Raw genomic sequence first — 47507 nt, forward strand, 5'->3', positions numbered from 1 at the left:
ACCCCGGCCGTCCGACCGGCCCTGCGGCCCCTCGCGCGACCACGCGGGTGGCCGCAGGGCCCGGGGCCGGCCCCGGGCACCACGTGAAGGGCCCCCTCCGCGACCGGCGGAGGGGGCCCTTCACGACGGATCGGGCGTCTCAGCCGCCGAACTCCTCCAGGCCCTTCAGAGCCTGGTCCAGGAGCGCCTGCCGCCCCTCGAGCTCGCGGGCGAGCTTGTCCGCACGGGCGTTGTTGCCCGAGGTGCGAGCCGTGTCGATCTGGGTACGCAGCTTGTCCACGGCAGACTGGAGCTGTCCGGTCAGACCCGCGGCACGGGCACGTGCCTCCGGGTTGGTCCGGCGCCACTCCGACTCCTCGGCCTCCTGGAGCGCCCGCTCCACCGTGTGCATCCGCGCCTCGATCTTCGGGCGGGCGTCACGCGGCACATGGCCGATGGCCTCCCAGCGCTCGTTGATGGCCCGGAACGCCGCCCTGGAGGCCTTCAGGTCCTTCACGGGCACCAGCTTCTCGGCCTCGGCCGCGAGCTCCTCCTTGAGCTTGAGGTTCTCGCCCTGCTCCGCGTCCCGCTCGGCGAACACCTCGCCGCGCGCGGCGAAGAAGACGTCCTGGGCGCCGCGGAAACGGTTCCACAGATCGTCCTCGGCCTCGCGCTGGGCGCGGCCCGCGGCCTTCCACTCGGTCATCAGGTCGCGGTAGCGGGCAGCCGTCGTGCCCCAGTCCGAGGAGCGGGACAGCGACTCGGCCTCGACGACCAGCTTCTCCTTGGCCTTGCGGGCCTCCTCGCGCTGGGCGTCCAGCGAGGCGAAGTGGGCCTTGCGGCGCTTGGAGAACGCCGAACGCGCGTGGGAGAAGCGGTGCCACAGCTCGTCGTCCGACTTGCGGTCGAGCCGCGGCAGTCCCTTCCACGTGTCGACGAGCGCACGGAGCCGCTCGCCCGCGGAACGCCACTGCTCGCTCTGCGCCAGTTCCTCGGCCTCGACGACCAGCGCCTCCTTGGCGAGCTTCGCCTCGTCGGTCTGCTTCGCCTTCTGGGCCTTGCGCTCCTCGCGCCGCGAGTCGACCGTCGCCACCAGGGCGTCCAGCCGCTTGCGCAGCGCGTCGAGGTCGCCGACGGCATGGTGCTCGTCGACCTGCGCACGCAGATGCTCGATGGCGGTCGTCGCGTCCTTCGCGGACAGGTCGGTGGTCTTCACCCGCCGCTCAAGGAGGCCGATCTCGACCACAATGCCCTCGTACTTGCGCTCGAAGTAGGCCAGGGCCTCCGCCGGAGAACCGGCCTGCCACGATCCGACGACCTGCTCGCCGTCGGCTGTACGCACGTACACGGTGCCCGTCTCATCGACACGGCCCCACGGGTCGCTGCTCACAGCGCCTCCTCCACCTGATGCCCGCGAGAGGGTTCACCCCCCTGGCATCGTCCACAGTTTCCTTGGGCGGGCAGCGCCCGCCCTGCACAACGCCAATCTAGGCGACGGGCCACCCGGCTGTCCGCACTCCGCGCGGCCGAAATTATCCGGCCCCGCGCAGGGTGCCTGTCGTGCGGATCACGCCGGGCCCGCCGGGCTCACGCCTTGTCGACGGCCGCCTTCGAGATGTTCACGGCCTTCTTCGGCGCACCGTCGGCGGCGCCGCCGGTGACACCCGCCTTGCCGATGGCCTCGACGGCCTTCAGCGAAGCCTGGTCCATCGTGCCGAACGGCGTGTAGGTGGGCGGCAGTTTGCTGTCCTTGTAGACGAGGAAGAACTGGCTGCCGCCGGTGTGCGCCTGGCCCGTGTTGGCCATCGCCACCGTGCCGGCCGGGTAGGTCACCGTGCCGTCCTTGCCCGCTTTGCCCAGCGCGGTCAGGTTCTCGTCCGGGATCGTGTACCCCGGACCGCCGGTGCCGTCGCCCTTGGGGTCGCCGCACTGGAGGACGAAAATACCCTGCGTGGTCAGCCGGTGACACTTCGTGCCGTCGAAGAAGCCCTTGTCGGCGAGTGACTTGAAGGAGTTCGCCGTGTGCGGGGTCTTCGCCGCGTCCATCGTGAACGCGATGTCACCCTGGCTCGTCTTGAGCGAAAGGGTGTACTTCGCCTTCTTGTCGATCTTCATCGCCGGCTCGGGCGCACTCTTCTCGCTCGCCGTCGGAGACGCCGACGCCGACGCCGACGGGCTCGCGCTCGCGGCCGCGTCGGTCTTGTCCTTCTTGCCGTCGTCGCCGGTGGCGAGGTACGTGACGCCGCCTATGACGGCGACCACGGCCACCGCGGAGGCGATGATGACCGTCAGCCGCCGGGTCCGGTGGCGAGCCTCCTCCCGGCGCTGCTGCTGCCGCTCGAACTTCTCCCTGGCGAGCTGCCGCCGCCGCTGATCGCTGCTGACCACCGGGTGATCTCCTTGTACGTCGTGTGATCGGGCCTGAGTTGCCCCGTACCGTATATGGGTTAGCTGTGGAATGAGGAGCGCCGGTAGGCTCTGAACTGCTGCGACCTCGTAGCCGCAACCCCTCGTCGGACGACCATTAAGGACGATCGTGCTCATTGCCGGGTTCCCCGCCGGGGCCTGGGGGACCAACTGTTACCTGGTCGCCCCCGCCGCGGGTGAGGAGTGCGTGATCATCGACCCGGGCCACCAGGCCGCCTCCGGGGTCGAGGAAACGCTGAGGAAGCATCGGCTGAAGCCCGTCGCCGTCGTGCTCACCCACGGCCACATCGACCACGTCGCCTCGGTCGTCCCGGTGTGCGGCGCGCATGACGTCCCTGCCTGGATCCACCCCGAGGACCGTTACATGATGAGCGATCCGGAGAAGGCCCTCGGCCGCTCCATCGGGATGCCGCTCATGGGCGAGCTGACGGTGGGGGAGCCGGACGACGTCAAGGAGCTGACCGACGGCAAGCGGCTGACACTGGCCGGTCTGGAGTTCGGTGTCTCGCACGCGCCTGGCCATACCAAGGGGTCGGTGACGTTCAGGATGCCCGAGGCAGCGGAGGTTCCGCAGGTCCTCTTCTCGGGCGACCTGCTCTTCGCCGGCTCCGTCGGACGCACCGACCTGCCCGGCGGCGACCACGCCGAGCTGCTCGAGTCGCTGGCCCGTGTGTGCCTGCCGCTCGACGACTCGACCGTGGTGCTGTCCGGCCACGGCCCCCAGACGACCATCGGCCGCGAGCGCGCCACCAATCCGTATCTGCACGGTATGGACGCGCCCCGACGAGGAATGTGACGAGAGCGAAATCGTGAGCACCTTCAAGGCCCCCAAGGGCACGTACGACCTGACCCCGCCCGACTCCGCGAAGTACCTCGCGGTGCGTGAGGCGATCTCCGCACCGCTGAAGAACTCCGGCTACGGCTACATCGAGACCCCCGGCTTCGAGGACGTGGCCCTCTTCTCCCGGGGCGTCGGTGAGTCCACCGACATCGTGAGCAAGGAGATGTACACCCTCACGACCAAGGGCGGCGACCAGCTGGCGCTGCGCCCCGAGGGCACCGCGTCCGTGCTGCGCGCCGCCCTGGAGGCCAACCTCCACAAGCTCGGCAACCTGCCGGTGAAGCTCTGGTACTCCGGCTCGTACTACCGCTACGAGCGTCCGCAGAAGGGCCGTTACCGCCACTTCTCGCAGGTCGGGGCCGAGGCCATCGGCGCCGAGGACCCGGCGCTGGACGCCGAATTGATCATCCTGGCCGACCAGGCGTACCGCACCCTGGGCCTGCGTGAGTTCCGCATCCTGCTGAACTCGCTGGGCGACAAGGAGTGCCGGCCCGTCTACCGCGACGCGCTCCAGGGTTTCCTGCGCGAGCTCGACCTGGACGAGGAGACCCGCCGCCGCATCGAGATCAACCCGCTCCGGGTCCTCGACGACAAGCGCCCCGAGGTCCAGAAGCAGCTGACCGGCGCCCCGGTACTGCGCGACTACCTCTGCGACGCCTGCAAGGCGTACCACGAGGAGGTCCGCGACCTGCTCAACGCGGCGGGCGTGGTGTACGAGGACGACGAGAAGCTCGTCCGCGGGCTCGACTACTACACGCGCACCACCTTCGAGTTCGTCCACGACGGACTGGGCTCGCAGTCGGCGGTGGGCGGCGGCGGCCGGTACGACGGCCTCTCCGAGATGATCGGCGGCCCGGCGCTCCCGTCGGTGGGCTGGGCGCTCGGCGTGGACCGCACCGTGCTCGCCCTGGAGGCGGAGGGCATCGAGCTCGAACTGCCCTCCACCACCAGTGTCTTCGCCGTACCGCTCGGCGAGGAGGCGCGGCGGAAGCTGTTCGCCGTCGTCACGCAGCTGCGCCGCGAGGGCGTGGCCGCGGACTTCGCGTTCGGGGGGCGCGGGCTCAAGGGCGCGATGAAGAGCGCCAACCGGTCGGGCGCGCGGTTCACCGTCGTGGCCGGCGAGCGCGACCTGGCCGAGGGCGTCGTGCAGCTCAAGGACATGGAGTCCGGCGAGCAGACGGCTGTCGCCCTGGCCGAGGTGACCGAGACGATCCGGACGCGCCTCGCGTAGTTTCCCCTCCCCGGTCGCGGGCGGGCGGTGCTCCCGCCGCCCGCGACCGGACGGAGTCCGCGGCCCCGGCCCGCTCCGCCGCGGGCGCCCGAACCGTCAACCCGGCGGGCGCGGATTCATCCTGCCGGACGATTCCGGCCGAACAGCGCCGAGGACGGCCGGCCCCCGGCCACGGGCGGGACAGCCCGGTGGAAGCCCCGCGGCCGTGTTCTTTCCGGCGCAGTCCGGCCCGCGCGCCGCGCATCTTTACGCGCCTCTTTATGTCCATCGAACGGAAGACCGGCGCAACGGTGCGGCACAATGACCGTGCCCAGCAGGCTACTCAGCGATGGAACGGCGATATGACGACTGCAGCGGTTGACCATCCCTCATCCGACCAGGACGAGGACGGCGGGAAGAGGACCATCGGCGGCAGTCGTGCGTTCGCACTGCTGCTGGTGATCACGGGCGCTGCCGGACTCCTCGCCGCGTGGGTCATCACGATCGACAAGCTCAAGCTGGCGGAGAACCCCAACTTCGTTCCGGGCTGCAGTCTCAACCCGGTGGTGGCCTGCGGCAACATCATGAAGAGCGACCAGGCGGCAGCCTTCGGCTTCCCCAACCCGATGCTCGGCCTGGCCACCTACCCCGTGATCATCGGCATCGGCCTGGCACTGCTCGCCGGAGCGCGCTTGCGCAACTGGTACTGGCTGGGGATGAACGCGGGCACGCTGTTCGGCGTCGGCTTCTGCACCTGGCTCCAGTACCAGTCGCTGTACAACATCAACTCCCTCTGCCTCTGGTGCTGCCTGGCCTGGGTCGCCACGATCCTCATGTTCTGCTACGTCACCACGCACAACATCAGGCACCGGATCATTCCCGCGCCCAACTGGCTGCGCAACGGGCTCACCGAGTTCCACTGGGTGCCCCCGGTCCTGTGGGTCGGCATCATCGGCATGCTGATCCTGACCCGCTGGTGGGACTTCTGGACCAGCTGACCGGCCCTCTCCCCGGCGCCGGGTCGCACCGGGCCCCGGCAGGGATGTCAGTGCGGTGACATAGGCTTCAAAACGTGGAGCCCGACCTCTTTACCGCAGCAGCCGAAGACCGCCAGGAGAAGGACCCGTCCAGCAGCCCCCTCGCTGTCCGGATGCGTCCGCGTACCCTCGACGAGGTCGTCGGCCAGCAGCATCTGCTCAAGCCGGGCTCGCCGCTGCGCCGCCTCGTCGGCGAGGGGAGCGGGGGGCCGGCGGGCCCCTCGTCCGTGATCCTCTGGGGACCGCCCGGCATCGGGAAGACGACCCTGGCGTACGTGGTCAGCAAGGCCACCAACAAGCGCTTCGTCGAGCTCTCCGCGATCACCGCGGGGGTCAAGGAAGTGCGGGCGGTCATCGAGAGCGCCCGCCGCGCCACCGGTGGCTACGGCAAGGAAACCGTCCTCTTCCTGGACGAGATCCACCGCTTTTCCAAGGCGCAGCAGGACTCGCTGCTCCCGGCCGTGGAGAACCGCTGGGTGACACTGATCGCGGCCACCACCGAGAATCCGTATTTCTCGATCATCTCCCCGCTGCTCTCGCGCTCACTGCTGCTGACCCTGGAGTCGCTGACCGACGACGACCTGCGTGATCTGCTGCACAGGGCCCTGACCGACGAGCGCGGACTCGGCGGCGCGGTGACGCTGCCCGAGGACGCCGAGGAGCATCTGCTGCGCATCGCGGGCGGCGACGCACGCCGTGCGCTCACGGCGCTGGAGGCGGCGGCCGGCGCGGCGATGTCCAAGGGGGACGGGGAGATCACCCTCCTGACCCTGGAGGAGACAGTCGACCGCGCTGCCGTGAAGTACGACCGGGACGGCGACCAGCACTACGACGTGGCGAGCGCGTTGATCAAGTCGATCCGCGGCTCGGACGTCGATGCCGCACTGCATTATCTGGCCCGGATGATCGAGGCGGGGGAGGACCCCCGGTTCATCGCCCGGCGGCTGATGATCTCGGCCAGCGAGGACATCGGTCTCGCCGACCCCACGACGCTGCCCATCGCGGTCGCGGCGGCCCAGGCCGTCGCGATGATCGGCTTCCCGGAGGCGGCGCTCACCCTCAGCCACGCCACGATCGCGCTGGCCCTCGCCCCCAAGTCCAACGCGGCGACGACGGCGATCTCCGCCGCCCAGGAGGATGTGCGCAAGGGACTGGCCGGCCCCGTTCCGGCCCATCTGCGCGACGGGCACTACAAGGGGGCCGCCAAGCTGGGGCACGCGCAGGGCTACGTCTATCCGCATGACGTCCCCGGCGGTATCGCCGCCCAGCAGTACGCCCCGGACGCCGTGCGCGGCAAGCGCTACTACCAGCCCACCCGGTACGGAGCCGAGGCGCGGTACGCCGACGTGGCGGACCGGGTCCGCGAGCGGCTCGGCCGCACGGACACCGACGGCGACGCGAGCCCGTCCGGCACATAGCCGGAGGCCCCGGGGCTCCGGCTCCTCAGCCCGCGGCCGCTTCGAAGAGCGTGCGCAGGGCGTGACGCAGCTCGGTCACATCACGCACCGGCTCGGGGAACTCGAAGCGCGCGTCGAAGCACCTGCCGTCCCGCTCGCACAGATGCACCCGCAGTCCGAGCCGGTCCAGCGCGAGCGGCACCACGGCCGGCCGGTGCGCCGGGCACCCGGCCGGGGCCCGCTCGCCGAGCAGCCCGCACAGCGTCCCCAGCTGCTCCCCGTGCGCCGCGTGCAGGTGCTGGAGCAGCTCCGCCTCGTGGATGACGAGTGGATCGGCGGACGCGTCCCGGAACTCCTGCGGCCCGACGCTCTGCGCACCCCACAGGTCATCGACGTACGCCTCGCCCGTCTCCAGCCGCAGCAGCATCCGGCCGGGGCCCGCCATGCCGGGTACGGTGGTGAGCCGGCCGAAGACCCGGGCCCGGCCGCGGATGCGGTGCGGTACGGAGACCGGCGCCACGTCGGTGATCTCCAGCACAGCGGTCAGCTCGTCGTCCCGAGCATGCGTCGCGGCCCGCACCGCCGGGGAATCCGCGGGGAATTCGAGGAAGAGATCCCCGTCCGGACCCACGCTGCGCGACAGGGGCATCAGCTGGTCCGGGCCCGCTGAGTCGAGGCCGGGGATGAGCAGTGCCGAGGAGCAGGTACTCTGTACGAGAGTTCGTGTGCGCTCGGCTGCTGACGGCATCCGAGTGTTTTCAAGCCCGCTGGGACGCGGCTGACCACGATCAGATCGGCCTACCGTCGTAGCAGCACTTTCCTGTGTGCTGCCGCTGTCTGTGCTGTCCGTGACGTGTGTGGTGTTCCCAGGGCGAGACATGCGATCTCCTTGAGTAAGGTGAGCCTAACCTAACCTACAACGGAGGTCTGGAGAACGTGCCTAATCAGTCGCGTCCCAAGGTCAAGAAGAGCCGCGCGCTCGGCATTGCGCTGACGCCGAAGGCCGTCAAGTACTTCGAGGCCCGCCCCTACCCGCCGGGCGAGCACGGCCGCGGCCGCAAGCAGAACTCGGACTACAAGGTCCGTCTGCTGGAGAAGCAGCGTCTGCGCGCCCAGTACGACATCAGCGAGCGCCAGATGGCGCGTGCCTACGACCGTGCCAAGAAGGCCGAGGGCAAGACCGGCGAGGCGCTCGTCGTCGAGCTGGAGCGCCGTCTCGACGCGCTGGTGCTGCGTTCGGGCATCGCCAAGACGATCTACCAGGCCCGCCAGATGGTCGTGCACGGTCACATCGAGGTCGACGGCCACAAGGTGGACAAGCCGTCCTTCCGTGTCCGTCCCGACAACATCGTGATGGTCCGCGAGCGCAGCCGCGAGAAGTACCCCTTCCAGGTTGCCCGCGAGGGTGGTTACGACACCGACGGTGAGACCCCGCGCTACCTGCAGGTGAACCTGAAGGCCCTGGCCTTCCGCCTTGACCGGGACCCGAACCGCAAGGAAATCCCCGTGATCTGCGACGAGCAGCTCGTCGTCGAGTACTACGCCCGCTGATTCAGGCGTAGTCGCTCTTCACCAGCGCTCAGGCCCGCCCCTTCCCGAAGCCGGGGAGGCGGCGGGCTTTCGCGTCTTCCCGGCCGCGGCCTGCGGGCCCGGCGTCTCCGGTGCGCCGGTGTCCGCGTCGTTCCGCCGTTGTCCGGGCCGGCCGGCCAGCGCCCTGGCCACCACCGCGTCCGCGCCCAGCACTCCGCCGGCCCGCCGCTGCGACATGTACCGCTCCTCGCCCAGCTCATGACGGGCCAATTCCGCGCACCGGGCCTGCGGCGCCCCGTAGTGCGCCGAACCGAACAGGGGCAGTCCCACCGATGGCCAGAGCTGTTCGGCGGCCCCCTGGAGCAGCGCCGCCTCGTCCGCGTCGCCCTCGACCACCGTGACGAGCGCCAGCAGCTCCAGCGAGAGCACCGTGCCGAGCAGGTCGTGGAAGGCGTGGCTGATGGACAGCGACTCCCCGAGGAGCTCCCGCGCGGGGGCCGGACGGCCCAGCTCCAGCGTGGTGAAGGCCAGGACGAACAACGCGTAACTGAGGGCCCACCGCTCCCCGTGGTCCTCGCAGATGTCCCGGACCTCCTCGCAGATCGTGGCCGCACGGTCCAGCTCCCCCCGGAACCCGACCGACATCGCCAGCTCGACCTGAGCCATCAGCACGTTGCTGTTCAGCTCCCCGAGCTCCCGGTAGCGGCCGAGCGCCTCGTGCAGCAGTTCCTGGGCGCGCGCCGTGTCGTCCGTGACGAGTGCCAGGCAGCCGGTGCGGTGCAACGCGTACGCCGAGGCCGTGGCGTCACCTGCCAGCTCCGCCTCATCCCGGCACTCGGTCAGTGCCGCGATCGCCCCCACCGGGTCTCCCTGCAGCACCGCGACATAGCCGAGCACCCACAGCGCCTTCAGCCGTGAGGAGTCGTACGGGGTCTCCTCCTCCAGCACATGATCCAGCCAGTGCCGCCCCTCCGAGAGCCGCCCGCAGCCGACCCACAGGAACCAGAGCGTGCCCGCCAGGTACTGGGCGAGATGCGCCTCGTCCGGGCACTCCAGCGAACATTCCATGGCCCGCCGCAGATTCGGCAGTTCACTCTCCACCCGGGCCGCGACCTCGCTCTGCCGCGGGCTGAACCAGTCCAGCTCGCACCAGGTCGCGAGCCCCAGGAACCAGTCGCGGTGGCGCCGGCGCAGGCGCTCCGTCTCCCCCGTGGCGGCCAGCCACTCGGCGCCGTACTCGCGCACCGTGTCCAGCAGCCGGTAGCGGGTACCGGCCGGTGAGTCCTCCCGCAGCACGATCGACTGCGACAGCAGCCCGGAGAGCACTTCGAGCACCGAGTCGGCCGGCAGATCGGAACCGCTGCAGATGTACTCGACCGCCTCCAGATCGAACTGTCCGGCGAAGACCGAGAGCCGCGACCACAGCAGCCGCTGTTCCGGAGCGCACAGTTCGTGGCTCCAGCCGATGGCCGTGCGGAGCGTCTGATGCCGGGCCAGTGCGCTGCGGCTGCCGCCGGTCAGCAGCCGGAAGCGGTCGTCGAGCCGCTCCAGCACCTGCTCGGTCGACAGTGCCCGCAGCCGCCCGGCCGCCAGCTCAAGCGCGAGCGGAATCCCGTCCAGCCGCCGGCAGAGCTCCCGGGCCGCGCCCCGGTTGTGCTCGGTCAGCCGGAACTCGGGCCGCACCGCGGCGGCCCGCTCCGCGAAGAGCCGGAGCGCGTCCTCGCCGGTCATGGTCGCGAGCGGGTAGGTGGCCTCGCCGTCGAGTTCCATCGGCAGCCGGCCGGCCGCCAGCACCCGGAGCCGAGGGGCCCGGCGCAGCAGATCCCGCACCAACTCCGCACAGGCGTCCACGAGATGTTCGAATCCGTCGACCACCAGCAGGAGCCTGCGCCCGGCGCAGTGTTCGATGAGTGTCGTGCGGGGCGGCCTGTTGGTGTGATCGGTGAGGCCCAGCGCGTCGACGAGCGCGTGCTCCAGCAGCCCCGGATCGTGGACGGCGGACAGCTCCACCAGCCAGACCCCGTCGCAGTACCGTTTCTCCAACAGAGCGGCGGCCCTGGTGGCCAGCCGGGTCTTGCCGACCCCGCCCACCCCCACGACGGTGACGAGCCGGGACTCCTCCAGGAGTCCGGCGAGGTCGGCCAACTCGTCGTCACGTCCCACGAACCTGTTCAGTTCCGCCGGGAGATTGCCCGGAAGGCCGCGCGCGAGTCCGCCGCGGGTGGTGGCCGGCGGACCCGGACCGTCGGAGGAGGGGAAGGGGCGCTGAGAGCGTCGCATGAAACACGCAGAGTACTGGGCCGAAAGCACTCCGTACAATCTTGTAGCAGGAACTCCCGCCGTGCCCAACGGTAATGCGGTACGGGGTGTGAGCCCGGCGCGATAGGCTCGGAGGCGGTGACGGGCTGCTACGAAGGCCGTCACCGAGCAAGCAGAGAACAACCCAGAGAACTGCGCAGCGAACAACGCAGCGAACAACACAGAGACAGACGACAAGCCAGAGAGAGCGGTGCACTGTGTCCGGTGGTGAGGTGGCCGGGATCCTGGTGGCCGTCTTCTGGGCGATCCTGGTTTCGTTCCTCGCCGTCGTACTGGTGAGGCTCGCCCAGACGCTCAGGGCGACCACCAGACTCGTGGCGGACGTGACCGAACAGGCCGTCCCGCTGCTCGCCGACGCCTCCGCGACCGTGCGTTCCGCGCAGACCCAGCTCGACAAGGTCGACGCGATCGCGACGGACGTCCAGGAGGTCACCTCCAACGCCTCCGCGCTCTCCACCACCGTCGCCTCGGCCTTCGGCGGCCCGCTGGTCAAGGTCGCGGCGTTCGGCTACGGCGTCCGGCAGGCCATCGGCCGCAAGGCCGCTCCCGAACCGGAGGCGCGTTCCCGGCGCTCGGTGATCGTCGGCCGGACCGTGCCGTCCGCGCGTGGCAGGAAGCGCGACGGCAGAAACTCCCGCGGATCGAAGGACTGACGCAGCGATGTTCCGCCGTACGTTCTGGTTCACCGCCGGCGCAGCCGCCGGGGTCTGGGCCACCGCCAAGGTCAACCGGAAGATCAAGCAGCTGACCCCCGAGAGCCTCGCGGCGCAGGCCGCCGACAAGGCGGTCGTGGCCGGTCACAAGCTCAAGGACTTCGCCCTCGACGTCCGCGACGGCATGGCCAGACGCGAAGCCGAACTCGGCGAGGCACTGGGCCTCGAAGCCCCGGTCGACCCCGATCTCCCCGTGCGGCGCCACTTCGCCGTCGAGGCGGCGGAGCCCGACGGGCGCAAGACGCCCGCCAGATACCGCAAGCTTCCCTACAACTCGTACAACCGGAATGAGGACCACTGATGGAGTCGGCTGAAATTCGTCGCCGCTGGCTGAGCTTCTACGAAGAGCGCGGTCACACCGTCGTCCCTTCGGCGTCGCTCATCGCGGACGACCCGACTCTGCTGCTGGTCCCGGCCGGCATGGTGCCCTTCAAGCCGTACTTCCTCGGCGAGGTCAAGCCGCCCGCCCCGCGCGTCACCAGCGTGCAGAAGTGCGTCCGTACGCCGGACATCGAAGAGGTCGGCAAGACCACCCGGCACGGCACCTTCTTCCAGATGTGCGGGAACTTCTCCTTCGGTGACTACTTCAAGGAAGGCGCCATCGAGTACGCCTGGGAGCTGCTCACCGGCTCCGTGGCGGACGGCGGCTTCGGCCTCGACCCCGAGCGTCTTTGGATCACGGTCTATCTGGACGACGACGAGGCCGAGCAGATCTGGCGCGACAAGATCGGTGTGCCGGCCGAGCGCATCCAGCGCCTGGGCAAGAAGGACAACTTCTGGTCCATGGGCGTCCCCGGACCCTGCGGCCCCTGTTCCGAGATCAACTACGACCGCGGTCCCGAGTTCGGGGCCGAGGGCGGCCCGGCCGTCAACGACGAGCGGTACGTGGAGATCTGGAACCTGGTCTTCATGCAGTACGAGCGCGGCGCCGGCGACGGCAAGGACGACTTCCCGATCCTCGGCGACCTGCCCTCCAAGAACATCGACACCGGCCTCGGCCTCGAACGCCTCGCGATGATCCTGCAGGGCGTGCAGAACATGTACGAGACCGACACCCTGCGCGTCGTCATGGACAAGGCCACCGAGCTCACCGGCGTGCCTTACGGCGGCTCCGCCGCCAACACGGCCACGGACGTCTCGCTCCGCGTGGTCGCCGACCACATCCGTACGTCCGTCATGCTCATCGGTGACGGCGTCACCCCCGGCAACGAGGGCCGCGGCTACGTGCTGCGCCGCATCATGCGCCGCGCCATCCGCAACATGCGGCTGATGGGCGCCACCGGTTCGGTCGTCACCGAGCTGGTCGACGTCGTGATCGACACGATGGGGCTGCAGTACCCCGAGCTGATCACCGACCGCAAGCGCATCGAGACCGTCGCCCTCGCCGAGGAGGCCGCCTTCCTCAAGGCCCTCAAGGGCGGCACCAACATCCTTGAGACCGCCGTCACCGAGACCAAGGCCGCCGGCGGCCGGGTCATCGCCGGCGACAAGGCGTTCCTGCTCCACGACACCTGGGGCTTCCCGATCGACCTCACCCTGGAGATGGCCGCCGAACAGGGCCTGTCCGTGGACGAGGACGGGTTCCGCCGCCTCATGCAGGAGCAGCGGGACAAGGCCAAGGCCGACGCGCGGGCCAAGAAGACCGGTCACGCCGACCTGTCCGCCTACCGCGAGGTCGCCGACAACTCCGGTGCCACCGAGTTCACCGGCTACACCACGACCGAGGGCGAGTCGACGATCGTCGGCCTCCTCGTCGACGGTGTCCCCTCGCCCGCCGCCTCCGAGGGCGACGAGGTCGAGGTCGTCCTGGACCGCACCCCGTTCTACGCCGAGGGCGGCGGCCAGCTCGCCGACACCGGGCGGATCCGCCTCGACACCGGCGCGGTGATCGAGGTCCGCGACGTCCAGAAGCCGGTTCCCGGCGTGCACGTCCACAAGGGTGTCGTCCAGGTCGGTGAGGTGACGGTCGGTGCCGCCGCCCTCGCCTCCATCGACAACTCCCGCCGCCGGGCCATCGCCCGCGCCCACAGCGCCACCCACCTCACGCACCAGGCGCTGCGAGATGCCCTGGGCCCGACGGCCGCCCAGGCCGGCTCCGAGAACTCCCCGGGCCGCTTCCGCTTCGACTTCGGTTCGCCCGCCGCCGTGCCCGGCACGGTCCTCACCGACGTCGAGCAGAAGATCAACGCCGTGCTCTCCCGCGAGCTCGACGTCCAGGCCGAGGTCATGTCCATCGACGAGGCCAAGAAGCAGGGCGCCATCGCCGAGTTCGGCGAGAAGTACGGCGAGCGGGTCCGGGTCGTCACCATCGGCGACTTCTCCAAGGAGCTGTGCGGCGGTACGCACGTCCACAACACCGCCCAGCTCGGCCTGGTCAAGCTGCTCGGTGAGTCGTCCATCGGCTCCGGTGTGCGCCGCATCGAGGCCCTCGTCGGCGTCGACGCGTACAACTTCCTCGCCAGGGAGCACACGGTCGTCGCCCAGCTCCAGGAGCTCGTCAAGGGCCGTCCCGAGGAGCTCCCGGAGAAGATCGCCGGGATGCTCGGCAAGCTGAAGGACGCCGAGAAGGAGATCGAGAAGTTCCGCGCGGAGAAGGTCCTCCAGGCCGCCGCCGGACTCGTCGACTCCGCTCAGGACGTCCGGGGCGTCGCTCTGGTCACCGGCCAGGTCCCGGACGGCACCTCGGCCGACGACCTGCGCAGGCTCGTCCTCGACGTGCGCGGACGCATCCAGGGCGGCCGGCCTGCCGTCGTGGCCCTGTTCACCACGGCCAACGGCCGCCCGCTGACCGTCATCGCCACCAACGAGGCCGCCCGCGAGCGCGGCCTCAAGGCCGGTGACCTGGTCCGCACCGCCGCCAAGACGCTCGGCGGCGGTGGCGGCGGCAAGCCGGACGTCGCCCAGGGTGGCGGCACCAACCCGGACGCCATCGGGGACGCCGTCGCCGCTGTCGAACGCCTCGTCACCGAGACGGCGTGACGCCCGGTATGACGCAGATGCGCCGCGGTCGCCGGCTGGCGATCGACGTCGGGGACGCCCGCATCGGGGTCGCCTCGTGCGACCCCGACGGGATCCTCGCCACGCCGGTGGAGACCGTGCCGGGACGCGATGTCCCGGCCGCCCACCGGCGGCTCGGCCAGATCGTCTCGGAGTACGAGCCGATCGAGGTCATCGTCGGTCTGCCCCGGTCCCTGGGCGGTGGTGAGGGCCCGGCCGCGGTCAAGGTCCGCGCCTTCGCCGATGTGTTCGCCCGCGCGGTCGCACCCATTCCGGTGCGTTTGGTGGACGAGAGGATGACCACAGTGACGGCGAGTCAGGGCCTGCGCGCATCGGGCGTGAAGTCCAAAAAAGGCCGGTCCGTCATTGACCAGGCTGCCGCTGTGGTGATCCTTCAGAACGCTCTGGAGTCCGAACGAGCTTCGGGCAATCCTCCCGGCGAGGGCGTCGAAGTGGTTGTCTGATCGCGATACGGTAACGTTCCGCGCGATGCGGCGGGTGTTCGAACAAACACCGCACAGCAAAGAGACGGAACGTCGTCTCGCGGCTCAAGGGGATCGATGACTGAGTATGGCCGGGGCCCCGGCTCCGAACCGTGGCATCCCGAGGACCCCTTGTACGGGGACCAGGGATGGGGAGGCCAGCAGCCTGCCCACGGCCAGAGCCAGTACGGCGGCCAGCAGCAGCCCTACCCGCAGGACCCGTACGCCGCCCAGCAGCAGCCGCAGGACCCGTACGCGCAGCAGCAGCACCAGGATTACGCGCAGCACCAGCAGCAGGATCCTTACGCGCAGCAGCAGCAGCAGCAGCAGCCGCAGGACCCGTACGCCCAGCAGCACGACCCGTATGCCCAGCCTCCGCAGCAGCACGACCCGTACGCGCAGCAGCAGCAGCAACAGCAACAGCAACAGGATTCATACCCGCAGCAGCACCAGCAGGATCCTTACGCTCAGCAGCAGTACCAGCAGCAGCCCCAGTACGGCGCCCAGCAGGACCCGTACGCCCAGCAGCCTCCTTATAACGGTGGCTGGGACACCGGCCAGCAGTCGGCCGCGATGCCGTACGAGGGCCAGCCCGCCGCCGGGTACGGCTACGGCGAGACGAACGACTACTACGGCACCCCCGAGGCCTACCCGCCTCCGCAGCCTCCGGGCCGCCGCCAGGCAGCACCCGAACAAACACCCGAAGAAGCACCCGAACAGACGCCTGCGCAGAACCCCGACTGGGACCCCGAGGTCCAGCCGGAGGAGACCCACCCCTTCTTCACGGGCGTGGACGACAGCGACGGCAAGGACGACGACTACGACGACGAAGACGACCCCCGCGACTCCCGCCGGGGAGGCGGGGACGAGCGCCGGGGCAAGGGCAAGAAGAAGAAGGGGCGCAACGGCTGCGCCTGCCTGGTCATCTCTCTTGTCATGGTCGGCGGCGTAGGCGGAGTGGGCTACTTCGGCTACTCGTACTACCAGGACAAATTCGGCCCGGCGGAGGACTACGCGGGCAGTGGCTCGGGAACAGTCGAGATCGAGATCCCCAAGGGCTCGTACGGGTATGACATCGCCAACATCCTGAAGAAGCAGGGTGTGGTCAAGAGTGTCGACGCCTTCGTCTCGGCGCAGAGCAAGGACCCCAAGGGGAAGTCGATCCAGGCCGGCGTCTATCTCCTGCACGAGAAGATGTCCGCGGCCGAGGCCCTGAAGATGATGATCGACCCGAAGAGCCAGAACCTTCTGGTGATCCCCGAGGGAACCCGCAACGTCACCGTCTACGCGATGATCGACAAGAAGCTGGACCTCAAGAAGGGCACGACCGAGGGCGTCGCCAAGTCCAAGAAGTCCGACCTGGGCCTGCCCGGCTGGGCGAGTAAGAACAAGGACATCAAGGACCCTCTGGAAGGCTTCCTCTACCCGGCCGCGTATCCGGTGACGAAGGAATCCAAGCCGGAGACAATTCTTGAGAAGATGGTCTCGCGGTCCAACGACGAGTACAAGAAGCTCGACCTCGAAGGAACCGCCAAGAAGTACAAGCTGGACGGACCGTGGCAGGTGCTGACCGTGGCCAGTCTGGTCCAGGCGGAAGGTCTCACACATGACGACTTCCGCAAGATGGCCGAAGTCATTTACAACCGCCTGAAGCCTGACAACACGGCGACGAACCGGTTGCTCGAATTCGACTCCGCATTCAATTACCTAAGTAAGCAGAGCGAGATCAAGATTAACCTCAAGAAGATCCGGAGCAATCCGGATCCCTATAACACCTACTACCATGCCGGCCTTCCGCCCGGCCCCATCGGTAACCCCGGGGACGAAGCCCTTCGTGCGACGCTCAGTCCGACTACCGGCGGATGGATGTTCTTCATCTCGCTCGATGGCAAGAAGACCGAGTTCACCAAGACGGCTGCGGAGCATGCGATTCTCACAGCGAAATTCAATGAAATCCATGGCATCGGCTGACGGGCGCCACCGCGCAGCCGTCCTCGGCTCGCCCATCGCCCACTCGCTCTCCCCGGTCCTGCACCGGGCCGCGTACGCCGCACTCGGCCTCGACGACTGGTCCTACGACCGCTTCGAGATCGACGAAGCCGGGCTGCCCGGGTTCGTCGAGGGGCTGGACGGGTCCTGGGCCGGGCTCTCGCTGACCATGCCGCTCAAGCGGGCGATCATCCCCCTGCTGGACGAGATCAGCGAGACCGCCTCCTCGGTCGAAGCCGTCAACACGGTCGTCCTCACCGCGAGCGGCCGGCGGGTCGGTGACAACACTGATATCCCCGGCATGATTGCCGCCCTGCGCGAGCGGGGCGTCGAGAAGACGGAGTCCGCGGCCGTCCTCGGCGCCGGAGCCACCGCCTCCTCCGCCCTCGCCGCCCTCTCCGAGATCTGCACGGGACCGGTCACGGCCTACGTCCGCAGCCGGGGACGCGGTGACGAGATGCGCGGCTGGGGCGAACGGCTCGGCGTCGACGTCCGCATCGCCGACTGGGCGGAGGCCGAGCAGGCCCTGCGGGCCCCGCTGGTCATCGCGACCACTCCGGCGGGGGCCACCGACGCGCTGACGGAATCGGTACCGAAGGCTCCCGGCACGCTTTTCGACGTGCTGTACGAGCCCTGGCCCACCGGGCTCGCAGCAGCCTGGGCGGCCCGCGACGGTGCAGTCGTCGGAGGTCTTGATCTCCTGGTGCACCAGGCCGTCCTCCAGGTCGAGGAGATGACGGACCGTACGCCGGCGCCTCTCGCCGCCATGCGGCAGGCCGGCGAGCAGGCACTGGCCGCCCGCTGACCGTGCTCCCGGCGGCCGGACCCGTCCGTCTGCTGGACCGGCGGCCGGGCGGCGTCCCCGTCCGTGGGAGGATCGGGGGCGGCGGGCCAGGGCCGCGCACCCGGTCGCGCCGTTGGATTTTCAGGCGCGAGCATGAGGAGCACCGTTGAGCAGGTTGCGCTGGCTGACCGCGGGGGAGTCGCACGGCCCCGCACTGGTGGCGACGCTGGAGGGTCTACCCGCCGGTGTCCCGGTCACCACGGAGATGGTGGCGGACGCGCTCGCCCGGCGGCGGCTCGGATACGGCCGCGGCGCCCGGATGAAGTTCGAGAAGGACGAGGTCACCTTCCTCGGTGGGGTGCGGCACGGCCTGACCATGGGCTCGCCGGTCGCCGTGATGGTCGGCAACACCGAGTGGCCCAAGTGGGAGCAGGTCATGTCGGCCGACCCGGTCGACCCCGACGTACTCGCCGCCCAGGCCCGTAACGCCCCGCTGACCCGCCCCCGGCCCGGTCACGCCGACCTCGCCGGCATGCAGAAGTACGGCTTCGACGAGGCCCGGCCGATCCTGGAGCGCGCCAGCGCCCGGGAGACCGCGGCACGCGTTGCCCTCGGGGCCGTCGCCCGGTCGTACCTCAAGGAGACGGCCGGCATCGAGATCGTCAGCCACGTGGTCGAGCTGGCCGCCGCCAAGGCGCCCTACGGCGTCTACCCGGTCCCCGCCGATGTCGAGAAGCTCGACGCGGACCCGGTGCGCTGCCTCGACGCCACTGCGAGCAAGCAGATGGTCGCCGAGATCGACCAGGCCCATAAGGACGGCGACACCCTCGGCGGTGTGGTCGAGGTGCTGGCGTACGGAGTGCCGGTCGGCCTCGGTTCGCACGTGCACTGGGACCGCCGCCTCGACGCCCGCCTCGCCGCCGCGCTCATGGGGATTCAGGCCATCAAGGGCGTCGAGGTCGGTGACGGCTTCGATCTGGCCCGGGTGCCGGGATCGCAGGCGCACGACGAGATCCTGGTGACCGAGGACGGCATCAAGCGCGCCTCCGGCCGCGCCGGCGGCACCGAGGGCGGGCTGAGTACCGGTGAGCTGCTGCGCGTGCGGGCCGCGATGAAGCCCATCGCGACCGTGCCGCGGGCCCTGGCCACCGTCGACGTGGTGACCGGTGAACCCGCCAAGGCCCACCACCAGCGCTCCGACGTCTGTGCCGTTCCGGCCGCCGGGATCGTCGCCGAGGCGATGGTTGCGCTGGTGCTCGCGGACGCGGTCGCGGAGAAGTTCGGCGGCGACAGCGTCCCCGAGACCCACCGCAATGTGCAGTCGTACCTCGACCACCTGCAGATCCGATGAGCGCCCCGCTGGTCGTTCTCGTCGGCCCGATGGGCGTCGGCAAGTCCACCGTCGGTGAGCTGCTCGCCGGACGGCTCGGCACCACCTACCGGGACACCGACGCGGATGTCGTCGCCACGGCCGGGAAGCCGATCGCGGAGATCTTCTACGACGAGGGCGAGGAGCGGTTCCGAGAGCTGGAGAGCCGGGCCGTCCGGGACGCGGTCGCCGAGCACACGGGTGTGCTCTCGCTCGGCGGGGGCGCCGTCCTCGACGAGACGACGCGAGCCCTGCTGGCCGGCCATGCCGTCGTCTATCTCTCGATGGACGTCGACGAGGCGGTGAAGCGGGTCGGGCTGAACACCGCGCGTCCGCTGCTCGCCGTGAACCCGCGCCGACAGTGGCGCGAACTCATGGAGGCCCGCCGCCACCTCTACACGGACGTGGCCCGCGCGGTCGTCGCGACCGACGAGCGCACACCGGACGAGGTCGCCCAGGCGGTCCTCGACGCACTGGAACTGCCGGACGCGCCGTCGTCCGGCCGGGAGAACGCAACGATGACCGATCAGGGCCCCACACGCATCCAGGTCGCCGGCAGCGCGGGCACCGACCCGTACGAGGTGGTGATCGGGCGCCAGCTCCTCGGCGAGCTGCCCACGTTCATCGGTGACCGCGTCAAGCGCGTCGCGGTCCTGCACCCCGAGGCACTCGCCGGCACCGGCGAGGCGGTCCGCCAGGACCTCGCCGACCAGGGCTACGAGGCCATCGCCATCCAACTGCCGAACGCCGAGGAGGCCAAGACCGTCGAGGTCGCGGCGTACTGCTGGAAGGCGCTCGGCCAGACCGGCTTCACCCGCACCGACGTCATCGTCGGCGTGGGCGGCGGCGCGACCACGGACGTCGCCGGGTTCGTCGCGGCGACCTGGCTGCGCGGGGTGCGCTGGATCGCCGTACCCACCACCGTGCTCGCCATGGTGGACGCGGCCGTCGGCGGCAAGACCGGCATCAACACCGCCGAGGGCAAGAACCTCGTCGGCGCCTTCCACCCGCCGGCCGGAGTGCTCTGCGACCTCGCGGCCCTCGACTCGCTGCCGGTCAACGACTACGTCAGCGGCATGGCCGAGATCATCAAGGCCGGCTTCATCTCCGACCCGGTGATCCTCGACCTCGTCGAGGCGGACCCGCAGGGCGCCCGTTCGCCCGCCGGACCGCACACCTCCGAGCTGATCGAGCGCGCCATCCGGGTCAAGGCCGAGGTCGTCTCCAGCGACCTCAAGGAGTCCGGGCTGCGCGAGATCCTCAACTACGGCCACACACTGGCCCACGCGATCGAGAAGAACGAGCGCTACAAGTGGCGGCACGGCGCGGCCGTCTCGGTCGGCATGGTCTTCGCCGCCGAACTGGGCCGGCTCGCCGGACGCCTGGACGACGCGACCGCCGACCGGCACCGCGCCGTCCTGGAGTCCGTCGGACTGCCGCTCACCTACCGCGGCGACCAGTGGCCCAAGCTGCTGGAGAACATGAAGGTCGACAAGAAGTCCCGCGGCGACCTGCTGCGCTTCATCGTCCTGGACGCCCTCGGCAAGCCCACCGTCCTTGAGGGGCCCGACCCGGCCGTTCTGCTCGCCGCCTACGGGGAGGTGTCCGCGTGACCCGCCGGGTCCTCGTGCTCAACGGGCCGAACCTGGGCAGGCTGGGTTCCCGCGAGCCCGATGTCTACGGAGCGACCTCGTACGCCGGACTCGTCGACACCTGCCGCACCCTCGGCAAGGAGCTCGGCTTCGACGTCGACGTCCGGGAGACCAACGACGAGGGGGAGCTGATCCGCTGGCTCCACGAGGCCGCGGACGGTTCAATTCCGGTCGTTCTCAACCCGGGTGCCTTCACGCACTATTCGTACGGAATGCGGGACGCGGCCGCCCAGCGCACCGCCCCGCTGATCGAGGTGCACATCTCGAACCCGTACGCGCGGGAGGAATTCCGCCACAACTCCGTGGTCGCACCGGTCGCCACCGGGACCGTGGCCGGATTCGGCATCGGTTCCTACCGGCTCGCCCTGCGCGCTCTCGCGGACGAGCTGACGGACTGACGAACCGTCGCACCGGACGGCCGACTTGGCCGGCGGGGCACTCCGCACCGCCCCCGGCCGTTCCCTCTGTGGCGGCCGGGGACGGTACGGTTGCCGTTCCACCAGCGCCAGTTGCCTGTACGAGACGGAGTGCCACCGGATGCAGCACGCAGTGGGGGCACCGCTGCCGCCGCCCCAGGGACCCGGAAACGGGCTCGTCGGCCGGCCGCACCAAGCCCAGCACCCCGGCCACCCCGGTCCGCCGTTTCCACCCCCGGCCGGCCCCCCGGGCCCGCCCCCGTCGAACCGCCCGGCCCCGCCGCCCCCGGCCGGCCACCCCGCAGCGCCGCCCGCCCGGCAGGGGCAGAACCAGGGCTGGAGCGGGCCCGCACCGCACCAGGCGCCCGCGCCGGTCTCCAGGGAGACCACCGGGCACGTCCAGCTGCCGCCCGGCGGGCCCGTACCGCTGCCCGCACCGCCCGCCGAGCCCGGGACCGGCACCGCGACCCTCGCCGTGCTCCTGATCGGCCCGGCAGGCGCCGGAAAGACCACTGTGGCCAAGCTCTGGGCCGGCCGCCGCCGGGTCCCCACCGCCCACGTCAGCCTCGACGACGTCCGCGAGTGGGTCTGCTCCGGCTTCGCGGACCCGCAGGCGGGGTGGAACGACCAGTCGGAGGCCCAGTACCGGCTGGCCCGCCGCACCTGCGGATTCGCCGCGCGCAACTTCCTGGCCAACGGGATCTCCTGCATCCTCGACGACGCGGTCTTCCCGGACCGCCCCGTGGTCGGCCTCGGCGGCTGGAAGCGCCACGTCGGCCCCGGGCTGCTGCCCGTCGTCCTGCTGCCGGGCCTGGAGGTCGTCCTGGAGCGCAACGCCGCCCGCAGCGGCAACCGGCGCCTCTCGGACGAGGAGGTCGCCCGGATCCACGGCCGGATGGCCGGCTGGTACGGCTCCGGGCTGCCGATCATCGACAACTCGACGTACGACGTGGAGACCACCGCCCGCGTCCTGGACGACATACTCGCCCGTTCCATAGCCAGCCCCCCGGCCTGGTAGCCACCGCCGCCCGCCGCGCCGCCCCCCCCGGTCGGGTGCGCTGACCGCGCGGGCCCGCGTCCGCGCTCGTACGCTCGATGCATGTCAGAGGTGTACGCCGTCCGCCGCGGGCTGCTCCGCGACCGGTGCGCCGCCGTCGGATCCGCGGCCGCCCTGGTCTCCCGCCCCGCCAATGTCCGCTACCTGGCGGGGGGAGCGCCCCCGGGCGCCGTGCTGCTGCTCGGCCCCGACGAGGATGTTCTGCTCTGCCCGCGTCCCCCGACCGCTGACCCGGCCGACGGACGTACCGATGAACAGCTCCGGGTGGACCTGCTGTCGGTCACCGGCGGCGATCCGGTGGTCGCCGCCGCGGACCTGGCCACCTCCCGCGGTGCGGAGTCCCTGGCCGTCGAGGAGCACGATCTGACGGTGGCCCGGCACCGGGCCATGGGCGCGGTCGCTCCGAAGCTCCGGCTGGCCGACCTCGGGGTCACCGTCGAGCAACTGCGCATCGTCAAGGACGAGGAAGAGATCGGCTGCCTGCGGATCGCCGCCGAGATCACCGACCAGGCGCTCGGTGAACTCCTCGAATCGATCCTGGTCGGCCGCACCGAACGGCACCTCGCGCTGGAACTGGAGCGCCGGCTGGTGGACCACGGCGCTGACGGTCCCGCCTTCGCCACCTCCGTCGCCACCGGCCCCAACTCCGGCCGGGGCCGTCACCGGCCCTCGGACCGAAGGGTGGAGGAAGGAGATTTCCTCTCCGTCTGCCTCGGTGCGAACTACCGCGGCTACCGGTGCGAGATCGGCCGCACCTTCGTCATCGGAACGGCTCCGGCCGATTGGCAGATCGACCTCTACGACCTGGTTTTCGCCGCTCAGAGGGCTGGACGGGAGGCACTTGTGCCCGGTGCCGCCTACCGCGACGTGGACCGTGCGGCCCGCCACCTCCTGGACTCCGCGGGCCACGGTGAGGGCCTCCCGGTCCGGACCGGGCACGGAGTGGGGCTCGAAATCGACGAGGACCCGCAACTGGCACCTGCGGCCATGGGTAAACTGGACGCTTGTGTGCCGGTCACTGTCGAACCCGGGGTCCACCTCCCGGGCCGGGGCGGGGTCCGGATCGATGACACGCTCGTCGTGCGCCCCGAGGCGGACGGCGGACCCGAGCTACTCACCATTACGACCAAGGAGCTGCTCGCGCTCTAGCGCGCATCCTCGGTCGTTCCACCAGCTTCAGTCCAGGAGATTCCGCAACCGTGGCTTCCACGAACGACCTCAAGAACGGCCTGGTGCTCAAGCTCGACGGAGGCCAGCTCTGGTCCGTCGTCGAGTTCCAGCACGTCAAGCCCGGCAAGGGCCCTGCCTTCGTGCGCACCAAGCTCAAGAACGTGCTCTCAGGCAAGGTCGTCGACAAGACGTTCAACGCCGGTGTGAAGGTCGAAACGGCCACCATTGACCGACGCGACATGCAGTTCTCGTACATGGACGGCGAGTACTTCGTCTTCATGGACATGGACACGTACGACCAGCTGATGGTCGACCGCAAGTCCGTCGGCGACGCCGCCAACTTCCTGATCGAGGGCTTCACCGCCTCCGTCGCGCAGCACGAGGGCGAGGTGCTCTACGTCGAGCTGCCGGCCGCCGTCGAGCTCGTCATCCAGCACACGGACCCGGGCGTCCAGGGCGACCGGTCCACCGGTGGCACCAAGCCCGCCACGCTGGAGACCGGTTACGAGATCGGTGTCCCGCTCTTCATCACGACCGGTGAGAAGATCAAGGTCGACACCCGCTCGGGCGATTACCTCGGCCGGGTGAACAGCTAACCGTGGCTGCCCGGAATACGGCCCGCAAGCGTGCCTTCCAGATCCTCTTCGAGGCCGACCAGCGCGGTGAGTCCGTGCAGACGGTCCTCGCGGACTGGGTGCGGCACTCGCGGTCCGACACCCGTCAGCCGCCGGTCACCGAGTACACGATGGAGCTTGTCGAGGGGTACGCGCAGTACGCGGACCGGATCGACGACCTCATCATCACCTATGCGGTGGACTGGGAGATCGACCGGATGCCGGTCGTCGACCGGAACATCCTGCGGCTCGGTGCGTACGAGCTGATCTGGGTGGACGCGACCCCGGACGCGGTGGTGATCGACGAGGCGGTCCAGATCGCCAAGGAGTTCTCCACCGACGACTCCCCGTCCTTCGTGAACGGCCTGCTGGCCCGTTTCAAGGACCTCAAGCCGAACCTTCGCCGGGAGCAGTAGCCGCCGGCGGCGCTCAGCCGACGAAGGGCCCGCGGTCGACAGACCGGGGGCCCTTCGTCGTGCTCCGGCCCGACCGCCGGGTGGTCCCCGGAAAACAGGAACGCCGGAGCGGCGGGGCATCCGGGAAAGGGCCCCGCCGATCCGGCGGTACGTTTCTGCTGGGGGGCTCAGCCCTCGTCGTGGGCGACCGCGCGACGCGCGTCCGCGTCCAGCACGCCCCAGCTGATCAGCTGTTCCGTGAGCACGGACGGCGACTGGTCGTAGATCACGGCGAGCGTGCGCAGGTCGTCCTGGCGGATCGAGAGCACCTTGCCGTTGTAGTCGCCGCGCTGGCTCTGGATCGTCGCCGCGTAGCGCTGCAGGGGTCCGGCCTTCTCCGGCGGGACGTGGGCGAGGCGCTCCAGGTCCAGGACGAGCTTCGGCGGCGGCTCGGCGGCGCCGCCGGGTGTCGTGCCGGGCAGGAGCTCCTGCACGGGGACACCGTAGAAGTCGGCCAGCTCGGCGAGGCGCTGTACGGTCACGGCACGGTCGCCGCGCTCGTACGAACCCACCACGACGGCCTTCCAGCGGCCCTGGGACTTCTCCTCGACGCCGTGGAGGGAGAGGCCCTGCTGGGTGCGGATGGCACGGAGCTTGGCCCCGAGCTGCTTTGCGTATTCGCTGGACATAAGGCTCCCGGGACGCTGGAACGTTTCGCGGCTCCGCCGCGTGGCTGGTAACTCACTGTGAGGTTACGCAGCGTTACTTGGGTGCGTCAAGCTGAACGGTTCGGACCGGTACCTCCCGGGGGTGCTGCGAAGGCCCTGTACGAGCCCTGGTAACGTGGATGACGCAATTTCGACGTCCTTTAAGATCCGTCCAGTGAGGCGGAGAAGGAGGTCCGTTTCTTATGGACGCACAGCACGACGCCACCGGCAATGCGGCACGCCCCGTTCTCGAGGCTCCCGACATCGCCCGAGTACTGACCCGCATCGCCCACGAGATCGTCGAACGCGCCAAGGGCGCCGACGACGTGGTACTTCTCGGCATCCCGACCCGGGGCGTCTTCCTCGCCCGCCGGCTCGCCGACAAGCTCGAAGAGATCACCGGCCGGAAGATGCCGGTCGGCTCTCTCGACATCACCATGTACCGCGACGACCTGCGGATGCACCCGGCACGGGCCCTGGCCCGCACCGAGATCCCCGGCGAGGGCATCGAGGGCCGCCTGGTCGTTCTCGTCGACGACGTCCTCTTCTCCGGCCGTACGATCCGTGCCGCGCTCGACGCGCTCGGCGACATCGGCCGGCCCCGCGCGGTGCAGCTCGCGGTCCTCGTCGACCGCGGACACCGCGAACTCCCGATCCGCGCCGACTACGTCGGCAAGAACCTCCCCACGTCGCTGCGGGAGACGGTCAAGGTCCAGCTCGACGAGGAGGACGGCCGCGACGCCGTGCTGCTCGGCGTCGGGCGGGCCGCCCCGGCGGTCGAGCAGTAGCTGCGCATCCGTACGGCTCACCTGCCCTACGGCGGCTTCCGCACGCCCGCACGCCTGAACCCTCCAGCCACCCGGAGAACACCCAGATGAAGCGTCACCTCATCTCGGCCGCCGACCTCACCCGCGACGACGCCGTCCTGATCCTCGACACCGCCGAGGAAATGGCCAGGGTCGCGGACCGGCCGATCAAGAAGCTCCCCACCCTGCGCGGCCGGACCGTCGTCAACCTCTTCTTCGAGGACTCGACGCGGACCCGCATCTCCTTCGAGGCGGCCGCCAAGCGGCTGTCCGCCGACGTCATCAACTTCTCCGCCAAGGGCTCTTCCGTCTCCAAGGGCGAATCGCTCAAGGACACCGCCCTGACGCTGGAGGCGATGGGCGCGGACGCCGTCGTCATCCGGCACGGAGCCTCCGGCGCCCCCTACCGCCTGGCCACCTCGGGCTGGATCGACGGCGCGGTCGTCAACGCCGGTGACGGCACCCACGAGCACCCCACCCAGGCCCTCCTGGACGCGTTCACCATGCGCCGCAGGCTCGTCGGAGCCGACGCCGGACTCGGCAAGGACCTCGACGGACGCCGGATCACGATCGTCGGCGACATCCTGCACAGCCGGGTCGCCCGCTCCAACGTCCACCTGCTGACCACCCTCGGCGCCCACGTCACCCTGGTGGCCCCGCCGACCCTGGTCCCCGTCGGCGTCGAGCAGTGGCCGTGCGACGTCAGCTACAGCCTCGACAAGGTGCTGCCCGCCTCCGACGCGGTGATGATGCTCCGCGTGCAGCGTGAGCGGATGAACGCCGCGTACTTCCCGACCGAGCGGGAGTACTCCCGCCGCTACGGCCTGGGCGGCGAGCGGATGGCCAAGATGCCCGAGCACGCCATCGTCATGCACCCGGGCCCGATGGTCCGCGGCATGGAGATCACCGCCGAGGTGGCCGACTCCGACCGGTGCACGGTCGTCGAGCAGGTCGCCAACGGGGTCTCCATCCGGATGGCCGTGCTCTACCTGCTCCTGGGCGGCTCCGGACCCGCCGCCCCCTCCCAACCGTCGCCCGCCGCCCGTACCGAGGAGAACAAGTAACCATGAGCAAGATCCTTATCCGCGGCGCGAAGATCCTCGGCGGCGAGCCGATGGACGTCCTGATCGACGGCGAGACCGTCGCGGCGGTCGGCACCGGCCTCGACGCCGTCGGCGCCACCGTCGTCGAGGCGGCGGGCCAGGTGCTGCTGCCCGGCCTGGTCGACCTCCACACCCACCTGCGCGAGCCCGGCCGGGAGGACTCCGAGACCGTCCTGACCGGCACCAGGGCCGCGGCGGTCGGCGGCTTCACCGCCGTGCACGCCATGGCCAACACCTTCCCGGTCGCCGACACCGCCGGCGTCGTCGAGCAGGTCTGGCGGCTCGGCAAGGAGTCCGGCTACTGCGACGTGCAGCCCATCGGCGCCGTCACCGTCGGCCTGGAGGGCAAGCAGCTCGCCGAACTCGGCGCCATGCACGACTCGGCCGCCGGAGTGAAGGTCTTCTCCGACGACGGCAAGTGCGTCGACGACGCGGTGATCATGCGCCGCGCCCTGGAGTACGTGAAGGCGTTCGACGGAGTCGTCGCCCAGCACGCCCAGGAGCCCCGCCTCACCGAGGGCGCCCAGATGAACGAAGGCATCGTCTCGGCCGAGCTCGGCCTGGGCGGCTGGCCCGCGGTCGCCGAGGAGTCGATCATCGCCCGCGATGTGCTGCTCGCCGCCCACGTCGGCTCCCGGGTGCACATCTGCCACCTGTCGACCGCCGGATCCGTCGAGATCGTCCGCTGGGCCAAGTCCAAGGGCTGGAACGTCACCGCCGAGGTCACCCCGCACCACCTGCTCCTCACCGACGAGCTCGTACGGTCCTACAACCCGGTCTACAAGGTGAACCCGCCGCTGCGCACCGAGGCCGACGTCCTGGCCCTGCGCGAGGCCCTCGCCGACGGCACGATCGACTGCGTCGCCACCGACCACGCGCCGCACCCGCACGAGGACAAGGACTGCGAGTGGGCCGCGGCCGCCATGGGCATGGTGGGCCTGGAGACCGCACTCTCCGTGGTCCAGCAGACGATGGTCGAGACCGGACTCCTCGACTGGGCCGGCGTCGCCGACCGGATGTCGCTGCGCCCGGCCGCCATCGGCCGGCTGGACGGCCACGGCAGGCCCGTCGCCGCGGGTGAGCCCGCCAACCTCACCCTGGTCGATCCGGCATACCGTGGGGCGGTGGACCCCGCGGGCTTCGCCTCCCGCAGCCGCAACACTCCGTACGAGGGGCGCGAGCTGCCGGGCCGAGTGACCCACACCTTCCTGCGGGGCCGTGCCACGGTCGTCGACGGGAAGCTCGCGTGACAACACTCAGCCCCAACCATCAGCTGTACCAACTGGCCGCCGAGCAGAAGTCGGCGGAGGTGACCGACTGGTCCGCCCGGATCAGCTGGGTGCTCGCACTGGCCGTCCTCGTCGCCTTCGTCTACTGGCTGATGCGCCAGGGATGGAAGTGGCGCGGCAGCCTCCAGTCCGGCCTGTCCGACCTCGCGGCCCGCCCGGACGGCTTCGCGGACGGCGAGAAGCTGCTCACCCTGACCGGGCGCTACCACGCCTCGACGACGGCCGGGCAGTGGCTCGACCGCATCGTCGCCCACGGCCTCGGCACCCGCAGCCGCGTCGAGCTCACCCTCACCGAGCAGGGCCTCGACGTCGCACGGCCCGGCGCGGCGGACTTCTTCGTCCCCGCCGCCGACCTGCGCGCGGCCCGTACCGACAAGGCGCTCGCGGGCAAGGTCCTCCCCGAGGGCGGTCTGCTGATCATCACCTGGGCGCTCGGCGACCAGCTGATCGACTCCGGATTCCGCTCCGACCACTCGGCCGAACACCCTGCCTGGGTCGAGGCCGTCAACCACCTCACCAGCTCTACGGAAGGCACCGCACGATGACGATCTCCAATCCGGGGCACGCCTCGAAGAGGGATAGGGTGTCTCCCGCCGTACTCGTCCTGGAGGACGGCCGCGCCTTCCGCGGCCGCGCCTACGGGGCTGTGGGGGAGACCTTCGGCGAGGCGGTGTTCTCCACCGGCATGACCGGCTACCAGGAGACGCTGACCGACCCCTCGTACCACCGCCAGGTCGTCGTAATGACCGCCCCGCACGTCGGTAACACCGGTGTGAACGACGAGGACCCCGAGTCGAAGCGGATCTGGGTCGCCGGCTACGTCGTCCGCGACCCCGCCCGGGTGCCCTCCAACTGGCGCTCGCGGCGCTCGCTCGACGAGGAGCTCACGACCCAGGGCGTCGTCGGGATCAGCGGCATCGACACCCGCGCCCTCACCCGCCACCTGCGCGAGCGCGGCGCGATGCGCGTCGGCATCTTCTCCGGCAACGCGCTCGCCGACGAGGGCACCCTGCTCGCCAGGGTGCGCCAGGCCCCCGAGATGACCGGCGCCGACCTCTCCGCCGAGGTCGCCACCAAGGAGGCCTACGTCGTCCCCGCGATCGGCGCCAAGAAGTTCACCGTCGCCGCGGTCGACCTCGGCATCAAGGGCATGACCCCGCACCGGATGGCCGAGCGCGGCATCGAGGTGCACGTCCTGCCCGCCACCGCCACCCTGCAGGAGGTGTACGCGGTGAAGCCCGACGGCGTCTTCTTCTCCAACGGCCCCGGCGACCCCTCCACCGCCGACCACCCGGTCTCCGTCATGCGGGGCGTCCTGGAGCGGGGGACCCCGCTCTTCGGCATCTGCTTCGGCAACCAGATCCTGGGCCGCGCACTCGGCTTCGGCACGTACAAGCTGAAGTACGGCCACCGCGGCATCAACCAGCCCGTGCAGGACCGTTCGACCGGCAAGGTCGAGGTCACCGCGCACAACCACGGATTCGCCGTCGACGCCCCCCTCGACAAGGTCTCCGACACCGCCTACGGGCGGGCCGAGGTCTCCCACGTCTGCCTGAACGACCAGGTCGTCGAGGGCCTCCAGCTCCTCGACCGGCCGGCCTTCAGCGTCCAGTACCACCCCGAAGCGGCCGCCGGCCCGCACGACGCCGCGTACCTCTTCGACCGCTTCGTATCCCTGATGGAGGGCCAGCGTGCCTAAGCGCTCCGATATCCAGTCCGTCCTGGTCATCGGCTCCGGTCCGATCGTCATCGGCCAGGCCGCCGAGTTCGACTACTCCGGCACCCAGGCCTGCCGCGTCCTCAAGGCCGAGGGCCTGCGCGTCATCCTGGTGAACTCCAACCCGGCGACGATCATGACCGACCCGGAGATCGCCGACGCCACCTACGTCGAGCCGATCACCCCCGAGTTCGTCGAGAAGATCATCGCCAAGGAGCGCCCCGACACGCTGCTCCCCACCCTGGGCGGCCAGACCGCGCTGAACACCGCGATCTCCATGCACGAGAACGGTGTCCTGGAGAAGTACGGCGTCGAGCTCATCGGCGCCAACGTCGAGGCCATCAACAAGGGCGAGGACCGCGAACTCTTCAAGGGCGTCGTCGAGGCCGTCAAGGCGAAGATCGGCTACGGCGAGTCCGCCCGCTCCGTCATCTGCCACTCCATGGACGACGTCATCAAGGGCGTCGACACGCTCGGGGGCTACCCCGTCGTCGTCCGCCCCTCCTTCACGATGGGCGGCGCCGGCTCCGGCTTCGCCCACGACGAGGAGGAGCTGCGCCGCATCGCCGGACAGGGCCTCACGCTCTCCCCGACCACCGAGGTGCTCCTGGAGGAGTCCATCCTCGGCTGGAAGGAGTACGAGCTGGAGCTGATGCGCGACCGGAACGACAACGTCGTGGTCGTCTGCTCCATCGAGAACTTCGACCCGATGGGCGTCCACACGGGCGACTCCATCACCGTCGCCCCGGCGATGACCCTCACCGACCGCGAGTACCAGCGGCTGCGCGACATCGGCATCGCGATCATCCGCGAGGTCGGCGTCGACACCGGCGGCTGCAACATCCAGTTCGCCATCGACCCGGTCGACGGCCGGGTCATCGTGATCGAGATGAACCCGCGCGTCTCCCGCTCCTCGGCACTGGCGTCGAAGGCCACCGGCTTCCCGATCGCCAAGATCGCCGCCAAGCTGGCCGTCGGCTACACGCTCGACGAGATCCCCAACGACATCACCGAGAAGACCCCGGCCTCCTTCGAGCCGACCCTCGACTACGTCGTGGTCAAGGCCCCGCGCTTCGCCTTCGAGAAGTTCCCCTCCGCCGACTCCACCCTCACCACCACCATGAAGTCGGTGGGCGAGGCCATGGCGATCGGCCGGAACTTCACCGAGGCGCTGCAGAAGGCGCTGCGCTCCCTGGAGAAGAAGGGCTCGCAGTTCACCTTCACCGGCGAGCCCGGCGACAAGGCGGAGCTGCTGGCCGAGGCGGTCCGCCCGACCGACGGCCGGATCAACACCGTCATGCAGGCGATCCGGGCCGGCGCCACCCAGGAGGAGGTCTTCGACGCCACGAGGATCGACCCCTGGTTCGTCGACCAGCTCTTCCTGATCAAGGAGATCGCCGACGAGCTGGCCGCCGCCGACAAGCTCCTGCCCGAACTGCTGGCCGACGCCAAGCGGCACGGCTTCTCGGACGCCCAGGTCGCCGGGATCCGGGGCCTGCGCGAGGACGTCGTCCGCGAGGTACGGCACGCGCTCGGCATCCGCCCGGTCTACAAGACGGTCGACACCTGTGCCGCCGAGTTCGCCGCGAAGACGCCGTACTTCTACTCCTCCTACGACGAGGAGAGCGAGGTCGCGCCCCGCACCAAGCCCGCGGTGATCATCCTGGGCTCCGGCCCCAACCGAATCGGCCAGGGCATCGAGTTCGACTACTCCTGTGTCCACGCCTCCTTCGCGCTGAGCGACGCGGGCTACGAGACCGTGATGGTCAACTGCAACCCGGAGACCGTGTCCACGGACTACGACACCTCCGACCGCCTCTACTTCGAGCCGCTGACGCTTGAGGACGTGCTGGAGATCGTGCACGCGGAGTCCCTCGCGGGCCCGATCGCGGGTGTCATCGTGCAGCTCGGCGGCCAGACCCCGCTCGGCCTGGCCCAGGCGCTCAAGGACAACGGCGTGCCCGTCGTCGGCACCCCGCCGGAGGCGATCCACGCCGCCGAGGACCGCGGCGCCTTCGGCCGGGTCCTGGCCGAGGCCGGTCTGCCCGCCCCGAAGCACGGCACCGCCACCACCTTCGCCGAGGCCAAGGCCATCGCCGACGAGATCGGCTACCCCGTCCTCGTACGCCCCTCGTACGTGCTCGGCGGCCGCGGCATGGAGATCGTGTACGACGAGACCCGCCTCGCTTCGTACATCTCCGAGTCCACCGAGATCAGCCCCACCCGGCCGGTCCTGGTCGACCGCTTCCTCGACGACGCCATCGAGATCGACGTCGACGCGCTCTACGACGGCACCGAGCTCTACCTCGGCGGCGTCATGGAGCACATCGAGGAGGCCGGCATCCACTCCGGGGACTCCGCCTGCGCGCTGCCCCCGATCACCCTCGGCGGCTACGACATCAAGCGGCTGCGCGCCTCCACCGAGGGCATCGCCAAGGGCGTCGGCGTACGCGGACTGATCAACATCCAGTTCGCGCTCTCCGGCGACATCCTCTACGTCCTGGAGGCCAACCCGCGCGCCTCGCGCACCGTCCCCTTCACCTCGAAGGCGACCGCCGTCCCGCTCGCCAAGGCCGCCGCCCGGATCTCGCTGGGCGCGACCGTCGCGGAGCTGCGCGAGGAGGGCCTGCTGCCCAGGCACGGCGACGGCGGCACGCTGCCGCTCGACGCGCCGATCTCCGTCAAGGAGGCCGTCATGCCGTGGTCGCGCTTCCGCGACATCCACGGCCGCGGCGTCGACACGGTCCTCGGCCCGGAGATGCGCTCCACCGGCGAGGTCATGGGCATCGACTCGGTCTTCGGCACGGCGTACGCCAAGTCGCAGGCCGGCGCGTACGGCCCGCTGCCCACCACGGGCCGCGCCTTCATCTCGGTCGCCAACCGCGACAAGCGCTCGATGATCTTCCCGGCGCGCGAGCTGGTCGCCCACGGCTTCGAGCTGATGGCCACCTCCGGCACCGCCGAGGTGCTCAAGCGCAACGGCATCAACGCTCGCGTCGTGCGCAAGCAGTCCGAGGGCGAGGGCCCCAACGGTGAGAAGACCATCGTCCAGCTGATCCACGACGGCGAGGTCGACCTCATCGTCAACACGCCGTACGGAACCGGCGGCCGGCTCGACGGCTACGAGATCCGTACCGCGGCCGTCGCCCGGTCCGTACCGTGCCTGACCACGGTCCAGGCGCTCGCCGCGGCGGTCCAGGGCATCGACGCCCTCAACCACGGCGACGTGGGCGTCCGTTCCCTCCAGGAACACGCGGAACGTCTGACCGCGGCCCGCGACTAGAAGCCGGCAGGGGGACACCGGAAACGGTGTCCCCCTCTTCGTGAGAACACCGAGGACACCCCCGATGTACAGACTCTTCTTCCAGCTGGTCTTCAGGCGCATGGACCCGGAGCGGGCCCACCACGCCGCGTTCCGGTGGATCCGGCTCGCCGCCCGCGTCCCCGTTCTGCGCACCTTCGTCGCCGCCGCGCTCGCCCCCCGCCACCAGGAGCTGCGCACCGAGGCCCTCGGCCTGCGGATGCACGGCCCCTTCGGCCTCGCCGCCGGCTTCGACAAGAACGCCGTCGCGATCGACGGCATGTCGATGCTCGGCTTCGACCACATCGAGATCGGTACGGTCACCGGCGAGCCGCAGCCCGGAAACCCCAGGAAGCGGCTGTTCCGCCTCGTCGCGGACCGCGCGCTGATCAACCGCATGGGCTTCAACAACGAGGGCTCGGCCGCCGTAGCCGAGCGCCTGGCCGCCCGCGTGCCGGTCTTCCGGACCACGGTCGGCGTCAACATCGGCAAGACCAAGGCCGTCCCCGAGGCCGAGGCCGCCGCCGACTACGTGAAGTCCACCGAGCGGCTCGCAGCCCACGCCGACTACCTCGTCGTCAACGTCTCCTCGCCGAACACGCCGGGCCTGCGCAACCTCCAGGCCACCGAGTCGCTGCGCCCGCTGCTGTCCGCCGTGCGCGAGGCCGCCGACCGGACCGTCACCGGCCGCCGGGTCCCGCTGCTCGTCAAGATCGCCCCCGACCTCGCGGACGAGGACATCGACGCGGTCGCCGACCTCGCGGTCGAGCTGGGCCTGGACGGCATCATCGCCACCAACACCACCATCGCCCGCGACAGCCTGGGCCTGAAGTCCGCACCCTCCCTGACCGGGGAGACCGGCGGGCTGTCCGGCGCACCCCTCAAGGAACGCTCCCTGAAGGTCGTGAGCCGCCTCTACGCGCGCGTGGGCGACCGGATCACCCTGGTGGGCGTCGGAGGCATCGAGAACGCCGAGGACGCCTGGCAGCGCATCCTGGCCGGTGCCACGCTCGTGCAGGGCTACAGCGCCTTCATCTACGAGGGCCCGTTCTACGCCCGCGCGATCCACAAGGGCCTGGCCGCGCGCCTGGCCGCCTCCCCGTACTCCACCCTCGCCGACGCCGTCGGCGCCCAGACCAGGAAGGCCGTGAAATGACCCCGGAACCCTTCGGCGCACGCCTGCGCCGGGCCATGGACACCCGTGGTCCGCTCTGCGTCGGCATCGACCCGCACGCCTCCCTGCTCACCTCCTGGGGGCTGAACGACGACGTGGCGGGCCTGGAGCGCTTCACCCGCACGGTCGTGGAGGCGCTGGCGGGCCGGGTCGCCGTGCTCAAGCCGCAGTCGGCGTTCTTCGAGCGCTTCGGCTCGCGCGGCATCGCCGTCCTGGAGAAGGCCGTCGAGGAGGCCAGGGAGGCCGGTGCGCTGGTCCTGATGGACGCCAAGCGCGGTGACATCGGCTCCACCATGGGCGCCTACGCCGCCACGTACCTGGACAAGGGCTCGCCGCTGTTCTCCGACGCGGTCACCGTCTCGCCGTACCTCGGCTTCGGCTCGCTGCGGCCGGCGCTCGACGCGGCCGTGATCTCCGGCTCGGGGGTCTTCGTACTCGCCCTCACCTCCAACCCGGAGGGCGCCGAGGTGCAGCGCGCCACCGCGGCCGACGGCCGCTCGCTGGCCCAGCTGATGCTCGGCCACATGGCGGCCGAGAACGAGGGGGCCACCCCGCTCGGCTCGGTCGGCGCGGTGGTCGGGGCCACGCTCGGGGACGCGGGCGTGGACCTCGCGATCAACGGTCCGCTGCTCGCGCCCGGCATCGGCGCGCAGGGCGCGACCCCCGCGGATCTGCCGGGGGTCTTCGGTGACGCGGTACACAATGTGCTGCCCAGCGTGAGCCGGGGCGTGCTGCGCCACGGTCCGGACGCGGCAGGGCTGCGCGAAGCCGCCGAGCGGTTCACGGACGAGGTCCGCGCGGCCGTCTCGGACGGCTGACCATCCCACGTAACAGCGAGTTGACGTAATCCTGACCAAAAAACTCGGCTGTTATGCCGGAAATGTCCCGGTCGGCAAAGGCTGACCAGGACTTTTAGTCTGTTCTCGCTGACTCCGGCGGCCTTGGCCGCTAGTCTCCGTCGAGAGCCAACGCGCACAGGTTGTTCGTTGCTCACCAGGTGAGGGGCGATCCAGTTGCCTCACCGGTCCGTATCCGACAGATCGACATCCGAGGTGACGTAGGCGTGGCTCTTCCGCCCCTTACCCCTGAACAGCGCGCAGCCGCGCTCGAAAAGGCCGCCGCGGCTCGCCGGGAGCGGGCCGAGGTCAAGAATCGACTCAAGCACTCCGGCGCCTCCCTCCACGAGGTCATCAAGTCGGGCCAGGAGAACGACGTCATCGGGAAGATGAAGGTCTCCGCCCTGCTGGAGTCCCTGCCCGGCGTGGGCAAGGTCCGCGCCAAGCAGATCATGGAGCGGCTCGGCATCTCCGAGAGCCGCCGGGTCCGGGGTCTTGGCTCCAACCAGATCGCATCCCTGGAGCGTGAGTTCGGCGGCAGCGCCGCCTGACGTTCTCAGGCACTCCTGAGAACCTGGATAATCACTCCATGGCTGCAACATCCCGGGGGACGTCCCCCGTGCCCCCGGACGTACGTCCGCGGCTGACCGTGCTCTCCGGCCCCTCGGGTGTCGGCAAGAGCACGGTCGTCGCGCATATGCGCAAGGTCCATCCCGAGGTATGGCTCTCGGTGTCGGCGACGACCCGCAAGCCCCGCCCCGGCGAACGCAACGGTGTCCACTACTTCTTCGTTGACAACGAGGAGTTCGACAAGCTGATCGCCAACGGTGAGCTGCTGGAGTGGGCCGAGTTCGCCGGCAACCGCTACGGCACCCCGCGCCGCGCCGTGCAGGAGCGGCTGGAGGCGGGTGAGCCGGTGCTGCTGGAGATCGATCTCCAGGGCGCCCGGCTGGTCAGGCAGTCGATGGCCGACGCGCAGCTGGTCTTCCTCGCGCCGCCGAGCTGGGACGAGCTGGTCCGCCGGCTCACCGGCCGCGGCACCGAGGCGCCCGAGGTGATCGAACGCCGCCTCGGCGCGGCCAAGATCGAACTGGCTGCCGAATCCGAGTTCGATACGACGCTTGTCAATACCTCCGTCGAGGATGTGGCGCGTGAGCTGCTAGCCTTGATGCTGGAGGCTTCCGGCCACCGTGCCGCCGGCGACTGAACGAACGGGTCGCACCGACACGGGACCGCACCACACAGCCCCTGACTGTCAAAGATTTCTTTGATCTTCACCCCCTTCGGAAGGCAGAGAGTGTCCTCTTCCATCACCACGCCCGAGGGCATCATCAACCCGCCGATTGATGAGCTCCTCGAAGCAACCGACTCGAAGTACAGCCTCGTGATCTACGCCGCCAAGCGCGCGCGCCAGATCAACGCGTACTACTCGCAGCTCGGTGAGGGACTCCTCGAGTACGTCGGCCCGCTCGTCGACACCCACGTGCACGAGAAGCCGCTCTCGATCGCACTCCGCGAGATCAACGCGGGCCTGCTCACCTCCGAGGCCATCGAGGGCCCCGCGCAGTAAGCAGGAAACGCACCTTCACCACAGGCCCGGCGGTCTCCACCGCCGGGCCTGTGGTGTTTCCGGGGCGGCAGACCGGCGTCCGCGACGGTGAGGCAGCATGGGTGCGTACGTATCCGAGTACGTACCCGAGTGCGGGGAGACGCAGTGGAGAAGCCGAAGGTCGTTCTGGGCGTCAGCGGGGGCATCGCCGCGTACAAGGCGTGCGAGCTGCTGCGGCGGCTGACCGAGTCCGGCCACGACGTACGGGTCGTGCCGACCGAGGCCTCGCTCCACTTCGTGGGCGCGGCCACCTGGTCGGCGCTCTCCGGCCACCCGGTGTCGACCGAGGTCTGGAACGACGTCCACGAGGTCCCGCACGTGCGGATCGGGCAGCACGCCGACCTCGTCGTCGTCGCCCCCGCCACCGCCGACCTGCTGGCCCGGGCCGCCCACGGGCTGGCCGACGACCTGCTGACCAACACGCTGCTCACCGCGCGCTGTCCGGTCGTCTTCGCGCCCGCCATGCACACCGAGATGTGGGAGCACCCGGCCACCCGGGAGAACGTCGCCACCCTGCGCCGCCGGGGCGCCGTCGTCATCGAGCCCGCCGTCGGCCGGCTCACCGGCGTCGACACCGGCAAGGGCAGGCTGCCCGACCCGGCGGAGATCTTCGAGGTCTGCCGCCGCGTGCTGTCCCGGGGGCCCGTCGCCCCCGACCTGGTGGGCCGCCATGTGGTGATCAGCGCGGGCGGCACCCGGGAACCGCTCGACCCGGTCCGGTACCTCGGCAACCGCTCCTCCGGGAAGCAGGGGTACGCGCTCGCCCGCACCGCGGTCGCGCGAGGCGCGCGGGTCACACTCATCGAGGCCAACACCGGCCTGCCCGACCCGTCCGGGGCCGACGTCGTCCGGGCCGGGACCGCGATGCAGCTGCGCGAGGCCGTGCTGAAGGCGGCGGCGGACGCGGACGTCGTGGTGATGGCGGCGGCGGTGGCCGACTTCCGCCCGGCCGAGTACGCCACGGGGAAGATCAAGAAGAAGGACGGCCAGGAGCCCGCCCCGATCACGCTCGTCCGCAACCCGGACATCCTCGCCGAGGTCGCCGCGCGGCGCGCCCACCCGGAACAGATCGTGGTCGGGTTCGCCGCGGAGACCGACGACGTCCTGGCCAACGGGCGCGAGAAGCTCCGCCGCAAGGGCTGCGACCTGCTGGTGGTCAACGAGGTGGGGGAGCACAGGACCTTCGGCTCCGAGGAGAACGAAGCGGTGGTGCTCGCGGCCGACGGCGGCGAGACCCCGGTGCCGTTCGGGCCCAAGGAGGCGCTCGCCGACACGGTCTGGGACCTCGTGTCGCCGCGTCTTGGATGAATTTCAGGCGTCCTCGCCCGGCGGGTCCGATCCCTTGGGAAACGGGGCTTCGAGCGGGCCTTGCGGCGCCGCCGGAGGGTGTCCGGGCGGCCGTGCCGCATGTCACAGAACTCCCAAAGGGCGAGACACGTTGTCCGACAGCCGGAGCCGACCGATAAACTGGCCCTGGACCTTACCGGGCGCAGCTCCCGGGCCGTCCGCCAAATGATCAGCCAGCAGCCGCTGCAACCCCAGGGAGCGATGTGTCCCGCCGTCTCTTCACCTCGGAGTCCGTTACCGAGGGTCACCCCGACAAGATCGCTGACCAGATCAGCGACACCATTCTCGATGCACTTCTCCGTGAGGACCCGACGTCGCGTGTCGCCGTCGAGACCTTGATCACCACAGGTCAGGTGCATGTTGCGGGTGAGGTCACGACCAAGGCCTACGCCCCGATCGCACAGCTGGTGCGCGACAAGATCCTGGAAATCGGCTACGACTCCTCCAAGAAGGGCTTCGACGGCGCCTCCTGTGGCGTGTCGGTGTCCATCGGCGCGCAGTCGCCCGACATCGCGCAGGGTGTCGACACCGCTTACGAGAAGCGGGTCGAGGGCGACGAGGACGAACTCGACAAGCAGGGCGCCGGCGACCAGGGCCTGATGTTCGGGTACGCCTGCGACGAGACGCCCGAGCTGATGCCGCTGCCGATCCACCTCGCGCACCGGCTGTCCCGCCGCCTCTCCGAGGTCCGCAAGAACGGGACCATCCCGTACCTGCGTCCCGACGGCAAGACCCAGGTCACCATCGAGTACGACGGCGACAAGGCCGTCCGTCTCGACACGGTCGTCGTCTCCTCGCAGCACGCCAGCGACATCGACCTCGACTCGCTCCTCGCGCCCGACATCCGCGAGTTCGTCGTCGAGCACGTGCTCGGGCAGCTGATCGAGGACGGCATCAAGCTGGACACCGAGGGCTACCGTCTGCTGGTCAACCCGACCGGACGTTTCGAGATCGGCGGCCCGATGGGCGACGCCGGCCTGACCGGCCGCAAGATCATCATCGACACCTACGGAGGCATGGCCCGCCACGGCGGCGGGGCGTTCTCCGGCAAGGACCCGTCGAAGGTGGACCGCTCGGCCGCGTACGCGATGCGCTGGGTGGCCAAGAACGTCGTCGCCGCGGGCCTCGCGGCCCGCTGCGAGGTACAGGTCGCCTACGCGATCGGCAAGGCCGAGCCGGTGGGCCTCTTCGTCGAGACCTTCGGCACCGCGGTGATCGAGACCGAGAAGATCGAGCACGCCATCGGCGTGGTCTTCGACCTCCGCCCGGCCGCGATCATCCGCGACCTCGACCTGCTCCGCCCGATCTACGCCCAGACCGCCGCGTACGGCCACTTCGGCCGTGAGCTTCCCGACTTCACGTGGGAGCGCACGGACCGGGTGGACGCACTGCGCAAGGCCGCAGGCCTGTAGGACCTCGGTCGCCCCTCGCGGGCAACCCCTTCCGCCGGAGCCCGGACGCCTCATCGGTGTCCGGGCTCCGGCGTTTCTCCCCGCCCGAACGGGAGGGGCGGCGCAGGCCGGAGCGGCCGGCGCCGCCCGCTGTCAGTGGCATCTGGTAGGAATTTGGCTGTGAGCAGCGACAACGAGCGGTCCGACGAGCCCGGCACCGGGGCGCCGGAGCAGCTTGCGCTGATTCGGGAGACGGTGCGCCGGGCCAAGGTGCCCCGGGCCAAACCACGGACCTGGCGCGGGGCCGCCCTCGCCGGCGAGCTGCCCGTGGCCCGAGTCCTGGTGAACAAGGGCGCGCTCCATCTCGACCAGTACTTCGACTACGCCGTCCCCGAGGAGCTCGACGCCGACGCGCAGCCCGGGGTTCGGGTGCGGGTGCGTTTCGGTGCCGGCGGGCGCAATGTCCGGGGCGGGCGGCGCGAGGGCGGCGGGCTGATCGACGGATTCCTGGTCGAGCGGCTGGCCGAGTCCGACTACAGCGGAGCACTGGCCGCGCTCGCCTCCGTCGTGTCACCCGAACCCGTCCTCGGACCGGAGCTGCTCGGCCTCGCCCGCGCCGTCGCCGACCGGTACGCGGGCAGCCTCGCGGACGTCCTGCAGCTCGCGGTGCCGCCGAGGAACGCACGGGCCGAGTCCAGACCGTCTCCCGAACCGCTGCCGCCGCCCCCGGCGCCCTCTCCCGGCACCTGGGCGCGGTACGGGCAGGGCGCGGCGTTCCTGGAGGCGCTCGCCTCGGGCGGCGCGCCCAGGGCCGTGTGGACCGCGCTGCCGGGCCCGCGCTGGCCCGAGGAGATCGCCGGGGCCGTCGCCGCGACCCTCGCGTCGGGGCGCGGCGCACTGGTCGTGGTCCCCGACGGACGGACCGCGGGGCGGGTCGACGCCGCGCTCTCCGGGATCCTCGGGGAGGGCCGCCACGCCCTGCTGACCGCCGGCTCGGGACCCGAGAAGCGCTACCGGGAGTGGCTCGCCGTACGGCGCGGGTCCGTCCGGGCGGTGGTCGGGACGCGGGCCGCGATGTTCGCCCCGGTCGCCGACCTCGGCCTGGTCGCCGTCTGGGACGACGGGGACTCCAGCCACAGCGATGACAACGCCCCCTTCCCGCACGTCCGCGAGGTCCTTGAGCTACGGGCCGCGCACGGCAGATGCGCCTTCCTGCTCGGCGGCACGAACTGCACCGTGGAGGCCGCTCAGCTGGTGGAGAGCGGCTGGGCACTGCCGCTGCGCGCCGACCGGGAGCAGACGCGGATCGCGGCGCCCCTGGTGCGTACCGTCGGCGACGGCGAGCTCGCGCGGGACGGCGCCGCCCGGTCCGCGAGGCTGCCGAGCCTCGCGTGGCAGACCGTGCGGGACGGGCTGCGCAGCGGCCCGGTGCTCGTGCAGGTGCCGCGTCGCGGGTACGCTCCGCGACTGGCCTGCGAGCGCTGCCGGGAGCCCGCGCGGTGCCGGCACTGCGCGGGGCCGCTGGAGGCGCCCGACCAGCAGGACCTGAACTGCGCCTGGTGCGGCCGGGCCGAGACGTCCTGGCACTGCGTCGCCTGCGGGGCCCGCCGGCTGCGCGCGCAGATCGTCGGCGCCCGCCGGACCGCGGAGGAGCTCGGCCGGGCGTTCCCCGCAGTGCCGGTGCGGACCTCCGGGCGCGACCATGTGCTGGACTCGGTACCGGACCAGCCCGCGCTCGTGGTCAGCACCCCGGGCGCCGAACCGGTCGCCGACGGCGGATACGCGGCGGCGCTGCTGCTGGACGGCTGGGCGATGGTCGGCCGCCCCGACCTGCGGGCCGGGGAGGAGGCGCTGCGCCGCTGGACGGCCGCCGCCGCGCTGGTGCGGGGGCAGCCCGAGGGCGGCACGGTGGTGATCGTCGCCGAGCCGACGCTGCGGCCGGTGCAGGCCCTGGTGCGCTGGGACCCGGTCGGGCACGCGCGCCGAGAGCTCGCGGAACGGGCCGAGCTGGGCTTTCCGCCGGTGTCCCGGATGGCTTCGGTGACGGGAGAGCCGCAGGCGCTCGCCGCGTTCCTGGCCGCCGCGGAACTGCCGCCGGACGCGGAGGTCCTCGGTCCGGTGCCGGTCCCCGGCAGCGAGCCGGGACGGCCCCGCCGGCCCTTCGACGCACCGCCGGGGGAGACCTGGGAGCGGGCCCTGATCCGGGTGCGTCCGGGCAGCGGGGCGGCGCTGGCGGCCGCGCTGAAGGCGGCGCAGTCGGCGCGGATGTCGCGGGGCGGTGGGGGCGGCGGTGCGGTGCGGATTCGGGTGGATCCGCCGGACATCGGGTGACGGGGCGCTGGTGACGGTGCGGCGGAGGGGGCGGCTGAGGGTGCGGGGCGCCCGCTGGACGCTCTGTCCTCAATCGCCGGACGGGCTTGAGTGGCTTGCGGACGGGTTGGAGCGGGTGTGGACAGGGGCCGAGGGAGGGGTGTGCCTGTCCCGGCGGCGTGCGGCGGGACAGGCACGGGTGTGGTGCGTCAGCCGTTGCGCGGACCCGGGAAGGCCCCCGGGCGCAGGTCCTCGCGCAGGGGCGGGCGGTCCGCCGACGGCTGCGGGGGCATCGAGCGCGCGGCCGGGACGGCGGGCAGTGCGGGAGCGGCGGGTGATCCGGGAACGACCGGCACCGGTCGCTGCACCACGGGCTCGGCGGCCTCGGCCGCCAACGGCTGGGGGGTGGCGCGCCGTGTGCCGTAGCGGCGGTGGACCGCCTGCTTGGTGACTCCCAGCGCGGAGCCCACCGCGTCCCAGGAGAAGCCCAGCGAACGGTCGAAGTCCACTGCCGCGGTCACCAGGGTCTCGACACTGTCCCGCAGTTCCTGCGCCAGCCTGACGGTGGGGGCCGGGGCCCTGCCGTAGACGACGAAGCCCGCGGACGGGCCGGAGCGGCGCGGACGGTAGACGTTGCCCAGTTGGGCGGTGAGCGTGCGCAGCGCGTCCACCTGCCGCCGGACCCGCTCGATGTCCCGCACCAGAAGATGCAGGCTGGCCCGCGCTTGGGCGTCGTGGGTTGCGTGGTCGGCCATGAAGAAGCCTCTCGAACCGGCGTTGAAAGGGATCGGGCCGCACCGTGGCGGCTCGCTTCGGTCAATCTCTCTTGACCAACGCCTCAGCCGGGGATGTGGTCACGCTCCGGGGGCGTATACGCACCCGCGAGGGGCGCGCAATGGCGCGTACGCCCCCCGGCCGCCGGGCCCATAGACTTGTGCGTTGCTCGTCACCGTAACGTTTCGGCCTGAGAGGCAGTCAGCCACCCATGAAGCTCGTCTTCGCAGGCACCCCCGAGGTAGCCGTACCCGCACTCGACGCCCTGATCGCCTCCGGCCGGCACGAGGTCGCCGCTGTCGTGACCCGGCCCGACGCGCCCGCGGGGCGCGGCCGCCGCCTGGTCGCCAGTCCCGTCGCCGAACGGGCCGAGGAGGCCGGGATCGAGGTCCTCAAGCCGGCCAGGCCCCGGGACGAGGACTTCCTGGCGCGGCTGCGGGAGATCGCGCCGGACTGCTGCCCGGTCGTCGCCTACGGGGCGCTGCTGCCCAAGAGCGCACTCGACATCCCCGCCCGCGGCTGGGTCAACCTCCACTTCTCGCTGCTGCCCGCCTGGCGCGGTGCCGCACCCGTGCAGCACGCCGTCATGGCGGGCGACGAGGTCACGGGTGCCGCCACCTTCCTGATCGAGGAGGGGCTCGACTCCGGGCCGGTGTACGGCGTCCTGACCGAGGAGGTCCGGCCCACCGACACCAGCGGTGATCTGCTGACCCGGCTGGCGTTCGCCGGAGCCGGGCTGCTCGCCGCCACGATGGACGGGATCGAGGACGGCACCCTGCACGCAGTTCCGCAGCCCGACAGCGGAATCACCCTCGCGCCGAAGATCACCGTCGAGGACGCCCAGGTCCAGTGGTCGGCGCCCGCACTCCGCGTCGACCGGGTGGTCCGCGGCTGCACCCCCGCCCCCGGCGCCTGGACCCTCTTCCGCGGGGAACGGCTCAAGCTGATCCAGGCCGTGCCCGTCCTGGACCGGACCGATCTGGCCCCCGGCGAGCTGTCAGCGGCCAAGAACAACGTCCACGTGGGCACCGGATCGCACGCGATCGAGCTGCTCTGGGTCCAGCCGCAGGGCAAGAAGCCGATGCGCGCCGCGGACTGGGCGCGCGGGGTGCGCATCGTTCCCGGCGAGCTCGTGGGGATCTAGGGATCCAGGGATCCAGGGATCCAGGGTCCAGGGATCCGTCGGGACGGCGGAGCGGGGCGGGACGGGGACGTAGGCTGGGGCAGTTCGCCCTCTCACCATCAGCGGAGCACCTTTCACGTGAACGACCAGCCGCGTCGCCGTCCCGCCACACCGCACCGCCGCCCGCAGAAGGACCAGGTCCGGTTCCTTGCCTTCGAGGCCCTCAGGGCCGTCGACGAACGCGACGCGTACGCCAACCTCGTCCTCCCCCCGCTGTTGAAGAAGGCCCGCGCCAAGGGCGACTTCGACAGCCGGGACGCGGCCCTGGCGACCGAGCTGGTCTACGGAACGCTGCGCCGCCAGGGCACGTACGACGCGATCGTCGCCGCCTGCATCGACCGGCCGCTGCGCGAGGTCGACCCGCCGGTCCTGGACGTGCTGAACATGGGCGTGCACCAGCTGCTCGGCACCCGTATCCCGACCCACGCCGCGGTCTCCGCCAGTGTGGAACTGGCCCGGGTGGTGCTCGGCGAGGGGCGCGCCAAGTTCGTCAACGCCGTCCTGCGCAAGGTCTCCGCGGACGACCTCGACGGGTGGGTGGCACGGGTCGCCCCCTCTTACGAGGACGACGCGGAGGACCACCTCGCCCTCGTGCACTCGCATCCGCGCTGGGTCGTCTCCGCGCTCTGGGACGCTCTCGGCGGCGGCCGCGCGGGCATCGAGGACCTGCTGGAGGCCGACAACGAACGGCCCGAGGTCACCCTGGTCGCCCGCCCCGGCCGCTCCACCACCGATGAGCTGCTCGACGCGCTCGGCGAGGAGAACGGGCTCCCGGGCCGCTGGTCGCCCTACGCCGTGCGGATGGCCGAGGGCGGCGAGCCCGGAGCTCTGACCGCCGTGCAGGAGAGCCGGGCAGGTGTTCAGGACGAGGGCAGCCAGCTCGTCGCCGCGGCTCTCGCCAACGCGCCGCTGGAGGGCAGGGACACCCGCTGGCTCGACGGCTGCGCCGGCCCCGGCGGCAAGGCCGCCCTGCTGGCCGCCCTCGCGGCCGGACGCGGCGCCGCCCTGCTGGCGGCCGAGAAGCAGCCGCACCGGGCCCGCCTCGTCGAGCGCTCCCTCGCCGGCAACCCCGGCCCGTACCAGGTGATCACCGCCGACGGCACCCGCCCGCCGTGGCGGCCCGACACCTTCGACCGGATCCTGATGGACGTCCCGTGCTCGGGCCTCGGCGCGCTGCGCCGCCGGCCGGAGGCCCGCTGGCGACGCCGCAAGGAGGACCTGGAGAGCTTCGCGCCGCTCCAGCGCGGTCTGCTGCGCGAGGCGCTGAAGGCCGTACGGATCGGCGGTGTCGTCGGGTACGCGACCTGCTCCCCGCACCTCGCGGAGACCCGGGTGGTCGTCGAGGACGTACTCAAGGGCCGCGGCGGGGCGCCGGTCGAGGCCGAGTGGGTGGACGCCCGTCCGCTGATGCCCGGGGTGCCCGCCCTGGGCGACGGACCGGACGTCCAGCTGTGGCCGCATCTGCACGGCACGGACGCGATGTACCTCGCCGTGCTGCGGCGAACCGGCTGACCGGATCCGCCCGGCGGGGCGGCCCGTCGCCGGACCGGGGGGTGAAAAATCCGGGAATGTGCGAACCGTAATGATCCCGTGAGGCTTTGGAGCGCACCGGAGCGGGGAAGTGCCGCAGAACATGGCAGGCTTGGCCCATGGCCCAGATCAACCCCAGCATTCTCTCCGCCGACTTCGCACGCCTCGCCGAGGAGGCGCAGGCCGTCGAAGGTGCCGACTGGCTCCATGTCGATGTCATGGACAACCACTTCGTGCCCAATCTGACCCTCGGCGTTCCGATCGTGGAATCGCTCAGCAGGGCCACGGCCACGCCGCTGGACTGCCATCTGATGATCGAGGACGCGGACCGCTGGGCCCCGCAGTACGTCGAGGCGGGGGCGGGATCCGTCACCTTCCACGTGGAGGCCGCGGCCGCCCCCGTGCGGCTGGCGCGGGAGATCCGGGCCAAGGGTGCCCGCGCGTCCATGGCGCTCAGGCCGGCGACGCCCATCGAGCCGTACGAGGACCTGCTCCCCGAGCTCGACATGCTGCTGATCATGACGGTGGAGCCGGGCTTCGGGGGCCAGTCCTTCCTGGACATCATGCTGCCGAAGATCCGCCGCACCCGTGAACTGATCTCCAGGCACGGTCTCGAACTGTGGCTCCAGGTCGACGGCGGGGTCTCCGAGTCCACCATCGAGCGGTGCGCCGACGCCGGCGCCGACGTCTTCGTCGCGGGCTCCGCCGTGTACGGGGCCAAGGACCCGGCCGCGGCGGTACGGGCCCTGCGCGCCAAGGCCGACGGAGCCATCGCCTCGGCGCAGTGGGCGTGCGGCCACTGACGCGGGCGACGGAGCAGGCAGCCTCCGGCCCCCGGCCGCAGGTCGGCCCGGCCAAGGGCAGATGAACGCGGTCCGACGGGACCGGTCAAGGATCGCCGTATCTGACAGGATGAACGGCGTATCGAGGCGTGAACAGCAGTGAGGAGAACGCGGTGTCTGCAATGTCGGCGGGCCGGTCCGCCCTGCGGATGGGGCCCGCGGAGCTGGTGCAGGCGGCGGCCATGGCCCGCCGCTTCTACCTTGAGGGCAAATCCAAGATCCAGATCGCAGAGGAGTTCGGCGTCAGCCGCTTCAAGGTCGCCAGGGTCCTGGAGACGGCGCTGGAGCGTGACCTCGTACGGATCGAGATCCGGGTCCCCGCCGAGCTGGACGCCGAGCGCTCCGACGCGCTGCGCGCCCGCTACGGGCTGCGCCACGCGGTCGTGGTCGAATCCCCGGCCGAGGAGCAGGACGACGCCGCCGACCCGGAGAACCTCGGCGAGGTCGCGGCCGATCTGCTGGGCGAACTGGTGAACGAGGGCGATGTGCTCGGACTCGCCTGGGGCCGGTCCACCATCCACATGGCCGCCGCCCTGGACCGGCTCCCGCCGTGCACGGTCGTGCAGCTCACCGGGGTGTACGACGCGGGGACCGCCGAGCGCGGCTCGGTCGAGGCGGTCCGGCGGGCCGCCCAGGTCGCCGGCGGCGAGGCCCACCCCATCTACGCGCCGATGCTGCTGCCCGACCCGGCCACCGCTGCCGCGCTGCGCCACCAGACCGGGATCGCCCGCGCCTTCGAGTACTTCGACAAGGTGACGGTCGCGGCGGTGTCCATCGGCTCCTGGGAGCCCGGCATCTCCACGGTCCACGACATGCTGTCCGACGAGGAGCGCGAGCACTACGCCTCGCTCGGCGTCGCCGCCGAGATGTCGGCGCACCTCTTCGACTCGGAGGGCCGGCGGGTCGGCCGGGACCTGGGCGAGCGCTGCATCACGGTCGAGGCGGACCGGCTGCGCCGGATCCCCGAGGTGGTGGCGATCGCGGGCGGCCAGCGCAAGGCCGCGGCGATCGGCGCGGTGCTCCGGTCCGGTCTGGTCACCAGCCTGGTGACGGACACCGCGGCGGCCGACTACCTGCTGACCGACTCGGCCGCGCCGCGCAGGCCCGCGCTGGACCGGGCCGACCCGGACGGCAACGGCGAGGAGCAGGACGCGCTCGCCGACCCGGCCGAAGGCAGGCGCTGGCCGCGGGAGCACGGCGGTGACGGCAG

43 protein-coding genes (1 of these 43 only partly in view) are annotated in these 47507 nt (G+C 71.0%); 37 read left to right on the forward strand and 6 right to left on the reverse strand.

Annotation, left to right across the window (positions count from 1 at the left end):
• A protein-coding gene (locus AB0I52_RS20160; RefSeq protein ID WP_363074380.1) for a bifunctional (p)ppGpp synthetase/guanosine-3',5'-bis(diphosphate) 3'-pyrophosphohydrolase crosses the window boundary here: on the forward strand, position 1 shows a 1-nt sliver of it. It extends 2570 nt beyond the left edge of the window; just 1 of its 2571 coding nucleotides falls inside the window; its start codon lies beyond the left edge, outside the window; the stop codon is cut by the window's left edge — 1 of its three bases falls inside, at position 1.
• A 138-nt stretch (positions 2–139) separates the two neighbouring features.
• On the opposite strand, the gene AB0I52_RS20165 is transcribed toward AB0I52_RS20160, so the two are convergent.
• Both AB0I52_RS20165 and AB0I52_RS20170 read right to left on the reverse strand, forming a co-directional pair.
• The gene (locus tag AB0I52_RS20165) at positions 140–1369 is read right to left on the reverse strand and encodes a DUF349 domain-containing protein (RefSeq protein WP_363074382.1); all 1230 of its coding nucleotides are present in this window, start codon (positions 1367–1369) and stop codon (positions 140–142) included.
• Between the two features lie 197 nt (positions 1370–1566).
• Entirely contained in the window at positions 1567–2367 is an 801-nt protein-coding gene (locus tag AB0I52_RS20170; protein WP_363074384.1) for a peptidylprolyl isomerase, read from the reverse strand.
• Between the two features lie 148 nt (positions 2368–2515).
• Here AB0I52_RS20170 and AB0I52_RS20175 point away from each other — a divergent pair, with 148 nt between their 5' ends.
• From AB0I52_RS20175 to AB0I52_RS20190, 4 genes are all read left to right on the forward strand, one after another.
• On the forward strand, positions 2516–3202 hold the full coding sequence (locus AB0I52_RS20175) for an MBL fold metallo-hydrolase (protein WP_363074386.1): 687 nt from the start codon (positions 2516–2518) through the stop codon (positions 3200–3202).
• A gap of 13 nt (positions 3203–3215) precedes the next feature.
• Complete coding sequence (gene hisS / locus AB0I52_RS20180) at positions 3216–4478, forward strand: histidine--tRNA ligase (RefSeq protein ID WP_362964893.1); 1263 nt, start codon at positions 3216–3218, stop codon at positions 4476–4478.
• Between the two features lie 341 nt (positions 4479–4819).
• Positions 4820–5455 (forward strand): vitamin K epoxide reductase family protein, encoded by a 636-nt coding sequence (locus tag AB0I52_RS20185; RefSeq protein WP_363074388.1) that lies wholly within the window; start codon positions 4820–4822, stop codon positions 5453–5455.
• A 74-nt stretch (positions 5456–5529) separates the two neighbouring features.
• The gene (locus tag AB0I52_RS20190) at positions 5530–6912 is read left to right on the forward strand and encodes a replication-associated recombination protein A (protein WP_363074390.1); all 1383 of its coding nucleotides are present in this window, start codon (positions 5530–5532) and stop codon (positions 6910–6912) included.
• Between the two features lie 25 nt (positions 6913–6937).
• Here the strand turns inward: AB0I52_RS20190 and AB0I52_RS20195 are convergent, their stop codons facing one another.
• Complete coding sequence (locus AB0I52_RS20195) at positions 6938–7639, reverse strand: DUF2470 domain-containing protein (RefSeq protein ID WP_363074392.1); 702 nt, start codon at positions 7637–7639, stop codon at positions 6938–6940.
• A 188-nt stretch (positions 7640–7827) separates the two neighbouring features.
• Here AB0I52_RS20195 and rpsD point away from each other — a divergent pair, with 188 nt between their 5' ends.
• Positions 7828–8442, forward strand: a complete 615-nt coding sequence (gene rpsD / locus AB0I52_RS20200; protein WP_073737536.1) for a 30S ribosomal protein S4 — start codon at positions 7828–7830, stop codon at positions 8440–8442.
• Positions 8443–8460: 18 nt separating this feature from the next.
• Here rpsD and AB0I52_RS20205 read toward each other — a convergent pair whose 3' ends face one another.
• On the reverse strand, positions 8461–10701 hold the full coding sequence (locus AB0I52_RS20205; protein WP_363074394.1) for an AAA family ATPase: 2241 nt from the start codon (positions 10699–10701) through the stop codon (positions 8461–8463).
• Positions 10702–10952: 251 nt separating this feature from the next.
• Here AB0I52_RS20205 and AB0I52_RS20210 point away from each other — a divergent pair, with 251 nt between their 5' ends.
• The 13 genes from AB0I52_RS20210 to nusB all read left to right on the forward strand — a co-directional run bounded on the left by AB0I52_RS20210 (position 10953) and on the right by nusB (position 24399).
• Positions 10953–11393: a DUF948 domain-containing protein gene (locus tag AB0I52_RS20210; RefSeq protein ID WP_363074396.1), complete on the forward strand. Its 441-nt coding sequence runs from the start codon at positions 10953–10955 to the stop codon at positions 11391–11393.
• Between the two features lie 7 nt (positions 11394–11400).
• Complete coding sequence (locus AB0I52_RS20215; RefSeq protein ID WP_363074398.1) at positions 11401–11754, forward strand: DUF6167 family protein; 354 nt, start codon at positions 11401–11403, stop codon at positions 11752–11754.
• Complete coding sequence (gene alaS / locus AB0I52_RS20220) at positions 11754–14432, forward strand: alanine--tRNA ligase (RefSeq protein WP_363074400.1); 2679 nt, start codon at positions 11754–11756, stop codon at positions 14430–14432. The genes AB0I52_RS20215 and alaS overlap by 1 nt, the downstream gene beginning before the upstream one ends.
• 8 nt (positions 14433–14440) lie before the next feature.
• Positions 14441–14914: a Holliday junction resolvase RuvX gene (ruvX, locus tag AB0I52_RS20225; RefSeq protein ID WP_362964879.1), complete on the forward strand. Its 474-nt coding sequence runs from the start codon at positions 14441–14443 to the stop codon at positions 14912–14914.
• 96 nt (positions 14915–15010) lie between these two features.
• A complete protein-coding gene (mltG, locus tag AB0I52_RS20230; protein WP_363074402.1) occupies positions 15011–16903 on the forward strand; it encodes an endolytic transglycosylase MltG in 1893 nt (630 codons plus the stop codon).
• Positions 16890–17726: a shikimate dehydrogenase gene (locus tag AB0I52_RS20235; protein WP_363074404.1), complete on the forward strand. Its 837-nt coding sequence runs from the start codon at positions 16890–16892 to the stop codon at positions 17724–17726. Before mltG ends, AB0I52_RS20235 begins: the two co-directional genes overlap by 14 nt.
• A 145-nt stretch (positions 17727–17871) precedes the next feature.
• Positions 17872–19056: a chorismate synthase gene (gene aroC / locus AB0I52_RS20240; RefSeq protein ID WP_363074406.1), complete on the forward strand. Its 1185-nt coding sequence runs from the start codon at positions 17872–17874 to the stop codon at positions 19054–19056.
• A complete protein-coding gene (gene aroB, locus AB0I52_RS20245; protein ID WP_363074408.1) occupies positions 19053–20687 on the forward strand; it encodes a 3-dehydroquinate synthase in 1635 nt (544 codons plus the stop codon). Before aroC ends, aroB begins: the two co-directional genes overlap by 4 nt.
• Positions 20684–21124 carry a type II 3-dehydroquinate dehydratase gene (gene aroQ / locus AB0I52_RS20250; protein ID WP_329617346.1) on the forward strand — a complete coding sequence of 147 codons (441 nt, stop codon included), beginning with the start codon at positions 20684–20686 and terminating at the stop codon, positions 21122–21124. Before aroB ends, aroQ begins: the two co-directional genes overlap by 4 nt.
• A gap of 139 nt (positions 21125–21263) precedes the next feature.
• On the forward strand, positions 21264–22160 hold the full coding sequence (locus tag AB0I52_RS20255; RefSeq protein WP_363074410.1) for a Pro-rich N-terminal domain-containing protein: 897 nt from the start codon (positions 21264–21266) through the stop codon (positions 22158–22160).
• Positions 22161–22241: 81 nt separating this feature from the next.
• Positions 22242–23348 carry an aminopeptidase P family protein gene (locus tag AB0I52_RS20260; RefSeq protein ID WP_363074412.1) on the forward strand — a complete coding sequence of 369 codons (1107 nt, stop codon included), beginning with the start codon at positions 22242–22244 and terminating at the stop codon, positions 23346–23348.
• A 50-nt stretch (positions 23349–23398) separates the two neighbouring features.
• On the forward strand, positions 23399–23965 hold the full coding sequence (gene efp, locus AB0I52_RS20265; protein WP_024490947.1) for an elongation factor P: 567 nt from the start codon (positions 23399–23401) through the stop codon (positions 23963–23965).
• Positions 23966–23967: 2 nt separating this feature from the next.
• The gene (nusB, locus tag AB0I52_RS20270) at positions 23968–24399 is read left to right on the forward strand and encodes a transcription antitermination factor NusB (protein WP_207315353.1); all 432 of its coding nucleotides are present in this window, start codon (positions 23968–23970) and stop codon (positions 24397–24399) included.
• Positions 24400–24566: 167 nt separating this feature from the next.
• Here nusB and bldD read toward each other — a convergent pair whose 3' ends face one another.
• A complete protein-coding gene (bldD, locus tag AB0I52_RS20275) occupies positions 24567–25067 on the reverse strand; it encodes a transcriptional regulator BldD (protein WP_014157378.1) in 501 nt (166 codons plus the stop codon).
• A 221-nt stretch (positions 25068–25288) separates the two neighbouring features.
• Between bldD and pyrR the strand changes: the two genes are divergently transcribed.
• The 14 genes from pyrR to AB0I52_RS20345 all read left to right on the forward strand — a co-directional run bounded on the left by pyrR (position 25289) and on the right by AB0I52_RS20345 (position 41989).
• A complete protein-coding gene (pyrR, locus tag AB0I52_RS20280; RefSeq protein ID WP_363074414.1) occupies positions 25289–25873 on the forward strand; it encodes a bifunctional pyr operon transcriptional regulator/uracil phosphoribosyltransferase PyrR in 585 nt (194 codons plus the stop codon).
• Between the two features lie 86 nt (positions 25874–25959).
• Positions 25960–26955: an aspartate carbamoyltransferase catalytic subunit gene (locus tag AB0I52_RS20285; protein WP_363074416.1), complete on the forward strand. Its 996-nt coding sequence runs from the start codon at positions 25960–25962 to the stop codon at positions 26953–26955.
• A gap of 2 nt (positions 26956–26957) precedes the next feature.
• Positions 26958–28244 carry a dihydroorotase gene (locus AB0I52_RS20290; protein ID WP_363074418.1) on the forward strand — a complete coding sequence of 429 codons (1287 nt, stop codon included), beginning with the start codon at positions 26958–26960 and terminating at the stop codon, positions 28242–28244.
• On the forward strand, positions 28241–28828 hold the full coding sequence (locus AB0I52_RS20295; RefSeq protein WP_363074420.1) for a hypothetical protein: 588 nt from the start codon (positions 28241–28243) through the stop codon (positions 28826–28828). The genes AB0I52_RS20290 and AB0I52_RS20295 overlap by 4 nt, the downstream gene beginning before the upstream one ends.
• On the forward strand, positions 28825–29982 hold the full coding sequence (carA, locus tag AB0I52_RS20300) for a glutamine-hydrolyzing carbamoyl-phosphate synthase small subunit (RefSeq protein ID WP_363074422.1): 1158 nt from the start codon (positions 28825–28827) through the stop codon (positions 29980–29982). Before AB0I52_RS20295 ends, carA begins: the two co-directional genes overlap by 4 nt.
• Positions 29975–33283, forward strand: a complete 3309-nt coding sequence (carB, locus tag AB0I52_RS20305; protein WP_363074424.1) for a carbamoyl-phosphate synthase large subunit — start codon at positions 29975–29977, stop codon at positions 33281–33283. Before carA ends, carB begins: the two co-directional genes overlap by 8 nt.
• A gap of 64 nt (positions 33284–33347) precedes the next feature.
• Positions 33348–34457, forward strand: coding sequence for a quinone-dependent dihydroorotate dehydrogenase (locus tag AB0I52_RS20310; protein WP_363074426.1), 1110 nt, complete (start codon positions 33348–33350; stop codon positions 34455–34457).
• Positions 34454–35293 carry an orotidine-5'-phosphate decarboxylase gene (gene pyrF / locus AB0I52_RS20315; RefSeq protein ID WP_363074428.1) on the forward strand — a complete coding sequence of 280 codons (840 nt, stop codon included), beginning with the start codon at positions 34454–34456 and terminating at the stop codon, positions 35291–35293. The genes AB0I52_RS20310 and pyrF overlap by 4 nt, the downstream gene beginning before the upstream one ends.
• Before the next feature lie 245 nt (positions 35294–35538).
• Positions 35539–35862: an integration host factor gene (locus AB0I52_RS20320; RefSeq protein WP_018524251.1), complete on the forward strand. Its 324-nt coding sequence runs from the start codon at positions 35539–35541 to the stop codon at positions 35860–35862.
• Positions 35863–35900: 38 nt separating this feature from the next.
• Positions 35901–36518 carry a guanylate kinase gene (gene gmk, locus AB0I52_RS20325; RefSeq protein WP_362964849.1) on the forward strand — a complete coding sequence of 206 codons (618 nt, stop codon included), beginning with the start codon at positions 35901–35903 and terminating at the stop codon, positions 36516–36518.
• Between the two features lie 90 nt (positions 36519–36608).
• The gene (gene rpoZ / locus AB0I52_RS20330; RefSeq protein WP_003970369.1) at positions 36609–36881 is read left to right on the forward strand and encodes a DNA-directed RNA polymerase subunit omega; all 273 of its coding nucleotides are present in this window, start codon (positions 36609–36611) and stop codon (positions 36879–36881) included.
• 144 nt (positions 36882–37025) lie between these two features.
• Positions 37026–38228, forward strand: coding sequence for a bifunctional phosphopantothenoylcysteine decarboxylase/phosphopantothenate--cysteine ligase CoaBC (gene coaBC, locus AB0I52_RS20335; RefSeq protein ID WP_363074430.1), 1203 nt, complete (start codon positions 37026–37028; stop codon positions 38226–38228).
• A 242-nt stretch (positions 38229–38470) separates the two neighbouring features.
• Complete coding sequence (gene metK, locus AB0I52_RS20340) at positions 38471–39679, forward strand: methionine adenosyltransferase (protein WP_363074432.1); 1209 nt, start codon at positions 38471–38473, stop codon at positions 39677–39679.
• A 159-nt stretch (positions 39680–39838) separates the two neighbouring features.
• Positions 39839–41989: a primosomal protein N' gene (locus AB0I52_RS20345; protein WP_363074434.1), complete on the forward strand. Its 2151-nt coding sequence runs from the start codon at positions 39839–39841 to the stop codon at positions 41987–41989.
• Positions 41990–42177: 188 nt separating this feature from the next.
• On the opposite strand, the gene AB0I52_RS20350 is transcribed toward AB0I52_RS20345, so the two are convergent.
• Positions 42178–42723 (reverse strand): hypothetical protein, encoded by a 546-nt coding sequence (locus AB0I52_RS20350; RefSeq protein WP_363074436.1) that lies wholly within the window; start codon positions 42721–42723, stop codon positions 42178–42180.
• Positions 42724–42953: 230 nt separating this feature from the next.
• Here AB0I52_RS20350 and fmt point away from each other — a divergent pair, with 230 nt between their 5' ends.
• The 4 genes from fmt to AB0I52_RS20370 all read left to right on the forward strand — a co-directional run.
• Positions 42954–43886, forward strand: coding sequence for a methionyl-tRNA formyltransferase (gene fmt, locus AB0I52_RS20355; protein ID WP_363074438.1), 933 nt, complete (start codon positions 42954–42956; stop codon positions 43884–43886).
• A gap of 117 nt (positions 43887–44003) precedes the next feature.
• Positions 44004–45437, forward strand: coding sequence for a transcription antitermination factor NusB (locus AB0I52_RS20360; protein ID WP_363074440.1), 1434 nt, complete (start codon positions 44004–44006; stop codon positions 45435–45437).
• 137 nt (positions 45438–45574) lie between these two features.
• Positions 45575–46258 carry a ribulose-phosphate 3-epimerase gene (gene rpe, locus AB0I52_RS20365; RefSeq protein WP_362964835.1) on the forward strand — a complete coding sequence of 228 codons (684 nt, stop codon included), beginning with the start codon at positions 45575–45577 and terminating at the stop codon, positions 46256–46258.
• A 128-nt stretch (positions 46259–46386) separates the two neighbouring features.
• The coding region (locus AB0I52_RS20370; RefSeq protein ID WP_363074443.1) for a sugar-binding domain-containing protein at positions 46387–47507 on the forward strand (1121 nt) is incomplete at its 3' end.

Origin of the sequence: Streptomyces sp. NPDC050423 (assembly GCF_040655445.1) — a bacterium.
In the GTDB taxonomy this organism is placed as follows: domain Bacteria; phylum Actinomycetota; class Actinomycetes; order Streptomycetales; family Streptomycetaceae; genus Streptomyces.

Excerpts from the sequence above, each read along its gene's own strand:
- AB0I52_RS20185 (WP_363074388.1), top strand. The coding sequence starts at position 4,820 with ATGACGACTGCAGCGGTTGACCATCCCTCATCCGACCAGGACGAGGAC.
- AB0I52_RS20195 (WP_363074392.1), bottom strand. The coding sequence starts at position 7,639 with ATGCCGTCAGCAGCCGAGCGCACACGAACTCTCGTACAGAGTACCTGC.
- AB0I52_RS20205 (WP_363074394.1), bottom strand. The coding sequence starts at position 10,701 with ATGCGACGCTCTCAGCGCCCCTTCCCCTCCTCCGACGGTCCGGGTCCG.
- AB0I52_RS20215 (WP_363074398.1), top strand. The coding sequence starts at position 11,401 with ATGTTCCGCCGTACGTTCTGGTTCACCGCCGGCGCAGCCGCCGGGGTC.
- alaS (WP_363074400.1), top strand. The coding sequence starts at position 11,754 with ATGGAGTCGGCTGAAATTCGTCGCCGCTGGCTGAGCTTCTACGAAGAG.
- ruvX (WP_362964879.1), top strand. The coding sequence starts at position 14,441 with ATGACGCAGATGCGCCGCGGTCGCCGGCTGGCGATCGACGTCGGGGAC.
- mltG (WP_363074402.1), top strand. The coding sequence starts at position 15,011 with ATGACTGAGTATGGCCGGGGCCCCGGCTCCGAACCGTGGCATCCCGAG.
- AB0I52_RS20235 (WP_363074404.1), top strand. The coding sequence starts at position 16,890 with ATGGCATCGGCTGACGGGCGCCACCGCGCAGCCGTCCTCGGCTCGCCC.
- aroB (WP_363074408.1), top strand. The coding sequence starts at position 19,053 with ATGAGCGCCCCGCTGGTCGTTCTCGTCGGCCCGATGGGCGTCGGCAAG.
- AB0I52_RS20255 (WP_363074410.1), top strand. The coding sequence starts at position 21,264 with ATGCAGCACGCAGTGGGGGCACCGCTGCCGCCGCCCCAGGGACCCGGA.
- AB0I52_RS20260 (WP_363074412.1), top strand. The coding sequence starts at position 22,242 with ATGTCAGAGGTGTACGCCGTCCGCCGCGGGCTGCTCCGCGACCGGTGC.
- bldD (WP_014157378.1), bottom strand. The coding sequence starts at position 25,067 with ATGTCCAGCGAATACGCAAAGCAGCTCGGGGCCAAGCTCCGTGCCATC.
- pyrR (WP_363074414.1), top strand. The coding sequence starts at position 25,289 with ATGGACGCACAGCACGACGCCACCGGCAATGCGGCACGCCCCGTTCTC.
- AB0I52_RS20285 (WP_363074416.1), top strand. The coding sequence starts at position 25,960 with ATGAAGCGTCACCTCATCTCGGCCGCCGACCTCACCCGCGACGACGCC.
- AB0I52_RS20290 (WP_363074418.1), top strand. The coding sequence starts at position 26,958 with ATGAGCAAGATCCTTATCCGCGGCGCGAAGATCCTCGGCGGCGAGCCG.
- carA (WP_363074422.1), top strand. The coding sequence starts at position 28,825 with ATGACGATCTCCAATCCGGGGCACGCCTCGAAGAGGGATAGGGTGTCT.
- AB0I52_RS20310 (WP_363074426.1), top strand. The coding sequence starts at position 33,348 with ATGTACAGACTCTTCTTCCAGCTGGTCTTCAGGCGCATGGACCCGGAG.
- pyrF (WP_363074428.1), top strand. The coding sequence starts at position 34,454 with ATGACCCCGGAACCCTTCGGCGCACGCCTGCGCCGGGCCATGGACACC.
- gmk (WP_362964849.1), top strand. The coding sequence starts at position 35,901 with ATGGCTGCAACATCCCGGGGGACGTCCCCCGTGCCCCCGGACGTACGT.
- AB0I52_RS20350 (WP_363074436.1), bottom strand. The coding sequence starts at position 42,723 with ATGGCCGACCACGCAACCCACGACGCCCAAGCGCGGGCCAGCCTGCAT.
- fmt (WP_363074438.1), top strand. The coding sequence starts at position 42,954 with ATGAAGCTCGTCTTCGCAGGCACCCCCGAGGTAGCCGTACCCGCACTC.
- rpe (WP_362964835.1), top strand. The coding sequence starts at position 45,575 with ATGGCCCAGATCAACCCCAGCATTCTCTCCGCCGACTTCGCACGCCTC.